General features: G+C 57.7%; 39 protein-coding genes and 1 pseudogene. 32 read left to right on the top strand and 8 right to left on the bottom strand.

The features are described from left to right. From AACR14_RS10225 to AACR14_RS10215, 3 genes are all read left to right on the top strand, one after another. On the top strand, positions 1-2,667 hold a 2,667-nt coding region (locus AACR14_RS10225), incomplete at its 5' end, for a VWA domain-containing protein (protein WP_019446092.1). An 86-nt stretch (positions 2,668-2,753) separates the two neighbouring features. Then, entirely contained in the window at positions 2,754-3,314 is a 561-nt protein-coding gene (locus tag AACR14_RS10220) for a hypothetical protein (RefSeq protein WP_019446091.1), read from the top strand. A gap of 56 nt (positions 3,315-3,370) precedes the next feature. Further along, complete coding sequence (locus AACR14_RS10215; RefSeq protein ID WP_019446090.1) at positions 3,371-4,087, top strand: SIMPL domain-containing protein; 717 nt, start codon at positions 3,371-3,373, stop codon at positions 4,085-4,087. A 136-nt stretch (positions 4,088-4,223) separates the two neighbouring features. On the opposite strand, the gene ahpF is transcribed toward AACR14_RS10215, so the two are convergent. The 3 genes from ahpF to AACR14_RS10200 form a co-directional block, all read right to left on the bottom strand. Then, the gene (gene ahpF / locus AACR14_RS10210) at positions 4,224-5,804 is read right to left on the bottom strand and encodes an alkyl hydroperoxide reductase subunit F (protein ID WP_019446089.1); all 1,581 of its coding nucleotides are present in this window, start codon (positions 5,802-5,804) and stop codon (positions 4,224-4,226) included. A 123-nt stretch (positions 5,805-5,927) separates the two neighbouring features. Beyond that, on the bottom strand, positions 5,928-6,494 hold the full coding sequence (gene ahpC, locus AACR14_RS10205) for an alkyl hydroperoxide reductase subunit C (RefSeq protein ID WP_005337335.1): 567 nt from the start codon (positions 6,492-6,494) through the stop codon (positions 5,928-5,930). A 692-nt stretch (positions 6,495-7,186) separates the two neighbouring features. Next, on the bottom strand, positions 7,187-7,633 hold the full coding sequence (locus AACR14_RS10200) for a CBS domain-containing protein (RefSeq protein ID WP_013723842.1): 447 nt from the start codon (positions 7,631-7,633) through the stop codon (positions 7,187-7,189). Positions 7,634-7,845: 212 nt separating this feature from the next. Here AACR14_RS10200 and queA point away from each other — a divergent pair, with 212 nt between their 5' ends. From queA to nlpI, 7 genes are all read left to right on the top strand, one after another. After that, positions 7,846-8,898, top strand: a complete 1,053-nt coding sequence (gene queA / locus AACR14_RS10195) for a tRNA preQ1(34) S-adenosylmethionine ribosyltransferase-isomerase QueA (RefSeq protein WP_019446088.1) — start codon at positions 7,846-7,848, stop codon at positions 8,896-8,898. Between the two features lie 74 nt (positions 8,899-8,972). After that, positions 8,973-10,109, top strand: coding sequence for a tRNA guanosine(34) transglycosylase Tgt (gene tgt / locus AACR14_RS10190; RefSeq protein ID WP_005337329.1), 1,137 nt, complete (start codon positions 8,973-8,975; stop codon positions 10,107-10,109). A 51-nt stretch (positions 10,110-10,160) separates the two neighbouring features. Next, positions 10,161-10,496: a preprotein translocase subunit YajC gene (gene yajC, locus AACR14_RS10185; protein WP_005337327.1), complete on the top strand. Its 336-nt coding sequence runs from the start codon at positions 10,161-10,163 to the stop codon at positions 10,494-10,496. Positions 10,497-10,514: 18 nt separating this feature from the next. Then, the gene (secD, locus tag AACR14_RS10180; RefSeq protein WP_005337324.1) at positions 10,515-12,368 is read left to right on the top strand and encodes a protein translocase subunit SecD; all 1,854 of its coding nucleotides are present in this window, start codon (positions 10,515-10,517) and stop codon (positions 12,366-12,368) included. A gap of 10 nt (positions 12,369-12,378) precedes the next feature. Next, positions 12,379-13,326 (top strand): protein translocase subunit SecF, encoded by a 948-nt coding sequence (gene secF / locus AACR14_RS10175; RefSeq protein WP_019446087.1) that lies wholly within the window; start codon positions 12,379-12,381, stop codon positions 13,324-13,326. A gap of 84 nt (positions 13,327-13,410) precedes the next feature. Beyond that, a complete protein-coding gene (locus tag AACR14_RS10170) occupies positions 13,411-13,779 on the top strand; it encodes a rhodanese-like domain-containing protein (protein ID WP_019446086.1) in 369 nt (122 codons plus the stop codon). 90 nt (positions 13,780-13,869) lie between these two features. Then, positions 13,870-14,814: a lipoprotein NlpI gene (gene nlpI, locus AACR14_RS10165; protein ID WP_005351017.1), complete on the top strand. Its 945-nt coding sequence runs from the start codon at positions 13,870-13,872 to the stop codon at positions 14,812-14,814. 65 nt (positions 14,815-14,879) lie between these two features. Here nlpI and AACR14_RS10160 read toward each other — a convergent pair whose 3' ends face one another. Together AACR14_RS10160 and ubiU are read right to left on the bottom strand one after the other, a co-directional pair. Then, complete coding sequence (locus AACR14_RS10160; protein ID WP_019446085.1) at positions 14,880-15,752, bottom strand: U32 family peptidase; 873 nt, start codon at positions 15,750-15,752, stop codon at positions 14,880-14,882. Positions 15,753-15,763: 11 nt separating this feature from the next. Continuing rightward, positions 15,764-16,759, bottom strand: coding sequence for a ubiquinone anaerobic biosynthesis protein UbiU (gene ubiU / locus AACR14_RS10155; RefSeq protein WP_019446084.1), 996 nt, complete (start codon positions 16,757-16,759; stop codon positions 15,764-15,766). Positions 16,760-16,948: 189 nt separating this feature from the next. Between ubiU and ubiT the strand changes: the two genes are divergently transcribed. Continuing rightward, entirely contained in the window at positions 16,949-17,482 is a 534-nt protein-coding gene (gene ubiT, locus AACR14_RS10150; RefSeq protein ID WP_019446083.1) for a ubiquinone anaerobic biosynthesis accessory factor UbiT, read from the top strand. Here ubiT and AACR14_RS10145 read toward each other — a convergent pair. Next, the gene (locus AACR14_RS10145; protein WP_005351023.1) at positions 17,435-17,851 is read right to left on the bottom strand and encodes a hypothetical protein; all 417 of its coding nucleotides are present in this window, start codon (positions 17,849-17,851) and stop codon (positions 17,435-17,437) included. The genes ubiT and AACR14_RS10145 overlap by 48 nt on opposite strands. Positions 17,852-18,038: 187 nt before the next feature. On the opposite strand from AACR14_RS10145, the gene trmJ reads away from it, so the two are divergent. The 20 genes from trmJ (at position 18,039) to AACR14_RS10045 (ending at position 37,021) form a co-directional block, all read left to right on the top strand. Beyond that, complete coding sequence (trmJ, locus tag AACR14_RS10140; RefSeq protein WP_019446082.1) at positions 18,039-18,761, top strand: tRNA (cytosine(32)/uridine(32)-2'-O)-methyltransferase TrmJ; 723 nt, start codon at positions 18,039-18,041, stop codon at positions 18,759-18,761. A 92-nt stretch (positions 18,762-18,853) separates the two neighbouring features. Further along, positions 18,854-19,357, top strand: a complete 504-nt coding sequence (gene iscR / locus AACR14_RS10135) for a Fe-S cluster assembly transcriptional regulator IscR (protein WP_026035025.1) — start codon at positions 18,854-18,856, stop codon at positions 19,355-19,357. A gap of 53 nt (positions 19,358-19,410) precedes the next feature. Further along, complete coding sequence (locus AACR14_RS10130; RefSeq protein WP_013723838.1) at positions 19,411-20,625, top strand: IscS subfamily cysteine desulfurase; 1,215 nt, start codon at positions 19,411-19,413, stop codon at positions 20,623-20,625. A gap of 41 nt (positions 20,626-20,666) precedes the next feature. Continuing rightward, positions 20,667-21,050 (top strand): Fe-S cluster assembly scaffold IscU, encoded by a 384-nt coding sequence (gene iscU, locus AACR14_RS10125; protein ID WP_005333813.1) that lies wholly within the window; start codon positions 20,667-20,669, stop codon positions 21,048-21,050. A gap of 15 nt (positions 21,051-21,065) precedes the next feature. Beyond that, positions 21,066-21,389 (top strand): iron-sulfur cluster assembly protein IscA, encoded by a 324-nt coding sequence (iscA, locus tag AACR14_RS10120; RefSeq protein ID WP_005333812.1) that lies wholly within the window; start codon positions 21,066-21,068, stop codon positions 21,387-21,389. Between the two features lie 118 nt (positions 21,390-21,507). Then, complete coding sequence (gene hscB / locus AACR14_RS10115) at positions 21,508-22,026, top strand: co-chaperone HscB (RefSeq protein ID WP_019446081.1); 519 nt, start codon at positions 21,508-21,510, stop codon at positions 22,024-22,026. Between the two features lie 28 nt (positions 22,027-22,054). Continuing rightward, complete coding sequence (hscA, locus tag AACR14_RS10110; protein ID WP_019446080.1) at positions 22,055-23,902, top strand: Fe-S protein assembly chaperone HscA; 1,848 nt, start codon at positions 22,055-22,057, stop codon at positions 23,900-23,902. Between the two features lies 1 nt (position 23,903). After that, the gene (fdx, locus tag AACR14_RS10105; protein ID WP_005333808.1) at positions 23,904-24,242 is read left to right on the top strand and encodes an ISC system 2Fe-2S type ferredoxin; all 339 of its coding nucleotides are present in this window, start codon (positions 23,904-23,906) and stop codon (positions 24,240-24,242) included. A gap of 173 nt (positions 24,243-24,415) precedes the next feature. Beyond that, positions 24,416-25,720, top strand: a complete 1,305-nt coding sequence (gene pepB, locus AACR14_RS10100) for an aminopeptidase PepB (RefSeq protein WP_019446079.1) — start codon at positions 24,416-24,418, stop codon at positions 25,718-25,720. After that, positions 25,717-27,000 (top strand): aminopeptidase PepB, encoded by a 1,284-nt coding sequence (gene pepB, locus AACR14_RS10095; protein ID WP_019446078.1) that lies wholly within the window; start codon positions 25,717-25,719, stop codon positions 26,998-27,000. The genes pepB (AACR14_RS10100) and pepB (AACR14_RS10095) overlap by 4 nt, the downstream gene beginning before the upstream one ends. A gap of 267 nt (positions 27,001-27,267) precedes the next feature. Beyond that, a complete protein-coding gene (gene ndk / locus AACR14_RS10090; RefSeq protein WP_005333805.1) occupies positions 27,268-27,696 on the top strand; it encodes a nucleoside-diphosphate kinase in 429 nt (142 codons plus the stop codon). A 167-nt stretch (positions 27,697-27,863) separates the two neighbouring features. Continuing rightward, positions 27,864-28,967 (top strand): bifunctional tRNA (adenosine(37)-C2)-methyltransferase TrmG/ribosomal RNA large subunit methyltransferase RlmN, encoded by a 1,104-nt coding sequence (locus AACR14_RS10085; protein WP_005344856.1) that lies wholly within the window; start codon positions 27,864-27,866, stop codon positions 28,965-28,967. Between the two features lie 11 nt (positions 28,968-28,978). Next, the gene (gene tapF, locus AACR14_RS10080) at positions 28,979-29,770 is read left to right on the top strand and encodes a PilW family type IVa pilus biogenesis/stability lipoprotein TapF (protein ID WP_106844530.1); all 792 of its coding nucleotides are present in this window, start codon (positions 28,979-28,981) and stop codon (positions 29,768-29,770) included. Next, positions 29,760-30,728: a cytoskeleton protein RodZ gene (gene rodZ, locus AACR14_RS10075; RefSeq protein WP_019446076.1), complete on the top strand. Its 969-nt coding sequence runs from the start codon at positions 29,760-29,762 to the stop codon at positions 30,726-30,728. The genes tapF and rodZ overlap by 11 nt, the downstream gene beginning before the upstream one ends. 10 nt (positions 30,729-30,738) lie before the next feature. Then, entirely contained in the window at positions 30,739-31,854 is a 1,116-nt protein-coding gene (gene ispG / locus AACR14_RS10070; protein WP_005333801.1) for a flavodoxin-dependent (E)-4-hydroxy-3-methylbut-2-enyl-diphosphate synthase, read from the top strand. Positions 31,855-31,992: 138 nt separating this feature from the next. Further along, positions 31,993-33,270, top strand: coding sequence for a histidine--tRNA ligase (hisS, locus tag AACR14_RS10065; RefSeq protein ID WP_026035023.1), 1,278 nt, complete (start codon positions 31,993-31,995; stop codon positions 33,268-33,270). A 3-nt stretch (positions 33,271-33,273) separates the two neighbouring features. Then, positions 33,274-33,924, top strand: a complete 651-nt coding sequence (locus AACR14_RS10060) for a YfgM family protein (RefSeq protein WP_019446074.1) — start codon at positions 33,274-33,276, stop codon at positions 33,922-33,924. Beyond that, positions 33,917-35,101 carry an outer membrane protein assembly factor BamB gene (gene bamB, locus AACR14_RS10055; RefSeq protein ID WP_019446073.1) on the top strand — a complete coding sequence of 395 codons (1,185 nt, stop codon included), beginning with the start codon at positions 33,917-33,919 and terminating at the stop codon, positions 35,099-35,101. The genes AACR14_RS10060 and bamB overlap by 8 nt, the downstream gene beginning before the upstream one ends. A 74-nt stretch (positions 35,102-35,175) precedes the next feature. Continuing rightward, positions 35,176-36,672: a ribosome biogenesis GTPase Der gene (gene der / locus AACR14_RS10050; RefSeq protein WP_005333794.1), complete on the top strand. Its 1,497-nt coding sequence runs from the start codon at positions 35,176-35,178 to the stop codon at positions 36,670-36,672. Positions 36,673-36,796: 124 nt separating this feature from the next. Next, the gene (locus AACR14_RS10045; protein WP_026035022.1) at positions 36,797-37,021 is read left to right on the top strand and encodes a zinc ribbon domain-containing protein; all 225 of its coding nucleotides are present in this window, start codon (positions 36,797-36,799) and stop codon (positions 37,019-37,021) included. A 50-nt stretch (positions 37,022-37,071) separates the two neighbouring features. On the opposite strand, the gene AACR14_RS10040 is transcribed toward AACR14_RS10045, so the two are convergent. After that, positions 37,072-37,218, bottom strand: a complete 147-nt coding sequence (locus AACR14_RS10040) for a hypothetical protein (protein WP_227273859.1) — start codon at positions 37,216-37,218, stop codon at positions 37,072-37,074. A gap of 176 nt (positions 37,219-37,394) precedes the next feature. Further along, complete coding sequence (gene mltF / locus AACR14_RS10035; protein ID WP_005344877.1) at positions 37,395-38,879, bottom strand: membrane-bound lytic murein transglycosylase MltF; 1,485 nt, start codon at positions 38,877-38,879, stop codon at positions 37,395-37,397. 149 nt (positions 38,880-39,028) lie between these two features. On the opposite strand from mltF, the pseudogene AACR14_RS10030 reads away from it, so the two are divergent. Further along, positions 39,029-40,414 (top strand): annotated as a pseudogene (locus tag AACR14_RS10030) (phosphoribosylformylglycinamidine synthase); the annotation flags it as partial.

Here is a 40,414-nt window from a genome sequence, read left to right as displayed (position 1 = left end):
TCGATCTTCAGTGGTGGCGTGGGCAGTACAGGCGTGGACGGCGGCACGACCGATGTGTCGCTGCGTATTGATGTGGCGGCCAGCGGGCTGGTGACCACGGTGGGCAACAAGGCCATCACCCTGGTGGCGGACGGTGCTGACAGCGACATCGTGTACGGCAAGTTTGACAGCGATGGTAACGGTAGCCTGGACAGCAACGCATTCAAGCTGGAGATAGGGGAAGACGGCAAACTGAGCGTGACCCAGTTTGTAGCTATCAAACATCCGGATAGCCCGACCAACTATGACGAGCCGGTAGACCTGGCAGGCAAGCTGTCGGCGGTGGTGACCACCACCGATGGTGATGGTGATGTGGCGAGCAAGAGCGTGAGCATCGGTGCTGGCGTCAAGTTCGAGGACGACGGTCCGAGTGCTGTAGCTGATACCATTACCAGTGGCACTAATGGCACTGTCAACCTGGTGTTGGTTCTCGATAGCTCAGGCAGTATTGGTAATACCAATATGCAGGTTATTAAGGATGCTGTAACGAATCTGATGAACAGCTATGGCAACTCGCTGGTCAAGGTGATGCTGGTTGATTTTGATAGTTCGGCCACTGTCAAGAGTGTCGGCAGTCAGGTATGGCTGACCAAGGATCAGGTAACTGGTCAGCTGACTAGCATCTCTTCTGGCGGTTCTACTGACTACGATGATGCTTTGCAAGCGGTTCGGGACAATTATGGGACACCGCCTTCCGCTGATAACACCTTTGTATTCTTCATTTCGGATGGAGTGCCCAGTTCGGCTGATGAGGCAATTAACGCCACAGAGCGCAATGACTGGACAAACTTCCTGACGCAAAAAGGCATTGATGGTGCATATGCCGTGGGGATTGGCTCAACCAGCGTACTTGATGCTGACCTGCAAAGTGTCGCGTGGTCACCGAGTGGCGCTCACAACAACAATGTGGTGGTGATCAATACCGCGGGTCAGCTGTCGGGAACACTGACCAACCTGACACAGGTAATTGATGGCAATGTGACAGCCAATGACAGTGCTGGTGCCGACGGTTTTGGTACGCCCAAACTGGTTTCTGTAGAGTACAACGGAACAACCTACACCTTTAATAACAGCAATACCTCTTTCTCTATCGCACTGGGTACCAATAAGGGCACCCTCTACATTGAAAATGATGGTGATTATCGATTCACACCACCATCAGGAGGAGCTGAGGGGGCACCTGTCGAGATCACTTACAAGATCAAGGATGGCGATGGAGATACCAGCAGTGCCAAGTTGACCATTATCAATCCGGTCCTGGTGGTTGGTAGCAATGCCAATGACACAGGTTCCGGAGCCAGCACAGCTATTGACGATCACGTTCGTCCCAACCCTCTTCTTGCTCCGGATGTGGATGGGGCAATAGTGGGTGGAGTTGGGGCAGATGTATTGATCGGTGATGTTGGCGGAGTGACTTCGGGTAGTTACAACCTGACGTTCATGATCGATATGTCGGGAAGTATTAGCGGCACTGAATTCCAGCTCATGAAAGATGCCATCAATAACTTGCTGGCCAAGTTCAGTGGCATATCACAGTTGCAAGTCGAGATTGGTACGTTTGCAGATAATAGCAACGTTGTGGGTACCTATTCCTCGGTTACCGCTGCTCAGCAGGCTGTCAGTAATCTAACTCGCTCAGGGGGGGGGACCAACTATCAGGCTGCGTTGACAACTCTTAATACCATGATGACCGGGGATCCTGTCGCAGATCATAAGTATGTCTACTTCCTTACGGACGGGGAGCCAACTGTTGGAAGCTGGACCAATTCAACCCAGATTGCTAACGGTATGACAGCCCTGAATGCGTTGACGGCTCCTGGGGTGGTGATTAATGCGGTCGGGATCGGGGTGCCATCCGGTGCATCATTTGGCAATAACCTCAATGCGATTGACAACACGCCAGATAACTACCTCGCCGTAGACAGCTTTGATGACCTGTCCAGTGGCTTGGGCTCGCTCTTTACCGCTGTTAGTGTCGGCTCAGACCTGTTGCAGGGCGGTGCAGGCAACGACGTGATTTTTGGTGACAGCATTCATGCAGACAATGTGGATGGTGGCTGGTTCGAGTTTGTGGCAGACAATCCGGGCAAGAGTGGTGGGCAACTGCTCAACGAACTTTACAGCCAGCATGCAGTGTATGGTAAGGAGGGGGCTGTCGGTGGCGATGATACCCTTGAAGGTGGCGACGGTAATGATGTGCTTTATGGCCAAAAAGGGAATGACATCCTGATTGGTGGTAACGGTATCGACATTCTGATTGGTGGAACAGGGTCTGACACCCTGACAGGTGGAGGCGGTAAAGACACCTTTAAGTGGGGGGCGGGTGATATCGGTGGTGTGGATGTCATCAAAGACTTCACCACCGGCACTGGCGGAGATGTACTGGATATCAGCGAGCTGCTCACTGGCGAACATGCCAACTCTGGTTCGCTTGATGCGTACCTCAATTTCAGTAGTGATGGGCCAGGCACAAACAAATCAACATTGACTATTGATTTGGATGGTACGAATGGAGGAACCACCCACGTCATAAAATTTGACAGTATTGACTTGACGACCCTGGGTAACAGTGACTTGCAGATTATTCAGAAGTTGCTGGATGACGGTAACTTGAAGGTTGATCCGTAACCTTGTCTTGGGGCCGGGCTTGCCTGGCCCCTGTTTTTTCCCCAAGGGGATGGATAAGATAGCGGTAGTAGATGAGAGGGGTAATCATGCAGTCATTCAACTGGGTCGACATTGATGGCATCCGTTATAGCTGGGATGGGCAGGGGAACATTACCTGCGCAGGCCAGTTTGGCTATCAGGCCTCGATCGAGGGGGATCGGCTGGATGGGATGGAGATTGAGAATGAGGCCGGTGATGTAGCGGGCTCGCTCTATGTTGATTTCGCTACGGCCTCTATCACTTATGTGCCGGTCATGGATACCGAGTCTGCCCATAACATGATTTTGGTTGGCCATCATCAGGGGCAGCAGGAGTATCCGCTGGCCAGTTTTCACTCTCCGTTGTTGCAAGATTTGCTAGGGCCATCTGATACCATCCCTTGGTCTGCGATGGAGGAGGATAGTGGTGGCACCAATATCGGACAGGCGGTGCAAGGACACGTTCTGTCGTGGGACTCGTTCCATTTCGATGATGAGGTGTTGGTCTGTGGCGCGGCTCCTGCGCTGGATATGGCAAACCAGAGCCAGGATCCCGGCAGCATGGTCACCATTAGCCTCGATCTGACCAATCAGATACTGGATCAGCTCCCCCCCTTGCACGATATATGAATCCCGTAGCTGCACGGGCATAATGGCCTCAATCTTTCCGACTGAGGTTTTTTTCTATGTGGCGTCCCCTTCTTACTCTTTCCGCTCTGGTTGTCAGTGCTCCGCTGCTGGCGATTGAAGTGCCGCAAGCGCCCCATCTGGTGGTGAGCGGTTATGCCGAGCAAAAGACCGAACCCGATATGCTCACCCTCAATGTGGCGGTGAGTGCACTTGATAAGCAGGGCCTCAAGGCCAAGCAGCAGGTCGATACCAAGGTCGCAGCCTTTTTCAGCCAACTGGAAGGGTTGGGGATCAAGCGCAGCGATGTTGAGGCTGGCAACCTGATGGTCTCTCCGGAATATCAGTATGGCGAGAACAAGAAGCCGGTATTGTTGGGATACCGTGCTCAGCGACAATTGGCGGTGAAGCTCTATCAGCTCGACAAGTTGAGCCCCCTGATGGATACCGCACTTAAAGCCGGGCTGGAGTCTGTATCCCAGATTGAATACGGGTTGAAATCGCCGCAGGTCATCAAGGAGCAGGCCCGTCTGAATGCCGTTGAGGATGCCAAAATCAAGGCTGAATCTCTGGCCAAGGCGTTCGGGATGAAGCTTGGCAAGGTCTACAGTGTGGAGTACCGCAATGCTTCGCCCATTACCGCCTACAGCCGCAACCTGAAGGTGGTGCAGGCCATGGCGATGGCTGCTCCCGCGCCGGATATGGCGGACAACAGCTATCAACAACAGCAGATCACGGTAAGTGATAATATCGAGGCTGTTTTCTTGCTGGAGTGATGCTCGTCGTTTAAGTCCAGTCATGAACAACCCCGCCATTTGCTGCGGGGTTTTTATTGCGCATCGATGCAGATATAAAAAAGCCGACGCTCGTGTTTACTTAATCGAGCGTCGGCTTTTTGTTGCGCTGGGTTTATCAGGCGGTCACAGCATCAGCCTTGGTCGCTTCAGGAGCCGGGTTGCGGATGAGGTAATCAAACGCACCCAGTGCGGCAGTGGCGCCAGCACCCATGGAGATGATGATCTGCTTGAACGGTACCGTGGTGGCATCCCCTGCGGCGTAGACGCCGGGCAGGGAGGTCGCCCCTTTGGTATCGATCTCGATCTCGCCAAAGCGGGTCAGGGCAATCTCGCTCCCTTTAAGGAACTCGGTGTTCGGTACCAGGCCGATCTGGACGAAGATACCCGCCACCGCCAGGTGTTTGATCTCACCGGTGGTGCGATCTTCGTAGTCCATACCGACCACCTTGCTGCCATCACCGATCACTTCGGTGGTGCGCGCGCTCATGATGATGTCGATATTGCCCATGGAGCGAGCCTTCTTCTGCAGCACTTCATCGGCACGCAGGGTGTCGGCAAACTCCACCACAGTCACATGCTCGACGATGCCAGCCAGATCGATGGCCGCCTCGATACCGGAGTTACCGCCACCGATCACAGCTACTCGCTTGCCCTTGAAGAAGGGACCATCGCAGTGCGGGCAGTAGGCCACGCCCTTGGTGCGGTACTCAAGCTCGCCCGGTACGTTCAGATCACGCCAGCGGGCACCGGTAGCCAGGATCACGGCGCGGCTCTTCAAGGTGGCACCAGAGGCGAGATCCACGTTCACATATCCATCTTTGCTGATGGCGGCGGCGCGCTGTTCGGTGATCAGTTCCACGCCGTACTCTTTGACGTGCTGCTCCAGGCTGGCGGCCAGTTTGGGGCCTTCGGTGTAGGGCACGGAGATAAAGTTCTCGATACCGATGGTGTCCATCACCTGACCACCGAAACGCTCGGCAACGATGGCGGTGCGAATGCCTTTACGGGCGGCATAGATGGCCGCTGCGGCGCCAGCCGGGCCACCGCCCACCACCAGTACGTCGTAGGGATCTTTCTCATTCAGCTCGGCAGCCTTGCGCTCGGCGGCGCCGGTGTCGAGTTTGGCGACGATCTCTTCCAGCGAGATCCGGCCCTGGCTGAACGGTTGACCGTTCAGGTAAACATTCGGTACCGCCATGATTTGACGCTCGGCGACCTCTTCCTGGAACAGGGCGCCGTCGATCATGGTGTGAGTGATGCCGGGGTTCAGGGTCGCCATCAGGTTGAGGGCCTGTACTACGTCCGGGCAGTTGTGGCAGGAGAGGGAGATATAGGTCTCGAAGTGGAACTCACCTTTGAGATTGCGGATCTGCTCCTGCACGGCTGCATCGGCCTTGGAGGGGTGGCCGCCGCTTTGCAGCAGGGCGAGTACCAGAGAGGTAAATTCATGACCCATGGGGATGCCGGCAAAGTGAACGCGCGGTGCTTGGCCCTGGGGCGCGACGCTCATGGAAGGCTTGCGAACGGCAGTGCCAGAGGTCTGGGTGATCTTGGGGGACATCTCGGCGATCTCGCTGGCCAGTGCCAGCAGCTCTGCAGATTTGTCGCTGTCGTTGCCGGACACGCTGATCTCGATGGGATTGACGATGTACTGCAGATAGGTGTTCAGCTGTTGTTTGAGGTTGGTATCCAACATGGTCGAATTCCTTCTTGTAATGGCGAGTTGGCATTAAATGTGAGTCGGTCTGCTTTCAGGCCTATTTGGCAATGCCGGAAAGCAGACCGGCCCTTATGCGGGCCGGTCTTGGAAGCGGGAGGCTTAGATCTTGCCTACCAGGTCCAGGGACGGGGCCAGAGTGGCTTCGCCTTCTTTCCATTTAGCCGGGCACACTTCACCCGGGTGGGAGGCAACGTACTGGGCTGCTTTGACTTTGCGCAGCAGTTCCAGTGCGTCACGGCCGATGCCGCCAGCGTTGATCTCGACGATCTGGATGATGCCCTGCGGGTCAATCACGAAGGTACCGCGGTCAGCCAGACCAGCTTCTTCGATCATCACGCCGAAGTTGCGGGTGATGGTACCAGTCGGGTCACCAATCATCGGGTACTGGATCTTCTGAATGGTGTCAGAAGTGTCGTGCCATGCTTTGTGAGTGAAGTGGGTATCGGTAGAGACAGAGTAGATCTCGACGCCCAGCTTCTGGAATTCAGCGTAGTTGTCAGCCAGGTCGCCCAGCTCGGTCGGGCAAACGAAGGTGAAGTCAGCCGGGTAGAAGAAGACCACGGACCACTTGCCTTTCAGGTCAGCGTCAGACACCTGAACGAATTTGCCATTGTGGTAGGCGGTAGCATTGAACGGCTTGATTTCAGTGTTGATGTAGGTAGACATGTAATTGCTCCTTTGTGATGTACATATGCCGGTCTGGTGTTGAAGAGTCTTGCCAGACGAGGCGCTTAACTTTCGATGGATTCATCTTAGGGGCTTCCGCTAATCGATAAAAGCCGCAATTTTGAATCGCTTAAATCTACTTATTAGATAACTCACTATGGCTGTACCTAACATGAATATCTCTGGCCTACTGAGATAACTCTTTGTCGTGGTTCAATATCTGTGCGCTACATCGCCTTTTCAAGGCATAAGAAGGGGTGTGCAGAGCCACGATGACGCGATGAGATAAACGGTGGTGCAAACAGGTGGCGCAGGAGGTTGAGGCAGCTGCTCGCAGCGATGGGGGATGTGCTGACAAGGGGGAGAGCAGAAAACGCGGATAAAAAAATCCCGGCGCTATCGCAACGACAGGGCCGGGTCATCAAACAAGGAATGGCTATATAAACAAATGCTTTACAGCAAAGACTAACTACGGGGTGTGCAAACTTGCAGACATATGAGAGGAAGATAATGGGTGCACAATCCCTCGTCTCCCCCTCGGCAACTATTGCATGGGAGGGATAATAGTGTGACGCAGATCACAAGGCAAGTGTTTGTTGTAATTTTTCAATCAAAATGAAAGTGTTTCATCATTTCAGCTTATTTAGACGGCTGAAAACGCTTTTATTGTAATTTAATTACAACTTAATCTATCAAAAGTCGGTAGGTGGTTCCTGCTCTTCCATCAATTCCAGCAGGTTGATGGCCACGGCAATAAAGTCCGACTCGGTGACAATGCCGATTAGCTTGCGTCCTTTGAGTACCGGCAGGCAGCCATATCTGTGCCGCTGCAGGTAAAGTGCTGCCTCCTTGATGCCGGCGTGAGGATCTACGCTCGCCACTTGCCGTGTCATGATCTCGTCGAGTTGCACGCTGTCGGTAAATTCGGCTTCCCGCTCCGGGCTGATGAGCAGCAGCTTGGATTCCCGGGTGGCCAGGATATCGGTGAGAGTTACCAACCCCAGCAGGTGATGCTGCTCGTCGACGATGGGAATGTGGCGGATCCGCTCCTGCTGCATCAGGTCCATCGCCTGTTTGACACTGTTTGACGGACCCAGAGTGAAGGGGTGTTCGGTCATGATTTCGGATAGGGTCATCATGGTGGGCCTCCTTGTGTATCTGCTTTCACCCTAGCCCAGCGCCCATTGGCAAAACATGATCAGGGTCAATACAGAACATTAAAGAATCATTAACCGGAGGTGTGTCTCAATATTGCTCGCTACCCCTTGTCTCTCTTGGGTTTTTGGTCTTTTGGGTTGCCTTGGAAGATGGGGATAACTAGACTAGCCGCCGATTCCCCCCGAGGTGAAAGATGCAAGTATCCGATTTTCATTTTGATCTGCCAGACGAGCTGATTGCCCGCTATCCGATGGCAGAGCGTACTGCCAGCCGCCTGTTGCAGCTCGATGGTCAGACTGGCGCCCTGCGCCACGGTCAATTTGTGGATGTGCTGGATCAGCTCAATCCGGGTGACCTGCTGGTATTCAATAACACCCGTGTCATTCCGGCTCGCATGTTTGGCCAGAAGGCCAGCGGCGGCAAGCTGGAGGTACTGGTCGAGCGCATTCTGGACGATCACAGCGTGCTGGCCCATGTCCGGGCCTCCAAGGCGCCCAAGCCCGGCACCCGGATGATCATGGATGGTGGTGTGGAGGCAGAGATGCGCGCCCGCCACGACGCCCTGTTCGAGATCCACTTCCTCGACCCGCGTCCGGTGCTGGAGATTTTGGAGGCCATCGGCCACATGCCGCTGCCCCCCTATATCGACCGCCCCGACGAGGATGCCGACAAGGAGCGCTACCAGACCGTTTACAATCAAAAGCCGGGCGCTGTCGCTGCGCCGACCGCCGGCCTGCACTTTGATGAGCCGCTGCTTGAGAAAATTCGGGCCAAAGGGGTTGAAACGGCCTTCGTCACCCTGCATGTAGGGGCGGGCACCTTTCAGCCGGTGCGGGTAGATAAGATTGAAGATCACCACATGCACTCCGAGTATGCGGAAGTGCCGCAAGAGGTGGTGGATGCCATCGCGGCCACCCGTGCCCGTGGTGGCCGGGTGATTGCGGTCGGTACTACTTCGGTCCGTTCGCTGGAGAGCGCGGCCAAGGTCACCCTGGCACAGGGCAAACCGCTGGCGCCCTTTTTTAGTGACACCGATATCTTCATCTTCCCTGGTTACCAGTTCCAGATTGTCGATGCCATGGTCACCAACTTCCATCTGCCGGAGTCGACCCTGATCATGCTGGTCAGCGCCTTCGCCGGTTATGACAACGTGATGGCGGCCTATCAGGCAGCCGTGGCCGGTCAGTACCGTTTCTTCAGCTACGGGGACGCCATGTTCGTCACCCGTCGCCAGGTTGAAGCATAAGCTTCAGCTTATTTACCGGGCCGTGAGCGGCCCTCCTATTGTCAGACTGTTTATCTGACGCAGCCGAGGTAGCAATGAAATTTGAACTGAAAACCACCGACGGCCGTGCCCGTCGCGGTCAACTGGTCTTCGAACGTGGTGTGGTACAAACGCCGGCCTTTATGCCGGTCGGGACGTACGGCACCGTCAAGGGAATGACCCCTGAAGAAGTGCGTGAAACCGGTGCCCAGATCCTGCTGGGTAACACCTTCCACCTCTGGCTGCGTCCGGGTCAGGAAGTGATGCGTGCCCACGGCGATCTGCACGATTTCATGAACTGGCAGGGCCCGATCCTGACCGACTCCGGTGGTTTCCAGGTGTTCAGCCTGGGCCATATTCGCAAGATCACCGAAGCGGGCGTCCACTTCCGTCACCCCATCAATGGCGAGAAGATCTTCCTAGACCCCGAGAAATCCATGGAGATCCAGTACGATCTGGGCTCCGACATCGTGATGATCTTCGACGAGTGCACCCCGTACCCGGCCACTTATGAAGAAGCGCGCAAGTCGATGGAGATGTCCCTGCGCTGGGGCAAGCGCTCCCGCGACAAGTTTGATGCGCTGGGCAACAAGAACGCCCTGTTCGGCATCATTCAGGGCTCGGTCTACGAAGATCTGCGGGATGTCTCCCTCAAGGGGCTGCTGGAGATCGGTTTCGACGGTTATGCGGTCGGCGGTCTGGCCGTGGGTGAGCCCAAAGAGGATATGCACCGCATTCTCGAGCACGTTTGCCCGAAAATCCCGGCCGACAAGCCGCGCTATCTGATGGGTGTCGGCAAGCCGGAAGATCTGGTGGAAGGGGTGCGCCGTGGTATCGACATGTTCGACTGCGTCATGCCGACTCGCAACGCCCGCAACGGCCACCTGTTCACCACCGATGGCGTGGTAAAGATCCGCAACGCCCAGCACCGCAACGACACCAGTACCCTGGATGCCGAGTGCGATTGCTATACCTGCAAGAACTACAGCCGCAGCTACCTGCACCATCTGGACAAGTGCAACGAGATCCTCGGTGCCCGTCTGAATACGATTCATAACCTGCGTTACTACCAGCGTGTGATGCAGGGTTTGCGGGACGCGATCGAGCAGGGTAAATTAGACGACTTTGTAACAGAGTTTTACCGTCGGCAAGGGAAGCCTGTGCCTCCGTTAGCTGAAAATGACGTTAAATAACAACAACATATAATTTTGTTTTTTAAATCTACATCAATAAGAGGTTGTTAAATGAGCATTATCTCCAAGGCGTATGCAGAAGGCGCAGCACCGGGTGCACAGGGTGGTGGTATGGAAATGATCATCATGCTGGCCGTATTCGGCCTGATCTTCTACTTCATGATCTATCGTCCCCAGGCCAAGCGTGCCAAGGATCACCGCAATCTGATGAGCTCCTTGTCCAAGGGCGATGAAGTGCTTACTTCCGGTGGCTTGGTTGGCAAAATTGCCAAAGTGGCTGCCGACAGCGATTACCTGGTGATCGCCCTGAACGACCAGACTCAAGTCACCATCAAAAAGGACTTCGTCTCTGCCGTTCTGCCCAAGGGTTCTATCCAGTCCCTTTAATCTCCCAAGGAGCACAGCGTGTTGAATCGCTATCCGCTGTGGAAATACCTGATGGTGATCCTGGTGATCGCCATCGGTTTTCTATATGCAGCCCCCAATCTTTACGGCGAAGATCCGGCTTTGCAGGTTTCTGCCAGCCGTGGTGCCGAAGTCAAGCTAGATACTCTTGATCTGGTGAAAGAGACCCTTGAAGCGGCCAAGATCCCGGTCAAACATGCTGCATTCGAGCACGGTTTTATCCTGATCCGTTTCAAGAACACCGAAGACCAGCTGAAGGCGCGCGATATCGTTGCCAACAAGCTGGGCGACAACTTCATTACCGCACTCAACCTGGCACCTTCCACTCCCGCCTGGCTCGAAGCCATCGGTGCGGCGCCTCTGAAGCTGGGTCTTGATCTGCGCGGTGGTGTGCACTTCCTGATGGAAGTGGACATGGCCGAAGCACTGACCAAGCAGCAAGAGCAGATGGTGCAGGATTTCCGCTCCGAGCTGCGCACCCAGAAGATCCGTTACTCCGGCGTGCGCCGGGTCGGTGATCAGGTGCAGGTGATCTTCCGTGACGAAGCCGATCAGGAACGCGCCGTTTCTCATCTGCGTCGTCAGAACCCTGATTTGACCTTCACTACCGAGCAGAAAGGGGATGAGTTCATCCTGCTGGCTGGTCTGAGCGAAGCCAAGATCAAGGAAGTGAAGAAGTACGCCCTCGAGCAGAACATCACCATCATCCGTAACCGGGTCAACGAACTGGGTGTAGCCGAGCCGCTGGTACAACAGCAAGGCGCCGAGCGCATTGTCGTTGAACTGCCCGGTATTCAGGATACCGCCCGCGCCAAGGAGATCCTGGGGGCAACCGCGACCCTGGAATTCCACATGGTCGATGAGACAGCCGACATCCAGGCTGCGGCCGATGGCCGTGTCCCGCCCAGCTCCAAGGTCTACAACGATCGCAACGGTCGTCCCGTGGTGCTGCAAAAGCGGGTGATCCTGACCGGTGACCACATCGTGGGTGCCCAGTCCGGTTTCGACGAGTACAGCCGTCCCCAGGTCAACATCAAGCTGGATGGCCAGGGTGGCAACAAGATGGCCAACTTTACCAAGGACAACGTCGGTAAAGGCATGGCGACCGTCTTCATCGAGTACAAGCCGGTTGGTCAACCGGGTCCGGATGGCAAGCGCAAGTTCCGCAAGCAGGAGGAGGTGATCAACGTCGCCACCATCCAGTCGCGTCTTGGCAGCCAGTTCCGTATCACAGGTATCGACAATGCCAACGAAGCCCACAACCTGGCGCTGCTGCTGCGTGCCGGTGCCCTGATCGCCCCGATCCAGATCGTGGAAGAGCGCACCATTGGCCCGAGCCTGGGTCAACAGAACATCGACAGCGGTATGGAAGCCATCGGCTGGGCCATGCTGGTGATCGTGCTATTCATGGGGATCTACTACCGCGCGTTCGGCTGGGTTGCCAACCTGGCGCTCTGTATGAACCTGGTGTTGATTGTCGGCATCATGTCGATGATCCCGGGGGCCACCATGACATTGCCGGGTATCGCCGGTATCGTCCTGACGCTGGGTATGGCGGTGGATGCCAACGTGCTGATCTACGAGCGTATTCGTGAAGAGATCCGCAACGGTCGTGGTGTTCAGCAAGCCATCCATCTGGGCTTTGATCGGGCATTCTCCACCATCGCCGACTCCAACGTCACCTCGCTGATCACCTGCGTGATCCTGTTCGGTATCGGTACTGGCGCCATCAAGGGCTTTGCCCTGACGCTGGGCATTGGTCTGACCGCCTCCATGTTTACTGCCATCACAGTTTCCCGTGCCATTATCAACCTGGCTTGGGGTGGACGGCGTATCGACAAGCTGCCCATCTGAGGATAGAGAGATGTTTCAGATTCTACATTTTGAAAAACCGATCCCGTTTATGCGCTATGCCAAGCCGGGTGTGGTTTTCTCTTCCGTGCTGATGGTGGTAGCCCTGTTCTTCCTGTTTGATCGGGGGCTGAACTGGGGTCTGGACTTTACCGGTGGTACCACTATCGAGGTGGGGTTCCAGCAGTCGGTGAGCCTGGATAAGATCCATGACGCTCTGGAAGAGCAGAAGATTGAAGGGGCAACCCTGCAACACTTTGGCTCCAGCCGTGACGTGCTGTTCCGCCTGATCCCGAAAGAGGGGGTCAAGGTAGAACAACAGGGTAACGAAGTGCTGGCGGCGGCCAAGCAGCTCGACGAGGGCGCAGTGCTCAAACGCGTCGAGTTCGTCGGCCCTTCCGTGGGTGATGAACTGGCGACAGACGGTGCGCTGGCCATGCTGGCCTCCATCCTCTGTATCCTGGCCTACGTGGCAGTGCGTTTCGAGTGGCGTCTGGCGCTGGGGGGCATTCTCTCCCTGGTGCACGACGTGGTGATCACGCTGGGTGTCTTTGCCTACTTCCAGTACGAGTTCGACCTGACTGTACTGGCGGCACTGATGACCCTGGTGGGTTACTCCCTGAACGATACCATCGTGGTGTTCGACCGCTTGCGGGAGAACTTCCGCAAGGTGCGTAAAGGGGATACCGAATACATTCTGGATCTCTCCATGACCGAGACCCTGAGTCGTACCATCATCACCTCCGGCCTTACCTTTATCGTGGTGCTGGCGCTGCTGCTCAAGGGCGGTGCGCTGATCCACGGTTTTGCCGTGGCCATGGTGATCGGTGTGGCGTTCGGTACCTACTCTTCCATCTATGTGGCGAGTGCGTTTGCCATGTTCCTCGGCGTCAAGCGCGAGCACATGCTGCCCACCCAGGTAGAGAAAGAGGGTGCGGACCAACAGGAAATCCTGCCGTAACAGTGAAGAGCGCCTCATGGCGCTCTTTTCTTATCTCTGCGTGTCGTTTGCTGACGCACATGATTTAAACAACAGGAGTTTGTCATGCATCACAATCCCCGTTTTTTGGCGCTGGTTGACGGGATCCGCTCCCGCATCACCGAAACCGATGTTCACCAGATCAAGCGCTGGCAGGACGAAGGGCGCACGTTTCACCTGATCGACGTGCGGGAAGAGAGCGAGTGGGCCAAAGGCCATCTGCCCGGTGCCCGATATCTGGGTCGTGGCGTGATTGAGCGGGATATCGAGACCCAGTTCCCGGATCTCGAGACCGAGCTCTACCTCTATTGTGGTGGTGGTTTTCGCTCCATTCTGGCGGCGGACAACCTGCAACAGATGGGTTATCGCAAGGTGATCAGCGTCGACGGCGGGTTTCGCGGTTGGTGCGATGCCGGATACCCTGTCGAATCCTGATTTATTTGAGGTAGAGGGGCACAGCTACATGACAAAGCGGCAGTTGACCTTTACCATATGCGGGGTCAAGCGTAAGCGTCGGAGTGTTCATTGAACGTCAGGAAAGGGATTGGATACCTCCTCGGTATCCTGTTGTTGCTTCCCATGTGGGGTTGCAGCAGTAGCAGTCAGGTTAACACCCCCAAGGTTCCCAAGCCGCAGCCTGCTTCACTGGTGTTGGCGACCCCCCTGCAGGTCTCCTACCAGAGTGAGCTGGCGCTCGCCCGACTCGGGCAGATGCTCAGTGAAATGGAACTGACCACCGAGCAACGGGCAGAGTTGTTCTATGAGCGTGCTGTGGTGTTTGATCGGGTTGGTCTGCGTTCCCTCGCGCGGCTCGATTTCAACCGTGCCCTGCGGGAGAAACCGGATTTCGCCGAAGCCTACAACTTCATCGGCGTCTATCTGGTACAGCAGCAGAATTACGACGAAGCCTATGATGCGTTCGATTCCGCCCTCGAACTGGCGCCGGACTATGACTATGCCTATCTCAACCGTGGCATCGCCCTCTATTACGGCAACCGTCCCGAACTGGCCGCGGCCGATATGAAGCGTTTCTACGAGGCGCAGCCGGAAGACCCCTATCGGGTGATCTGGCTCTATCTGGCCGAGCAGAAACTTGACCCGTCGGCCGCCATGAGCCGGATGCGCGAGCGTCTCAACAAGTACGATGACGATGCCTGGAACTGGGATCTGGTTCGCCTTTATACCGGCGAGATCAACGCTTCCCAGCTGATGGGCAACGTGGTGAAAGGGGTGAAGGATAACCGGGAGCTTGCCGAGCGCCTGTGTGAAACCTACTTCTATCTGGGCAAGTTCGAGCTGGGCAAAGGCAACCGCAAGGAAGCCATCAGCTACTTCAAGCTGGCCTTATCCAACAACGTCTACGACTTTATCGAGCACCGCTATGCGCTGCTGGAACTGGAGTTGATGGCGCGCAAACCCTTGCCGCCAGGTGCCCAGAGCGCTCGTAACAAGGGTGATCAGCCCTCCTGAACCACTGCCAGATAGTGGTAAAAAAGGCCTCGCGATGAGGCCTTTTTGTTGGGCGAATGGCGGGTTTACTCAACCAGGCTCATGCCGGGGATCTGGCGCCAGTAGCCGTTGCAATCGCTTCCTTGCTGCAAGGAGAGGGGAGCCTGGCCCTGCCGGTTGGCTTTGAAGCGGGCCAGCATCTCCAGCGTCTCCATCCCTTGCGGCGAAAGCCTGACCACATCTACCAGACCTTCCATACCAGCCAGCTCGTTACCCAGGTTGTAGCAGTAACCGGACTGGGTCTGGATCCCGTTGAGATTGAACACCCGTTGCCCCTCGCGGCTGTTGGCCAGTCGTCCGGTGGGGTAGTTGATGCAGGCGAGCTCGCAGTTGTCTTTCGGTTTGTCGAGGGAGCGGGCGGTGAAGCAGCGCGCCGAGTAGGCGAGCGGCAGATGGCCGTAGGCAAACACCTCCACCTCAAATTGGTCGCGCAGGGAGCCCAGATCCTGATTGAGCTGGATCAGCCAGTCACGGGACAGTTCAACCGGCATGACCCAGCGTTTCATCCCCTGTTTGAGCAGCATGCGCAGTACATCGGCGTTATAGGCGTTGATGGCGGGACCACAGACGAAGGGAATCCCTGCCTCCCAGGCGAGTTGTACCGTACCGAGATCGTTGGCTTCGACCATCAGATCGCCATTGTCGACCAGCCGCTTCACTTCCTTGAGCTCGGAAGGGGCGGAGATAAGGGCGAGGGTCGAGAGCACCACCTGCTTGCCGGAGCTGGCCACCTGATGGGCCAGTGCAATCCAGTCATCGACTTTGAGTTCGCGCCGCTTGCTGCAGACGGTCTCCCCCAGATAGATGATGTCGGCCTGACTGTCGGCGGCGGCATGGTAAAAGGCTTCGGTATCGGCTTTGGGCCAGTAGAAGAGCAGAGGCCCGAGAGAAAATTGCATGGGTGGACTCCTTATTGCCACTGACGATGGTAGGCGCCGAGGGTAGTCTGGCTACCTTCGGAGACGCGGGCGAGCTGGGCATCCCACTCAGCTTTGACCTGATAGGCCTCGGGATTGGCCTGATAGGTATCGATGGCTGCACGCCACACTCGGGTCACTTGCTCCACATAGGCGGGGCTGCGTTGGCGCCCTTCAATCTTGACCGACTGGATCCCGGTCTTGAACAGCTCGGGCAGGAGACCCAGGGTATTGAGACTGGTGGGCTCTTCCAGCGCGTGGTAGGTCTGCCCATCCACGTCGAAACGCCCCTTGCACAGGGTCGGGTAACCGGCATTTTCGCCCGGGCCGTAGCGGTCGATCAGCACCTCGTTGAGCCGCGACTCGAGACCATTCGGGGTCTCTTCCCAACGGACGAACTTGGCCGGTGAGCAGGCGCCGACGGTGTTGGGACTCTCGCCAGTCATGTAGGAGGAGAGATAGCAGCGCCCCTCGGCCATGATGCAGAGGCTGCCAAAGGCGAATACCTCAAGGCCAACATTGGTCTCGCGGGCCAGCTGCTTGACCTGATGCATGGAGAGCACCCGGGGCAGCACCACCCGTGTGACATTGAATTGCTGCTGATAGAAGCGAATGGCGGCGGCATTGGTGGCGCTGGCCTGCACCGAGACATGGAGTTCCATCTCGGGGTAGTGGCGGCTGGCATATTCCAGCACGGCGAGATCGGCGATGATTAACGCATCGGCGCCGAGGGCCACCCCGCGATCAACCGCCTGTTTCCAACGCGCATCGGCCCCAGGATGGGCAAAGGTATTGATGGCAATATGCAGCTTGCGACCATGTTGATGCACATAATCTACCGCCTTCTCCAGTTTGCTGTCGGTAAAGTTGAGACCGGCAAAGTGGCGGGCATTGGTGTCATCCTTGAAACCGATATAAACGGCATCGGCCCCGTTATCCACGGCGGTTTTCAGTGCCGGCAAACTGCCTGCCGGACAGAGTAATTCCATTGGTACGCTCCGAGAGTGCATATGAAGGGCAAACGAGCCCTGATTGTATGCAGCCATGCACTCCCACTTTTTGACCTGAGGCAGCTTTGTGTGGCTTTACCCTTCTTGAGGTAACCCTGCACAAGTTTGATTTCCAACAGGATCTTGCCACTCTCCCTGTGTTTGAATGCGCAAAAAAGGGAGTCTATCGTGTTTCAACAACTGCAACGCCGCCTGGTCGAACAGGCTCCGCGCTTCTTGCGCCATCCCCTCAAGCTGGTTCCCTTCAATCTGCAAAAGCAGCTGATGGAGAGTTTACTGGCCCGGGTTTTCAAAGAGGCTATCGAAGATGGCGATTTCGAGTTTCTGGCAGACAAGTGGCTGAAAGTCGAAGTCTCTGATCTGGAGCTGTGCTGGTTTATCAGTGAGCAGAATGGCCAGCTGGAGGTAGCTCGCGAGTGTAACAAGGCCGATGTCTGCTTCAGCGGTACCGCCAACGACCTGATCCTGATTGCCGGTCGCAAAGAGGATCCGGACTCGCTCTTTTTCCAGCGCAAGCTGAAGATAGAAGGGGATACCGAACTGGGCCTTGAGGTGAAAAACCTGATGGACAGTCTGGATCTCGATGGCTTGCCAAGCCTGATGAAGTATCCCCTGATGGATCTGGCGACGTTTATCGAACGCGCCTGCACCGAGTCAGCGCAGGCTCCGGTGCAGACGGCGCCGGGCGGGATCTCGTCTTAAGTGGACAATCACCCCATGGGCATGGCGACGATAATGGTGCCGTGCCCAGAGGCAACGACAGGCCCACAGACAGGGCACCAAGGCGATGAGTGCCGCAGGGGCGGGCAGCTGTGACATGGCCAGCCCCGCAGCCAGCCAGATGAAGGGCTGCGCTTCATACAGCCATTCCGGCTGTAGCCAGCGTTTGCTCGGAAAGATAATCAGATCGGTACGCCGGTAGCTGGAGCGCATCATCCAGGTCACCGCTCCGGCGATAAACAGTAAGGCGCCAGCAAACCAGAGCAGGGGCTGTTCACTCAACGTAATAATGGCAATGGCTGCCAGCAGGTAGAGGCTGGGCAATCTCTCATAGATAAAGGGAGGAAGCATGGCGTTGTGTCTCCTGTGCCGTTTATCGGATATCCATCAAGTTTAGTCCCCCCCTCTCGCTTCCCTCATGCTGGTTTGTTATACAAACGGGTGGTTTTGTTCTGAAATGGCTCGGCTTTTACGGTGCCAACATTGTGTTCTCTTATGTTACAATTGCGCGCCATTTTTGACTGAAGATTGACTGGGCATGTTGGATCAGATTCGTATCGTTTTGGTAAACACCTCTCATACCGGCAACATGGGGTCTGCGGCACGTGCCATGAAGACCATGGGGTTGACCCAGCTGGTATTGGTTGATCCGCAAGCCTTGCCGGATGACAATGCCTTCGCCCTAGCGGCTGGTGCCAGCGATGTGCTTGCCAATGCCCGTATCGTCCCGACTCTGGACGACGCGATCGCCGATTGTGGTCTGGTGATTGGCACCAGCGCCCGCTCCCGCACCCTGAGCTGGCCGATGCTTGACCCTCGTGAAGCCGGCGAGAAGGCGGTGGTTGAGGGGATGGTGCACCCGGTCGCGCTGGTGTTTGGTCGTGAACGCACCGGCCTCACCAATGACGAATTGCAAAAGTGCCACTACCACGTGGCCATTCCGGCCAATCCTGATTACAGCTCTCTCAATCTGGCCATGGCGGTGCAGACCCTCTGTTACGAAGTGCGGATGCGCTGGCTGCAGGGGCAGGCCGCCGAGCCTGAAGATGAGATGGCCTACCCGAGTGCCGCCCAGCTGGAAGGGTTTTATCAGCACCTGGAACAAACCCTGATGAAGACCGGTTTTATTGCCGATGACCATCCGGGTCATGTGATGAGCAAGCTGCGTCGCCTGTTCAATCGGGCTCGGCCGGAAGCAGCTGAGCTCAACATTCTGCGCGGTATTCTGACCTCGGTGCAGAAAGCGCGCGTACCGGATTAATCCGACTGATTTACTCAACCATATACTTGACTGATTTGGTCGGGTATGTGACCATGTGCCCCATTAAATTGCTTCGCAAGACGGTAAGGCACATGAGACTGACTTCAAAAGGACGTTACGCTGTAACCGCCATGCTCGACGTGGCGCTGCATGCAGAGCAGGGGCCCGTCCCCCTTGCCGATATTTCCGAGCGCCAGGGCATCTCGTTGTCCTATCTCGAGCAGCTCTTTGCCCGCCTGCGCAAACATGGTCTGGTGAGCAGCGTGCGTGGTCCGGGCGGTGGTTATCGCCTCGGTTTGGCCCCAGGCGAGATTTCGGTTGGTCAGGTGATCACCGCGGTCGATGAGTCGGTCGATGCCACCAAGTGTCTCGGCAAGGGCGGCTGCCACGGTGGTACCCAGTGTCTGACGCATTCCCTGTGGCGCGATCTGAGCGAGCGGATCTCCAGCTTCCTCGGGGATATTACCCTGGCCGAGCTGGTACGCCAGGCCGATGTGCGCCGCATTGCCGGCAAGCAAGATGAACAAATGAAGACCGTGTTGTCCCTGGTTGATCGGGCAGAACACGGCGATGTGAGCTTGAAAGTCCAACTATAAACGTGCTTTCCACAGCGGGACTCTGTATGACCCGGACTGTGACGGAGAAAAACATGAAACTGCCTATTTACCTTGATTATTCGGCAACCTGTCCGGTGGACCCGCGTGTCGCAGAAAAAATGATGCAGTGTCTCACCATGGATGGCCTGTTCGGCAATCCGGCTTCCCGTTCTCACCGCTTTGGCTGGCAAGCCGAAGAGGCGGTGGATCTGGCCCGTAATCAAGTGGCAGATCTGATCGGTGCCGATCCCCGCGAGATCGTCTTCACTTCCGGTGCGACCGAATCCAATAACCTGGCCATCAAGGGTGTTGCCCACTTCTATGCCAGCAAGGGCAAGCACATCATCACCTCCAAGACCGAACACAAGGCGGTGCTCGATACCTGTCGCCAGCTGGAGCGTGAAGGGTTCGAGGTGACCTATCTTGAGCCGATGCCCAACGGCCTGTTCACTATCGAGATGATCGAGAATGCCATGCGTGATGACACCATCCTGGTCAGCATCATGCATGTGAACAACGAAATCGGCGTGGTTCAGAACATTGCCGCCATCGGCGAGTTGTGCCGTTCCCGCAAGATTCTGCTGCACGTGGACGCCGTTCAGAGTGTGGGCAAGATCCCGGTAGATGTGGAAGCACTGAAAGTGGATCTGCTCTCCGTCTCAGCACACAAGGTGTATGGTCCGAAAGGGATCGGTGCACTGTTTGTTCGCCGCAAACCCCGCGTTCGTCTGGAAGCCCAGATGCACGGTGGCGGCCACGAGCGCGGCATGCGTTCCGGTACTCTGCCGACCCACCAGATCGTCGGGATGGGCGAAGCTTTCCGCATCGCCAAAGAAGAGATGGTGAGTGAAGGCGAGCGCATCTTGGCTCTGCGCCAGCGTCTGTGGAATGGCATCAAGGATATTGAAGCCGTCTACATCAATGGCGATCTGGAGCAACGTGTTCCGGGCAACCTCAACGTCAGCTTTGCCTATGTGGAAGGGGAATCCCTCATCATGGCGCTGAAAGATTTGGCGGTATCTTCCGGTTCGGCCTGTACCTCCGCCAGCCTGGAACCTTCCTATGTGCTGCGCGCACTGGGTCTGAACGACGAGTTGGCGCACAGCTCCATCCGTTTCAGCATGGGTCGCTTCACCACCGAGGAAGAGATTGACTACGCGGTCAAGCTTATTCGTGACTCCATCGGTCGTCTGCGCGAGATGTCCCCCCTGTGGGAGATGTACAAAGACGGCGTCGATCTGAACACGGTCGAATGGGCTCATCACTGATCTATCTGGTCAGTGAGCAACAGAATTAGCAGGAGTGAGATATGGCTTACAGTGAAAAAGTAATCGACCACTACGAGAATCCTCGCAACGTCGGTGGTTTCGACAAGAATGATCCCAGCGTTGCAACCGGCATGGTCGGTGCGCCCGCCTGTGGCGACGTGATGAAGCTGCAATTGAAGATCAGCGACGAAGGCATCATCGAAGATGCCAAGTTCAAGACCTACGGCTGCGGTTCCGCTATCGCCTCCAGCTCCCTGGTGACCGAATGGGTCAAGGGCAAGACCCTGGACGAAGCGGCTGGCATCAAGAACACCGATATCGCTGAAGAGTTGGCCCTGCCACCGGTGAAGATCCACTGCTCCATTCTGGCTGAGGACGCCATCAAGGCCGCCATCGCCGATTACAAGCAGAAGAAAGGTCTCTAAGCGCCGGAGAGCAGTATGGCTATTACCATGACAGATGCCGCCGCGGCACGGGTTTCCTCTTTTCTGGCTAACCGGGGCAAGGGCATTGGCCTGCGCCTCGGCGTCAAAACCACCGGCTGCTCCGGTCTGGCCTACGTGCTTGAGTTCGTTGATGAACTGACCGATGAAGATCAGGTGTTCGAGCAGCAGGGCGTCAAGATTATTGTCGATGCCAAGAGCCTGATCCATCTGGATGGCACCGAGCTGGATTTCGTCAAGGAGGGCCTCAACGAGGGCTTCCAGTTCAATAATCCCAACGCCAAAGGCGAGTGTGGGTGCGGCGAAAGCTTCAGTGTCTGAGATGTTTGACGTCAATGATCCTTCGTCTGTGGTTGAGCGGGTTGTCCATGACCCGTTCAACCACATCTCATTTGCCAGGGGCGAGTGAGGTTGTGGCGAACGTTTCCAAGAGGTTTGCATGAATCATTTCGAGCTGTTTGGGCTGGTTGAAGGCTTCGAGCTCGATACCCGTCAGTTGGCTGATACCTACCGCCAGCTGCAAACCCAATTCCATCCTGATCGTTTTGCCACCGCCCCCGAACGGGAGCAGCTGGCTGCGGTGCAACGTGCCGCCCAGATCAATGAAGCATTCACCACCCTCAAGGCGCCGCTGCGCCGTGCCGAATATCTGCTCTCCCTGCGTGGCATCGATATCCGTGGTGAACAGCAGACTCTGCAAGATACCGCGTTTCTGATGCAGCAGCTGGAGTGGCGCGAGCGTCTGGCTGATCTGAAAGATGACGCCGACCCTGAGCGCGCCATCAAGGATTTTCGCAGCGAGATCAGGCATGATCACCAGATGTTGATGCAGCAGCTGACCGAGTCTCTTGCCGCCGGCAGAGATCTCGTTGCCGCTGATTGCGTTCGCAAACTCAAGTTTGTCGACAAGCTCCTCGAAGAGCTGGAACGATTCGAAGACTCGCTTCTCGAGTCTTGATCCTTTAACGCAGGAAGTTTCATTACCCATGGCATTACTGCAAATCGCCGAACCCGGCCAGAGCGCTGTTCCTCATCAGCACAAACGTGCCGTCGGCATCGATCTCGGCACCACCAACTCTCTCGTCGCTGCGGTTCGCAGTGGTCACGCCGATACCCTTTGCGATGAGCAAGGGCGCGACCTGCTCCCGTCAGTGGTGCACTATCAAAGCGACGCCATTCGAGTCGGAATTGATGCCAAGCGCGAAGCGGCACTCGATCCTCACAACACCATCGTCTCGGTCAAACGGATGATGGGCAAGGCGCTGGTCGATATCGATACCCGCCAGCAGCCCTACCAGTTCATCGCTGCCGACAATGGCATGCCGCAACTGCAAACCCGTCAGGGGCTGGTCAATCCGGTACAGGTCTCGGCCGAAATTCTCAAAAAGCTGGCCGAACGTGGCGCCCAGACCCTGGGTGGCGATCTCGACGGCGTGGTCATTACCGTGCCCGCCTATTTCGATGATGCCCAGCGTCAGGGGACCAAGGATGCGGCCCGTCTGGCCGGTCTGCACGTGCTGCGGCTGCTCAACGAGCCGACCGCAGCCGCGATTGCCTATGGCCTTGACTCCGGTCAGGAAGGGGTGATTGCGGTTTACGATCTGGGGGGCGGCACCTTCGATATCTCCATCCTGCGTCTGCACCGCGGTGTGTTTGAAGTGATGGCGACCGGCGGCGATTCCGCCCTCGGCGGTGATGATTTTGATCACCTGCTGGCGGATTGGATCAAGGAGCAAGCGGGCCTCTCTGGCGAGCTGGATGCCCATCTGCAGCGCGAGCTGCTGGATGTGGCCGCTGCTGTCAAACACGGCCTGACCGATGCCGAGCAGGTGGCGTGCACCTTTGCTGGCTGGCAGGGTTCAGTGAGCCGTAGCCAGTTTGATGAACTCATCACCCCGCTGGTGAAACGGACCTTGCTGGCTTGTCGCCGCGCCCTGCGCGATGCGGGCCTTGAGCAGGTGGAAGTGCTGGAAGTGGTGATGGTCGGTGGCTCCACCCGGGTGCCGCTGGTGCGTGAACTGGTGGGCGAGTTCTTCCAGCGTACGCCGCTGACCAGCATCGATCCGGACAAGGTGGTCGCCATTGGCGCCGCCATCCAGGCCGATATTCTGGTGGGCAACAAGCCCGATGCCGAGATGCTGCTGCTGGACGTTATCCCCTTGTCGCTGGGTCTGGAGACCATGGGTGGCCTCGCCGAGAAAGTGATCCCGCGCAACACTACCATTCCGGTTGCCCGCGCCCAGGAGTTCACCACCTTCAAGGATGGTCAGACCGCCATGGCCATTCACGTGGTACAGGGTGAGCGCGAGTTGGTGGCCGATTGCCGCTCCCTGGCCCGCTTTACCCTGACTGGTATTCCGCCGATGGCAGCCGGCGCCGCCCATATTCGCGTCACCTTCCAGGTGGATGCGGATGGTCTGCTCTCGGTCAGCGCCATGGAGAAATCCTCCGGCGTGCAGGCCGAGATCCAGGTCAAGCCCTCTTACGGGCTGGCGGAGCAGGATATCCTCAACATGCTGAGTGCCTCCATCGAGAATGCCCAGCAGGATATGGATGCCCGCATGCTGGCCGAGCAGCAGGTTGAAGCCGACCGGGTGGTCGAGAGTCTCAATGCGGCGCTGGCCGCCGATGGCGATGCCCTGCTCAATGCTGCCGAGCGTGCCGAGATTGATGCCGCCATCGCCCATCTGCTGACCATGCGCAACAGCGGCGCAACCCATCAAATCAAAGAAGCCATTGAGGCAGCCGATGCTGTCAGTGGCGAGTTTGCAGCCCGCCGGATGGACGCCTCCATCCGCAAGGTGCTGACCGGACAAAACGTCAACAAGGTGTAATATGCCAAAACTGATCATTCTTCCTCATCCCGTACTCTGTCCGGATGGCGCCGCCCTCGAGGGGCAAAGCGGCGAGACCATTCTGGATGTGGCGCTGCGCAACGGTATCGAAATCGAGCACGCCTGCGAGAAATCCTGTGCCTGCACCACCTGCCACTGCGTGGTGCGCGAGGGCTTTGACTCGCTCGAGCCAAGTGACGAGCTGGAAGACGACATGCTGGACAAGGCGTGGGGGCTGGAGCCGGAATCCCGTCTCAGCTGCCAGGCAAAACTGGCGGACGAGGATCTGGTGGTGGAACTGCCCAAGTACACCCTGAACCTTGCCTCTGAACGCCATTAATTACACATGAGTGAATTGCACGTGCAGCATCCTGTGGTGCTTCAGTGATATGGTGGAAGGCCGTGACCCTCGGGGGCACGGCCTTTTTTGTATTCGTTATTCTCTCTTTACCAATAAGCTCTTTCCCATAAAGAGTGCTTATACATAGTGCCAGTAAAAAGGAAGCAAACACGATGGCTGACATGATGAAGGTAGCGTTATCCACCCAGGCTGCGGCCGCTTATTGGGGCGAGGGCGCCCAGCTCAGTTTCAATGGCGACGAGGCACTGATCCATCTTGGTGCCGCCGGTCAGGAGAAGGATGTTCTGCGTACCGTTCAGCGCGCCGCCCGTCGCCTCGAATCGAGCGGGATCAAGCGGGTGATGCTGGTCGGTGAAGACTGGGATCTGGAGCGTCGCTACGCGTTCGCCCAGGGGTTCTACGCCGCCAAGGGTGCGCGTGAACTGGATTTTGGCCAGCAGAGCGACGGGGATGCCCGTGAACTGGATGCGCTGCTCAAGGCGGCTCGCTGGGTACGTGACATCACCAATGGCTGTCCGGAAGAGATCTACCCCATGAGTCTGGCGGAATCGGCCCTGTTGCTCATTCGTGGTCTGGCCGGGGATCAGGTTACAGCCCGCATCACCGCCGGTGAAGCGCTGCGCGAGTCCGGCCATATCGGGATCTGGTCGGTTGGCCGTGGCAGTGAGCGCGAGCCTGTGCTGCTGGAGATCGACTATAACCCGACCGGGGATCGCAATGCACCCGTGGTGGCGGCGCTGGTGGGCAAGGGGATCACTTTTGATTCCGGTGGCTACTCCATGAAGTCCTCTGACAACATGCTGCAGATGAAGTCCGACATGGGCGGCGCGGCCATGGTGACCGGCGCGCTGGCGCTGGCTATCAGCCGCGGTCTGAACCAGCGGGTGAAGCTCATTCTCTGCTGCGCCGAGAACCTGGTCTCCGGCCACGCCTTCAAACTGGGCGACATCCTCACCTACAAGAATGGGGTTTCGGTCGAGATCCAGAACACCGATGCGGAAGGTCGTCTGGTGCTGGCCGATGGCCTGATGGCGGCCTCCGACAGCGGTGCGGCTTATATCCTTGACGCAGCCACCCTGACCGGCGCCGCCAAGATGGCGCTGGGGCGCGATTATAATGCGGTGTTTGCCCTCGATGAGACCGAACAGCAGCGTGCGCTGGCCGCCGCCAAGGTGGAAAACGAGCAGGCGTGGGCGCTGCCGCTGGAGCCCTGGCATGCCAGCCAGCTCACCTCGGCCTTTGCCGATCTGGGCAACGTCGCCTCGGCAGAAGGCACGGCCGGTGCCACCACGGCTGCTGCGTTCCTTTCCCGTTTCGTACGTGATGAGGGCAAGGGTTGGGTGCACCTGGATCTGGCAGCCTCTTATCAGAAATCGGGCAATGATCTCTGGGCGACCGGCGCCAAGGGGCACGGTCTGCGTACCATAGCACGCTGGCTGCAGGAGGTGACTTCATGAATGTCTGGTTAAGTCGTGAATTTGCACCGGCCGAGTGGGGGGAGGGGGCGCTGCTCTCTCACCGTGCCGACGGCATGGTGATCCATCTGGTGACGGCCAATCCGCTGCTCGATATCCAGCAGGCGGCCCGTCGCCTCTGCCAGCAGGGGATCCAGAAAGTGACCCTGGCTGGTCACTGGGAGCGTGAACAGCAGTGGGCTTTTGCCCAAGGGCTACAAACCCCCAAGGCGGAGGTGCAACTGCAGTGGGCCATGTCCTCGGAAGAGGATAGAGAGGAGCTGGAAGCGCGTTGGCTCTGCGGCCGCTGGGTGCGCGAGATGACCAATGCCACCCCGGAGCAGTTGGGCCCGCTGGAGCTGGCGGTGGAAGCGGCCTCCTTTATTACCGAGCTGGCGCCGGACAAGGTGAGTCATCGCATTTTGAAAGGCGAAGCGCTGCAACAGGCGGGCTGGGTCGGCCTCTATCAGGTGGGCCGCGGCAGTGCGCGCGAACCGGTATTGCTGGAGCTCGACTTCAACCCGGGGCGTGACCCCAAGGCGCCGGTGGCGGCAGCGCTGGTGGGCAAGGGGATCACCTTTGACTCCGGCGGCTACTCCATGAAGAGCTCCGAGGGGATGCTCACCATGAAGTGCGACATGGGTGGTGCGGCGATTGTCACCGGTGCGCTGGCGCTGGCTATGCTGCGCGGGCTCGACAAGCGGGTGAAGCTTATTCTCTGCTGCGCCGAGAACCTGGTCTCCGGCCACGCCTACAAGCTGGGCGACATCCTCACCTACAAGAACGGCACCACGGTCGAGATTGTGAATACCGATGCCGAGGGGCGGCTGGTGCTGGCCGACGGCCTGCAACTGGCGAGCGAGTCCGGCGCACCGCTGATCATCGATGCCGCAACTCTGACAGGTGCTGCCGTGATGGCGCTGGGTGGGCGCTACAATGCCCTGTTTGGCCTCGATAAAGGGCTGGTAAGCCGGGCCATGACCTATGCCGATGCCGAGCATGAGCCAGCCTGGCCGCTGCCGCTGGAGCTCTGGCACCGCCAGCAGTGCCCCTCCCATTACGCCGACACGGCCAACAGCCGTCCGGTGAAGGGGGGCGGGCCAGGTGGTGCCTCCAACGCGGCGGGTTTCCTCTCCCGTTTCGTTGCCAACGAAGGGATGGGCTGGTTGCATATCGATCTGGCAGCCTGCTTCAGTGACAACGGCGATGCTCTCTGGGCGCCGGGAGCCAATACTCTGGGGATGCGCACCATTGCGCGGGCCTTGCTGGCGGAAGCCAAATAGGCGAGACAAGGCACCTTCGGGTGCCTTTTTCATGCTGTTCGAATTGTGAACAAAAGATGGGGTTTTGGCGGCTTAAGGTAACTATCGTGCGCAAGCGCACATATTTTCCGGCTCTGCTCGGTCAAGATGAGTGTGGATGTTGATTGCAAGGGAGTGATGTTTAATAAAAAGTTGCTTGTTTGTGTGTTTTTCCGGTTTTTGTTTACGTATAATCGCCAGCGAACATGGATTCTAACAATAAAACTCTGTAGTTAAGGAAAGATATCAATGGCCATCGAACGTACCTTCTCTATCGTTAAACCGGATGCTGTCAGCAAGAACCTGATCGGTGCCATCTATAGCCGTTTCGAAAGCGCAGGCTTGAAAGTGGTGGCATCCAAAATGCTGCACATGAGCAGTGAACAGGCTGCCGGTTTCTATGCCGAGCATCAGGGCAAGCCTTTTTATGACAATCTGGTCAGCTTCATGACCTCTGGCCCTGTCATGGTGCAGGTGCTGGAAGGGGAAGACGCCATCCGTCGCAATCGCGAGATCATGGGGGCGACCAATCCGAAAGAGGCGCTGGCTGGTACCTTGCGTGCCTGTTATGCCGAGAGCATCGATCGCAACGCAGTGCACGGCTCCGATGCACCTGCATCCGCTGCCCGCGAAATTGCCTACTTCTTCTCTGACAACGAGATCTGCCCGCGCGGCTGATTTTTGTGGATGATGACCCAAGGGAGCCTCGGCTCCCTTTGTTGTTTTCGCCGTTTACGCAATATCCCTCTATTCTCCAGGTGGAAAGCCAGACCCATTATTTGTACAATGCCGCCCCCTGACGTTGTCAGCCAAAAATTGATGAAGTGTTTGAACTGAGGCCATTGATGAGCGAAACAAAAATCAACCTGCTGGATCTTGATCGGGATGCCATGCGTGCCTTTTTCGTCGAACTGGGCGAGAAGCCATTCCGGGCAGATCAGGTCATGAAGTGGATCTATCACTTTGGGTGTGATGATTTCGATCAGATGACCAACGTCAACAAGGTGCTCAAAGAGCGCCTCAAGGCGATCGCCGAGATCAAGGCGCCCGAGATCAGCCGCGAGCAGCGCTCTGCCGATGGCACCATCAAGTGGGCCCTGCAGGTGGGCGATCAGGAGGTAGAAACCGTCTACATCCCGGAAGATGACCGCGCGACCCTTTGTGTTTCCTCTCAAGTTGGCTGTGCGCTGGAGTGCAAGTTCTGCTCTACCGCCCAACAAGGCTTCAACCGCAACCTGAAAGTCTCCGAGATCATCGGTCAGGTGTGGCGTGCGGCCCGCGTGGTCGGTGGCAAGCGTCCCATCACCAACGTGGTGATGATGGGGATGGGCGAGCCGCTGCTCAACCTCGCCAATGTGGTGCCCGCCATGCGTCTGATGATGGATGACTACGGCTTTGGCATCTCCAAGCGCCGGGTGACCATCTCCACCTCTGGCGTGGTACCTGCGCTGGACAAGCTGGGTGACCAGATCGACGTGGCGCTGGCTATTTCCCTGCACGCCCCGAACGACAAGCTGCGCTCCGAGATCATGCCGATCAACGACAAGTACAACATCGAGGAGTTCCTCGCCGGTGTCCGTCGTTACCTGGCCAAATCCAATGCCAACGGTGGTCGGGTGACCGTCGAGTATGTGCTGCTCGATCATATCAATGACGATATGCAGCATGCTCACGAGCTGGCCAAGGTGCTCAAGGACACTCCGAGCAAGATCAACCTGATCCCGTTCAACCCCTTCCCGGGCAACCCTTATGGCAAGCCGAGCAACAGCCGTATCGATCGCTTTTCCAAGGTGCTGATGGAGTACGGTTTCACCGTGATTGTCCGCAAGACCCGTGGTGATGACATCGATGCCGCCTGTGGTCAGCTGGTGGGTGACGTGATTGACCGTACCAAGCGAACTATCAAAAATCGGATGCAACAGGATGGGATTTCCGTCAAAATGGTTTAAATGCTAAGCCATTGTATAGACAGGGAATGGATACACGTACATTGATCGTAGTGGCAGCGCTCTGCGCGCTGCCAGGCTGTGTGACCGAGACCACTTACGCTGGCCAGAACTCGACCCAGCGTGAAGTGGGTCCTGACCTCAAGGCGGCTGCCCAAACCCGCCTCGACCTGGGTATCCAGTACCTGCGTCAGGGCAATGCCGAGCAGGCCAAGTTCAATCTTGACCGCGCCCTCCAGTATGACCCCTCCAACCCCCAGACCCAGATCGGTTTTGCCTACTTTTACCAGAAGGTAGGAGATTTCAAGGCAGCCGAGACCCATTACAAGAACGCACTTGCCATGGATCCGTCCAATGCTGACGCAATGAACAACTATGGTGCCTTCCTCTGTGATCGCGGCAGGTATGCCGAGGCAGATCAGGCGTTCAACCAGGCTGTTATTCAGCCAGGCTACGTAAAAATTGCCGATACCTATGAAAATGCGGCACTTTGTGCGCTGCAAAATCGCAGAAATGATAAAGCAGGCGAGTACTATCGCCTGGCCTTGGGGTATAATCCCCGCAATCCAGGGTTATTGCTGGACTTGGCCGAGCTTTCCATGAAAGATGGCAAGCTGCCTGATGTGCAGTCCTACCTCGCCCGTTTTGCCGATGTGTCAGACGAGAACGAGGAGAGTCTCTGGTTGAGACTTCGGCTGGCACAGGCGATGGACAAGCCGGCATTACTTCACCAATTCGGGACTGAGCTGGTAAGGCAATATCCCACTTCGCAACAAGCCAAGCGTTATTTAGCCAATGACTATTGAACAGCAACACGATTTCCAAGACGACTCCCAGGCAGTAGGCCCAGGCCAATTGCTGCGCAACGCCCGTGAACAGCTTGGCTGGACACGAGAACAGGTTGCGTCCCGCATTCACCTTCGTCTGACCCTGATCGCCGCTATCGAATCGGATACCTACGACAAGCACACGTCCCACACCTTTATTCGGGGCTATTTGCGTACCTATGCCAAGCTGGTCGGGATCCCCGATGAGACCATTCTGGCCGCTTACGACAAGCTGGGTCTGACTCCTCCCGACAATATCGACATGCAGAGCTTCTCCCGTCGCTCCCGCCAGCAAGCCAACGACAGTCGGCTCAAGGTGGTGACCTGGCTGGTGATCCTGGTGTTGATTGCGCTCTCGGTCGCCTGGTGGTGGCAGAGTACTTCCCGTCGCTCCGCCGGTGATGAAGCGCTGGCAGCCACCGAGATGAGTGCAACCGGTTCGACTCCGGCTGAACCTGCTATCACGCCGCCCGATGCGATCAACACCACCTCGGTGGAAGGCGCAGCCATCGCACCGGCCGCCATGGACGTGGCCGCCCCTGCAGTGGTCTCCGATGCGACTGCTACCCTGGCGCCTGCTTCTGCGGCTGTTGCCCCGACCGATGTCAGCGCGGCTGTCGGCACTGCGACCGATGCAGCGGTATCCGGCGCCAATGGCACTGAATCTGAAGAGGCTGTCGTTGATCCGGCGACTGCGCCGCAACTGAAGATGAGCTTCACCGCCGATTGCTGGCTGGATGTGAAGGATGCCAACGGCAAGACCCTGTTCAGTGGTCTGAAGAAGGCCAACGACGAGCTGGTGCTGGAAGGCGCCGAGCCCCTGAAGTTCATCATTGGCGCGCCCATGGCCGTCAAGCTTGACTACAAGGGTCAGTCGTTTGATATGAGCCGTTACAACAACGGTCGTACAGCCCGCTTCTCACTGCCGCAGGAGTAATCTGTTTCCCATGTCTTCTCACGAATCTCCCATCATTCGTCGTAAATCCAGACAGATCATGGTTGGTAATGTACCGGTTGGGGGCGATGCCCCCATTACCGTGCAGACCATGACCAACACCAAGACCACAGATGTCGCCGCCACCATCGAGCAGATCCAGCGGATCGAGCGGGTCGGTGCCGATATCGTCCGTGTCTCCGTGCCCACCATGGAGGCGGCGGAAGCCTTCCGGCTCATCAAACAGCAGACCCGCATCCCCATCGTCGCCGATATCCACTTCGACTATCGCATCGCCTTGAAAGTGGCCGAGTACGGTGCCGACTGCCTGCGTATCAACCCGGGCAACATCGGCAACGAGCAGCGGGTGCGCTCGGTGGTCGATTGCGCGCGCGACCTCAATATCCCGATCCGTATCGGGGTCAATGGCGGGTCGCTGGAGAAAGATATTCAGGAGAAGTACGGCGAGCCGACCCCCGAAGCGCTGGTGGAGTCCGCCATGCGTCACGTGGACTACCTCGATCGCCTCGATTTCCAGGACTTCAAGGTGAGTGTCAAGGCCTCTGATGTGTTCCTGGCAGTCGGTGCCTATCGCCTGCTGGCCAAGCAGATCGAGCAGCCGCTGCACCTTGGCATCACCGAAGCGGGCGGTTTCCGTGCCGGCGCGGTGAAGTCTGCCATCGGTCTGGGCATGCTGCTCACCGACGGCATCGGCGATACCCTGCGTATCTCGCTGGCGGCGGATCCTGTGGAGGAGGTGAAGGTCGGTTTCGATATCCTCAAATCCCTGCGTATTCGCTCCCGTGGCATCAACTTTATCGCTTGCCCATCCTGCTCACGGCAGGAGTTCGATGTGATCGCCACCGTCAATGCGCTGGAAGAGCGGCTCGAAGATATCATCACCCCGATGGATGTCTCCATCATCGGTTGCGTGGTGAATGGCCCGGGCGAAGCACTCGTCTCCGATCTTGGTCTGGCGGGTGCCGCCAACAAGAGTGCCTTCTATGAAGGGGGCCAGCGGGTCGATCGGCTCGACAACAAGGATCTCATTCCAACTCTGGAGCGCCGCATTCGTGCCCGCGCCGCCATGCTGGATCCCGCTAACCGGATCCCGATGGACAAGGAGTGAGCGAAACAGGGCCACATTGGGTGGCCCTTTTTCCAGGTGACTGATTTTAAATCCCGCATCCGGATTCCCTGATTTTACCTTGGGGGGGAAAATCCCTATAATGCGGCCAAATTTTACCTCTTTTTCTCGAGTATCAACGTGGCAAAACAGATCCAAGCTATTCGCGGTATGAATGATTGCCTGCCGGAGCAGAGCCCGGTATGGCAGAAGGTTGAACAGATCCTGCGCCAGGTCGTTGCCAGCTATGGCTACAGCGAAGTGCGCATGCCGATTGTCGAGCAGACTCATCTGTTCAAGCGCGCCATCGGTGAAGTGACCGACGTGGTCGAAAAAGAGATGTACACCTTTGAAGATCGCAACGGCGACAGCCTGAGCCTGCGTCCGGAAGGGACCGCCAGCTGCGTCCGTGCCGGTATTGAACACGGTCTGCTCTACAACCAGGAACGCCGGATGTGGTACATGGGCCCCATGTTCCGTCACGAGCGTCCCCAGAAGGGCCGTTACCGCCAGTTCCACCAGTTTGGTGTCGAGCTCTTTGGCATCAACGGGCCGGACATTGACGCTGAACTGATCATGCTGACCCACCGTCTGTGGCGTCTGTTTGGCATCAGCGAGCATGTCACCCTGCAGCTCAATACTCTGGGTCAGAGCGCCGAGCGTGCCGCTTACCGCGATGCGCTGGTGGCCTATCTGGAGCAGTACAAGGATCAGCTGGACGAAGAGAGCCAGCGCCGCATGTACAGCAACCCGCTGCGGGTACTCGACTCCAAGGATGAAAAGGTGCAGGCCATTCTGGCAGATGCCCCGCGTCTGTTCGACCATCTGGGCGAAGAGAGCCTGGCCCACTTCGAGGGACTCAAGCGCCTGCTCGAGTCTGCCGGTATCAAATACGAAGTGAACGAGCGTCTGGTGCGTGGTCTTGACTACTACAACCTGACCGTGTTCGAGTGGGTCACCAGCAGTCTGGGTGCCCAGGGCACCGTCTGTGCCGGTGGCCGCTACGATGGTCTGGTGGAGCAGCTGGGCGGTCAACCGACCCCGGCCGTAGGCTTTGCCATGGGCATGGAGCGTCTGGTGCTGATGCTGGAGACCCTCGAGCTCAACGCCGATATCCGCCCGGCGGTGGATGTTTATCTGGCGATGGTGGGCGAGGGGACCGAACAGGCTGGCTTCCAGTTGGCCGAGCATCTGCGCGATGCCCTGCCGGACCTGCGCCTGATGAGCCACTGCGGTGGTGGCAACTTCAAGAAACAACTCAAACGTGCCGACAAGAGCGGCGCGGCAATCGCCCTGATCCTTGGTGAGACCGAGGTGCAAAACGGGGAGATCACTATCAAATATCTGCGTGGTCAGGCCGAGCAACAGACCGTCAAGGTTGACGCCGCCATTGCCCTGCTGGCAGCCAAAGGAGAGTAAGCTGTGGAAGTCTATACCACCGAAGAACAACAGGTTGAGGTTATCAAGGAGTGGTGGAAAGAGAACGGAACCTCGGTGATTGCCGGGACCGTGATCGGTCTGGTCGGTCTGTTCGGCTGGCGCTATTACAACCAGCACCAGCAAGAGACCATGGAGGCATCCTCCCACTCTTACAACCAGGTGATTGAGCAGCTGGCCAAGGGCGATACCGCCGGTTTCGAGCAGGCACAGCAGTTTGTCACTGCCAACAAGGGTGACTCCTACGGTGAACTGGCCGCGTTGCAACTGGCTGCCGCTGCCGTCAAGGCGGGCAAGCTGGATCTGGCTGCCGAGCAGCTGGAGCTGGTGGCGACCACGGGTGACGAGAGCATTCGTCCCATCGCGGCGCTGCGTCTGGCCCGTGTGCTGAATGATCAGGGCAAGGCAGATGAAGCGCTGGCCAAGCTGGCGACCATCCAGAATGAGGCCTTCAAGGCGCAGGTAGCCGAAGCCCGTGGTGATGTGCTGCAAAAGCAGGGCAAGACCGAAGAGGCTCGTGATGCCTATCAGGCGGCGGCGGATGCCGGCGGCCTGCAGGGTAGCGCCGAGCTCAAGCTGAAAATGGACGATCTGGCCCTGCCGGCCGTTGCGACTGGTGAGGCACCGGATGCGTAATCTATTCAAGATGGTGGCGCTGGGGGCTGCGGTCTCCTTCGCTCTGCAGGGGTGCTCCCTGTTCAGTTCCGAAGAGGATCTCAACCCGATGGCGCCGCTGCCCAAGGTTGAATCTGCCTTCACTGCCGACACCGCATGGTCATCTACTGTGGGTGATGGTATCGGTGACTTCTACTCCCAGCTCAAGCCGGTGGTGGAAGAGGATCGCATCTACGCGGCGGCCCGCGACGGCGATGTCAGCGCCTTTGACCGTGCCAGTGGCGATCGCCTCTGGAGTGTCGATCTGGCCGACCTGCCGGTCAACGCCGACAAGCGCAGCGCCCGCCTTTCCGGCGGCCTGGTCTCCCGTTACGGCAAGCTGTTCCTCGGCTCCGAGAACGGGGTGGTCTACGCCCTGAACGAAGAGAACGGTGACGTGCTGTGGCAGACCAATGTGCCCGGTGAAGTGGTGGCAAGCCCCGCGGTGGAAGATGGCCGCGTGGTGGTGTTGACCACCTCCGGTCGCCTGATCGCCCTCGACACTGATGAAGGCAAGATGCAGTGGTCGCTCTCCGAAGAGCAGCCGCCGCTGACCCTGCGCAGTGCCGGTGCACCGGTGATCACCAACGGCGCCGTGATTTACGGTCGTGCCGATGGCAAGGTGGGCATCGCCCTGCTGAGCAATGGCCAGCCGGTGCGCCAGTCCAAGGTGGCTGATCCGCGCGGTGCCACCGAGCTGGACCGCATGGTTGACGTCGATGCCAGCCCGCTGATTGCCGGTGATGAGCTCTACGCCATCGCCTACAACGGTCAGCTGATGGCGCGCAAACTGATGACCGGCGATGAAGTGTGGAAGCGCAAGTATTCCGGCTATCGCGATCTGGCGATGACCGGTAATGCCATCGTGCTGACCGACAGCCGCAGCCATCTGTTTGCCATCGACCGTCGCAACGGTCTGGAGCTGTGGTCCAACACCCAGCTGGAAAATCGTACCGTCACTGCACCAGTCATCTTCGGTGACTATGTGGTGGTGGGTGATGTGGAAGGATACCTGTATTGGCTTGATCGTACCGACGGTACCATCAAGGCGATGCAGCAGCTCGATAGCAGTGGTCTCTATGCCGCCCCGCTGGTGGATGGCGAGACCCTGTATGTGCAGAGCCGTGACGGCAAGTTGTACGCCCTCAAGCGTCCTTGATCGTCCGATAATGTGAATATCCGGCTCCTGGTCTTCGGACCCGGAGCCTTTGTCGTCTTGAGAATGAGGCTTTTATGACTCCTGTAGTAGCCCTGGTGGGCCGCCCCAACGTGGGGAAATCCACCCTGTTTAACCGCTTGACCCGTACTCGGGATGCCCTGGTTGCCGATTTTCCCGGTCTGACCCGGGACCGTAAATACGGTCAGGCGAAGTTGGGCGAGCTGGAATTTATCGTGGTCGATACTGGCGGTATCGATGGCACCGAAGAGGGGATCGAGCTGAAGATGGCCGAGCAATCTCTGCTGGCCATCGAAGAAGCGGACGTCGTGCTGTTCATGGTGGATGCCCGTGCCGGTCTGACCGCGGCGGATCAAGCCATCGCCGAGCACTTGCGCAAGGCCCACAAAAAGGTTTTTCTGGTGGCCAACAAGACCGACGGTATCGACGGTGATTCCGCGGTCTCCGAGTTCTACGGTCTGGCGCTGGGCGAGGTCTACCAGATCGCTGCCGCCCACGGTCGTGGCGTGCTGAGCCTGCTGGAACTGGCCCTGGCTCCCCATCTGGAGACCCTGGTCGACTCCGCTACCGATGAAGATGCGCAGGATGAGGAAGAGGAGGACTTCGACGAAGAAGCCCTGCTGCGCATGGTGGCTGCCGGTGAACTCGATACCAAAGAGGACACCAAGGAGACCCCGTTCGCCGACCTGCCCATCAAGTTCGCCATCGTTGGTCGTCCCAACGTCGGTAAATCTACCCTGACCAACCGTATGCTGGGTGAAGATCGGGTCATCGTCTATGACATGCCCGGCACCACCCGTGACTCCGTTTACATTCCAATGGAACGTGACGAGCAGAAGTATGTGGTTATCGACACCGCCGGTGTACGTCGTCGTGGCAAGGTGCACGAGACGGTGGAGAAGTTCTCTGTTATCAAGACCCTGAAAGCCATTGAAGATGCCAACGTCTGCCTGCTGGTGATCGACGCCCAGGAGACCATCACCGATCAGGACTTGAGCATCCTTGGCTATGTGCTCCACGCCGGTCGCTCCGTGGTGCTGGTGGTGAACAAGTGGGATGGTCTGGATCAGAAGGTGAAAGAGGATGTGAAGAACGAGCTGGATCGTCGCTTGGGCTTCATCGACTTCGCCCGCGTTCACTTCATCTCCGCCCTGCACGGCAGCGGTGTCGGCCATCTGTTTGAATCCATTCAGGAGGCTTACCAGTCCGCCACCCGTCGTACCAGCACGGCCATGCTGACCCGCATCATGCAGATGGCGCAGGAAGATCACCAGCCGCCGATGGTCAATGGTCGCCGCGTCAAGCTCAAGTATGCCCACGCCGGTGGCTACAACCCGCCGCGCATCGTGATCCACGGCAACCAGCTGAACGACTTGCCGGACTCCTACAAGCGGTATTTGATCAACTACTTCCGCAAGTCCCTCAAGATCATGGGCTCGCCGATCCGGGTCGAGTTCCAGGAGTCGGTCAACCCGTTTGAAGGGAAGAAGAACACCATGACCCTGAGTCAGGAACGTCAGCGCAAACGCCTGCTGAAAATGAAGAAGAAATAAGTCCTTGCGGCTGCCCTCACCGGCAGCCGCTTTGTTATCCTCGTCATGTCAAGGTGAGGAATAAGGGGAGGGGGATCAGCCATGGAACAAGACCATGGCTGATCCACTTTTCGAGGAGTTGATTATGGAAGCCCTGCTTTGTCCATCATGCCAGGCTGAACTGGATACCCGTAGCAAGGTGCAAACCTGTGGCCAGTGCCAGGCCCCTGTTCGCGTCACGGCCATCTGCCCCACCTGCCAGCAGGAGCTGGAACGTCTCAAGGCGTGCGGCGCGGTGGATTACTTCTGCAACCACTGCAACTCGCTGATCTCCAAGCGGACGGTACAGTTCAAGGCGGCACTGGTGTAAGACGATAATCAGGTGAGAAAGAAGATAAAAAAACCCGGCGAATGCCGGGTTTATGCTGTGTGCTCTGCAATAAGCAGGGTATAGGATCGATTTCTGCGCCACAGATTGCGCTTGATGTCATTAAGCTTGAGTTTGCGTCTGGGGCTCCAGCTGCACTTCGCTTTTCTGACCAGACTGATTTTTCTACGTTTTTGCATCTCGGTCTCCTCCCAACTAAGTTGGCCATCCCGGCCTTGGGTCATTGATGGAGCCCATCCGAAATTGCTGTTATTTAATCTCTCAACATAATGAAAACAATGCGATTTCGGATAGGCTCCGATGTGAATCGATGGTAACAGAGAAGTTTACGTGAAAACAGCCGAATAATGGCTGGTTAGCGCATGGTGATCTGATTGACCACTTCGGCGATGGCGGTGGGTCGCTCGGCCAGCTCGGGCTCGCTGTCGTTGTCGAGACTCTCCCGCTGATGTGCCTTCTGTTGCTCGTTGTCGAGCCAGAGCAGACTCTGGTAATACTGGCGCACGTTGTTGACATAGTTGCGCGCCTCGCTGCCACGGGCATAGCCATAACGCACCTTGCGGTGCCAGCGCGCTTGCTGCAGCAGCGGCAGCACCTCTTTCACGTCGCTCCAGGCGTCAGGATTCTTGCCGAGCTCTTTGGTCAGGCGGCGGGCGTCCATCATGTGGCCGTAACCGATGTTGTAGGCGGTGAGGGCAAACCACACCTTCTCGTCATCGGGCACCGAATCCGGCACCTTCTCCATCATCTGTTGCAGATAGAGGGAGCCACCCTTGATGCTCTCTTCCGGATGAAGCCGGTCGTTGACTCCCATCGCCTTGGCTGTGGGCTCGGTCAGCATCATCATGCCGCGCACGCCAGTGTAGGAGCGGGCCTGCGGGTCCCAGTGGGACTCCTGATAGCTGATGGCGGCGAGCAGACGCCAGTCGATATTCTTGGCGTGAGTCTGGAACAGCGGCTGGTACTTGGGCAGCAGGCTCTTGGCGCGCTTGAGGAAGGTACGGGTATCGACAAAGTCGAAGTTCTGCACATGACCGAAGTACTTCTCGTCCAGTTTGGCGATGGCACCATCCATAAAGCGCTGACCGAAGAAGTCGATCACGCTGGCATAGAGGCTGTCATCGGGCAGCTTGCTCATGGCCCAGGCAACGGTCTGCTTCTGGGCCAGGGTCAGCCCCTCGGTGAGCTCCGGGTAGTAGCGCTGGGTACGGGCCAGCACGGTATCCTGCACCACCGTGTAGTCAATCTTGCCATCCACCACCTGTTTGAGCAGCTCCTCCACATCGGCGTTGTCGCTGGTGCTCCAGGCTAGTTTCGGATTCTCTTTGCTCATCTCTTTGAGCAGATCTTCACCGGTGGAGCCGGCGGCCACCACCAGCTTGCCCTTGATGTCGTTCAACGAGGCAGGCTTGGGTTTGCCGTTGCGGTAGACCAGTTTGGGAGAGACCTGGTAGAAGCCTGGGCCGAAGCGAAACAGCTCGCGTCGCTCTGGGGTGACCATGATGGCGGCAGCCGCCAGATCGAGTTTGCCCTTTTTCAGTAGGGTGACCAGTTGGTCAGTGGTGTCGACCGGGATGATGGTGAGTTTCACCCCCAACCAGTCGGCATAATTTTGCGCCAGCTCGTAATCGAACCCCTGGGCGAGGTCGTCACGCTGGTAATAGGAGGTGGGACCATAGATGGTGCCAACCCGGATCTCGCCTCGCTGGCGGATCTGCTCCAGCTGGCTGGAGGGGCTATAGAAGTCGCAGCCAACCAGCGTCAGCGTCAACAACAGCCCGATAAACAGTCGAAAAATGCAGCGCAAGTAGGTGAGTACCTTTGTTGAAAAAATCGGCATTTGTCAAAAAAGAGGCACCTTTATACCAGAGAGTGTGCGCAGAGTCACACTGCTCGAAGTGAGAAAAACGTTTGTCCGCTGTGAGCCAGATCCCTATAATACGCGCGTCTCAATTCCCCCCCACTTTAAAACTTGGTGAGAAAGGTCATATGGATATCTTGCGTGGTGCCCCAGCACTGTCTGATTTTCGTGTCCAAAAACTGCTGCAACGCTTCGCACAGATGAGAAACGAGAGTGGAGTAGAGAGCGGAGTAGAGATAGAGGATGTCTATGCCGAATACGTGCACTTTGCCGAGCTGACAAGCCCCCTCTCTCCCCCCGAGCGAGCGACCTTGGGCCAGCTCTTGCGCTACGGCCCGACCATCCCCGAACACACCCCCAGCGGTCAGCTGTTTCTTGTTACCCCCCGCCCCGGCACTATCTCCCCCTGGTCTTCCAAAGCAACCGACATCGCCCACAACTGCGGCCTGAAACAGGTCAAGCGGCTGGAGCGGGGTATTGCCTATTACCTGACCATCAAGGGGCAGGGTGAGTTGAGTGCCGCCCAGCGCAGCGCCATTGCCGCCGTGCTCCATGATCGGATGATGGAAGTGGTGTTTGCCGAGATGAGCGAAGCTGCCGCCCTGTTTGCTCACCACGAGCCGCGCCCCTTCACCCAGGTGGATGTGCTGGGCGGTGGTCGCGCAGCCTTGGCCGAAGCCAACGTGGCGCTCGGTCTGGCGCTGGCCGACGACGAAATCGACTATCTGGTGGAGAACTTCACCAAGTTGGGTCGCAACCCCAACGACATCGAGCTCTACATGTTCGCCCAGGCGAACTCCGAGCACTGCCGTCACAAGATCTTCAATGCCGACTGGACCATCGATGGCGAACAGCAGCCCAAGTCGCTGTTCAAGATGATCAAGAACACCTTCGAGCAGACGCCGGATCATGTCCTCTCTGCCTATAAAGACAACGCCGCCGTGATGGAAGGGAGCCAGGGTGGCCGCTTCTTCCCGAGCCCGGCCAACGACGAATACCAGTATCACCAGGAACAGGTCGACATCCTGATGAAGGTGGAGACCCACAATCACCCGACCGCCATCTCCCCGTTTCCGGGCGCAGCCACCGGCTCCGGCGGCGAAATCCGCGACGAGGGGGCCACCGGTCGCGGTGCCAAGCCCAAGGCGGGTCTGGTCGGTTTCTCCGTCTCCAACCTGCGCATTCCCGGCTTCGAGCAGCCCTGGGAGCAGGATTTCGGCAAGCCGAGCCGTATCGTCAGTGCCTTCGACATCATGCAGGAGGGGCCGCTCGGCGGCGCCGCGTTTAACAACGAGTTCGGCCGTCCGGCCATTCTCGGTTACTTCCGTACCTTCGAAGAGGAGGTGCCGAGCCACAATGGCGTCGAGGTGCGTGGCTACCACAAGCCCATCATGCTGGCAGGCGGCATCGGCAACATCCGCACCGAACATGTCCAGAAAGGGGATATCCCCGTCGGCGCGGCGCTGATCGTGCTGGGCGGCCCGGCGATGAACATCGGTCTGGGGGGGGGGGCC

The sequence above is a fragment of the Aeromonas sp. 159 genome (assembly GCF_963862045.1).
GTDB classification, from domain to species: Bacteria; Pseudomonadota; Gammaproteobacteria; order Enterobacterales; family Aeromonadaceae; genus Aeromonas; species Aeromonas veronii.
Note: the sequence above shows the minus strand (reverse complement) of the source record. Positions and strands in the feature narration are given on the sequence as shown.

What these genes read in the sequence shown, in the direction of transcription:
- AACR14_RS10220 (WP_019446091.1), top strand. Translation starts at nt 2,754, where the DNA reads ATGCAGTCATTCAACTGGGTCGACATTGATGGCATCCGTTATAGCTGG.
- AACR14_RS10215 (WP_019446090.1), top strand. Translation starts at nt 3,371, where the DNA reads ATGTGGCGTCCCCTTCTTACTCTTTCCGCTCTGGTTGTCAGTGCTCCG.
- ahpF (WP_019446089.1), bottom strand. Translation starts at nt 5,804, where the DNA reads ATGTTGGATACCAACCTCAAACAACAGCTGAACACCTATCTGCAGTAC.
- ahpC (WP_005337335.1), bottom strand. Translation starts at nt 6,494, where the DNA reads ATGTCTACCTACATCAACACTGAAATCAAGCCGTTCAATGCTACCGCC.
- AACR14_RS10200 (WP_013723842.1), bottom strand. Translation starts at nt 7,633, where the DNA reads ATGATGACCCTATCCGAAATCATGACCGAACACCCCTTCACTCTGGGT.
- queA (WP_019446088.1), top strand. Translation starts at nt 7,846, where the DNA reads ATGCAAGTATCCGATTTTCATTTTGATCTGCCAGACGAGCTGATTGCC.
- tgt (WP_005337329.1), top strand. Translation starts at nt 8,973, where the DNA reads ATGAAATTTGAACTGAAAACCACCGACGGCCGTGCCCGTCGCGGTCAA.
- yajC (WP_005337327.1), top strand. Translation starts at nt 10,161, where the DNA reads ATGAGCATTATCTCCAAGGCGTATGCAGAAGGCGCAGCACCGGGTGCA.
- secF (WP_019446087.1), top strand. Translation starts at nt 12,379, where the DNA reads ATGTTTCAGATTCTACATTTTGAAAAACCGATCCCGTTTATGCGCTAT.
- AACR14_RS10170 (WP_019446086.1), top strand. Translation starts at nt 13,411, where the DNA reads ATGCATCACAATCCCCGTTTTTTGGCGCTGGTTGACGGGATCCGCTCC.
- AACR14_RS10160 (WP_019446085.1), bottom strand. Translation starts at nt 15,752, where the DNA reads ATGCAATTTTCTCTCGGGCCTCTGCTCTTCTACTGGCCCAAAGCCGAT.
- ubiU (WP_019446084.1), bottom strand. Translation starts at nt 16,759, where the DNA reads ATGGAATTACTCTGTCCGGCAGGCAGTTTGCCGGCACTGAAAACCGCC.
- AACR14_RS10145 (WP_005351023.1), bottom strand. Translation starts at nt 17,851, where the DNA reads ATGCTTCCTCCCTTTATCTATGAGAGATTGCCCAGCCTCTACCTGCTG.
- trmJ (WP_019446082.1), top strand. Translation starts at nt 18,039, where the DNA reads ATGTTGGATCAGATTCGTATCGTTTTGGTAAACACCTCTCATACCGGC.
- iscR (WP_026035025.1), top strand. Translation starts at nt 18,854, where the DNA reads ATGAGACTGACTTCAAAAGGACGTTACGCTGTAACCGCCATGCTCGAC.
- AACR14_RS10130 (WP_013723838.1), top strand. Translation starts at nt 19,411, where the DNA reads ATGAAACTGCCTATTTACCTTGATTATTCGGCAACCTGTCCGGTGGAC.
- iscU (WP_005333813.1), top strand. Translation starts at nt 20,667, where the DNA reads ATGGCTTACAGTGAAAAAGTAATCGACCACTACGAGAATCCTCGCAAC.
- iscA (WP_005333812.1), top strand. Translation starts at nt 21,066, where the DNA reads ATGGCTATTACCATGACAGATGCCGCCGCGGCACGGGTTTCCTCTTTT.
- hscB (WP_019446081.1), top strand. Translation starts at nt 21,508, where the DNA reads ATGAATCATTTCGAGCTGTTTGGGCTGGTTGAAGGCTTCGAGCTCGAT.
- hscA (WP_019446080.1), top strand. Translation starts at nt 22,055, where the DNA reads ATGGCATTACTGCAAATCGCCGAACCCGGCCAGAGCGCTGTTCCTCAT.
- fdx (WP_005333808.1), top strand. Translation starts at nt 23,904, where the DNA reads ATGCCAAAACTGATCATTCTTCCTCATCCCGTACTCTGTCCGGATGGC.
- pepB (WP_019446079.1), top strand. Translation starts at nt 24,416, where the DNA reads ATGGCTGACATGATGAAGGTAGCGTTATCCACCCAGGCTGCGGCCGCT.
- pepB (WP_019446078.1), top strand. Translation starts at nt 25,717, where the DNA reads ATGAATGTCTGGTTAAGTCGTGAATTTGCACCGGCCGAGTGGGGGGAG.
- ndk (WP_005333805.1), top strand. Translation starts at nt 27,268, where the DNA reads ATGGCCATCGAACGTACCTTCTCTATCGTTAAACCGGATGCTGTCAGC.
- AACR14_RS10085 (WP_005344856.1), top strand. Translation starts at nt 27,864, where the DNA reads ATGAGCGAAACAAAAATCAACCTGCTGGATCTTGATCGGGATGCCATG.
- rodZ (WP_019446076.1), top strand. Translation starts at nt 29,760, where the DNA reads ATGACTATTGAACAGCAACACGATTTCCAAGACGACTCCCAGGCAGTA.
- ispG (WP_005333801.1), top strand. Translation starts at nt 30,739, where the DNA reads ATGTCTTCTCACGAATCTCCCATCATTCGTCGTAAATCCAGACAGATC.
- bamB (WP_019446073.1), top strand. Translation starts at nt 33,917, where the DNA reads ATGCGTAATCTATTCAAGATGGTGGCGCTGGGGGCTGCGGTCTCCTTC.
- der (WP_005333794.1), top strand. Translation starts at nt 35,176, where the DNA reads ATGACTCCTGTAGTAGCCCTGGTGGGCCGCCCCAACGTGGGGAAATCC.
- AACR14_RS10045 (WP_026035022.1), top strand. Translation starts at nt 36,797, where the DNA reads ATGGAAGCCCTGCTTTGTCCATCATGCCAGGCTGAACTGGATACCCGT.
- AACR14_RS10040 (WP_227273859.1), bottom strand. Translation starts at nt 37,218, where the DNA reads ATGCAAAAACGTAGAAAAATCAGTCTGGTCAGAAAAGCGAAGTGCAGC.
- mltF (WP_005344877.1), bottom strand. Translation starts at nt 38,879, where the DNA reads ATGCCGATTTTTTCAACAAAGGTACTCACCTACTTGCGCTGCATTTTT.